The organism is Pararhodobacter sp., assembly GCF_034676545.1.
Lineage (GTDB): Bacteria > Pseudomonadota > Alphaproteobacteria > Rhodobacterales > Rhodobacteraceae > Pararhodobacter.
The window spans coordinates 2,659,131-2,716,801 of sequence record NZ_JAUCBZ010000015.1; the positions used below are offsets into that span (position 1 = coordinate 2,659,131).

The 57,671-nt window shown below is 61.8% G+C and carries 49 protein-coding genes, 1 tRNA gene and 1 pseudogene (2 of these 51 cut by a window edge); 28 read left to right on the forward strand and 23 right to left on the reverse strand.

Annotation, left to right across the window (positions count from 1 at the left end):
• A protein-coding gene (locus VDQ28_RS16580; protein WP_323036982.1) for a Re/Si-specific NAD(P)(+) transhydrogenase subunit alpha crosses the window boundary here: on the reverse strand, positions 1 to 1,033 show its 5' portion. The gene continues 536 nt to the left of window position 1, outside the view; 1,033 of the gene's 1,569 nt are visible here — the first part of the coding sequence; the start codon lies at positions 1,031 to 1,033; the stop codon falls past the left edge of the window.
• 253 nt (positions 1,034 to 1,286) lie between these two features.
• Here VDQ28_RS16580 and ppk2 point away from each other — a divergent pair, with 253 nt between their 5' ends.
• The gene (gene ppk2, locus VDQ28_RS16585; protein WP_323036983.1) at positions 1,287 to 2,228 is read left to right on the forward strand and encodes a polyphosphate kinase 2; all 942 of its coding nucleotides are present in this window, start codon (positions 1,287 to 1,289) and stop codon (positions 2,226 to 2,228) included.
• Here ppk2 and VDQ28_RS16590 read toward each other — a convergent pair whose 3' ends face one another.
• On the reverse strand, positions 2,229 to 2,453 hold the full coding sequence (locus tag VDQ28_RS16590; protein ID WP_323036984.1) for a hypothetical protein: 225 nt from the start codon (positions 2,451 to 2,453) through the stop codon (positions 2,229 to 2,231). It abuts the gene before it with no gap.
• A 174-nt stretch (positions 2,454 to 2,627) separates the two neighbouring features.
• Between VDQ28_RS16590 and VDQ28_RS16595 the strand changes: the two genes are divergently transcribed.
• Positions 2,628 to 2,882 (forward strand): DUF2312 domain-containing protein, encoded by a 255-nt coding sequence (locus VDQ28_RS16595; protein WP_323036985.1) that lies wholly within the window; start codon positions 2,628 to 2,630, stop codon positions 2,880 to 2,882.
• Between the two features lie 73 nt (positions 2,883 to 2,955).
• On the opposite strand, the gene VDQ28_RS16600 is transcribed toward VDQ28_RS16595, so the two are convergent.
• Positions 2,956 to 3,831 carry a hypothetical protein gene (locus tag VDQ28_RS16600; protein ID WP_323036986.1) on the reverse strand — a complete coding sequence of 292 codons (876 nt, stop codon included), beginning with the start codon at positions 3,829 to 3,831 and terminating at the stop codon, positions 2,956 to 2,958.
• Between the two features lie 105 nt (positions 3,832 to 3,936).
• Between VDQ28_RS16600 and VDQ28_RS16605 the strand changes: the two genes are divergently transcribed.
• A tRNA-Thr gene (locus VDQ28_RS16605) sits at positions 3,937 to 4,012 on the forward strand.
• Between the two features lie 170 nt (positions 4,013 to 4,182).
• Here VDQ28_RS16605 and VDQ28_RS16610 read toward each other — a convergent pair.
• Positions 4,183 to 4,665 (reverse strand): CreA family protein, encoded by a 483-nt coding sequence (locus VDQ28_RS16610; RefSeq protein WP_323036987.1) that lies wholly within the window; start codon positions 4,663 to 4,665, stop codon positions 4,183 to 4,185.
• Between the two features lie 171 nt (positions 4,666 to 4,836).
• Here VDQ28_RS16610 and VDQ28_RS16615 point away from each other — a divergent pair, with 171 nt between their 5' ends.
• Complete coding sequence (locus tag VDQ28_RS16615; protein WP_323036988.1) at positions 4,837 to 5,037, forward strand: CsbD family protein; 201 nt, start codon at positions 4,837 to 4,839, stop codon at positions 5,035 to 5,037.
• Positions 5,038 to 5,365: 328 nt separating this feature from the next.
• Positions 5,366 to 6,145, forward strand: a complete 780-nt coding sequence (locus VDQ28_RS16620; protein ID WP_323036989.1) for a PRC-barrel domain-containing protein — start codon at positions 5,366 to 5,368, stop codon at positions 6,143 to 6,145.
• Positions 6,146 to 6,210: 65 nt separating this feature from the next.
• Here the strand turns inward: VDQ28_RS16620 and VDQ28_RS16625 are convergent, their stop codons facing one another.
• Complete coding sequence (locus VDQ28_RS16625; protein WP_323036990.1) at positions 6,211 to 6,339, reverse strand: hypothetical protein; 129 nt, start codon at positions 6,337 to 6,339, stop codon at positions 6,211 to 6,213.
• A gap of 149 nt (positions 6,340 to 6,488) precedes the next feature.
• Here VDQ28_RS16625 and gcvA point away from each other — a divergent pair, with 149 nt between their 5' ends.
• Positions 6,489 to 7,421, forward strand: coding sequence for a transcriptional regulator GcvA (gene gcvA, locus VDQ28_RS16630; protein WP_323036991.1), 933 nt, complete (start codon positions 6,489 to 6,491; stop codon positions 7,419 to 7,421).
• A gap of 30 nt (positions 7,422 to 7,451) precedes the next feature.
• Here gcvA and bhcR read toward each other — a convergent pair whose 3' ends face one another.
• Positions 7,452 to 8,264, reverse strand: a complete 813-nt coding sequence (bhcR, locus tag VDQ28_RS16635) for an HTH-type transcriptional regulator BhcR (protein WP_323036992.1) — start codon at positions 8,262 to 8,264, stop codon at positions 7,452 to 7,454.
• 193 nt (positions 8,265 to 8,457) lie between these two features.
• On the opposite strand from bhcR, the pseudogene bhcA reads away from it, so the two are divergent.
• The 6 genes and pseudogenes from bhcA to VDQ28_RS16665 all read left to right on the forward strand — a co-directional run bounded on the left by bhcA (position 8,458) and on the right by VDQ28_RS16665 (position 15,877).
• Positions 8,458 to 9,647, forward strand: a pseudogene (bhcA, locus tag VDQ28_RS16640) (L-aspartate--glyoxylate aminotransferase BhcA).
• A 16-nt stretch (positions 9,648 to 9,663) separates the two neighbouring features.
• On the forward strand, positions 9,664 to 10,629 hold the full coding sequence (gene bhcB / locus VDQ28_RS16645) for a beta-hydroxyaspartate dehydratase BhcB (protein ID WP_323036993.1): 966 nt from the start codon (positions 9,664 to 9,666) through the stop codon (positions 10,627 to 10,629).
• A gap of 2 nt (positions 10,630 to 10,631) precedes the next feature.
• On the forward strand, positions 10,632 to 11,795 hold the full coding sequence (gene bhcC / locus VDQ28_RS16650; RefSeq protein WP_323036994.1) for a 3-hydroxy-D-aspartate aldolase BhcC: 1,164 nt from the start codon (positions 10,632 to 10,634) through the stop codon (positions 11,793 to 11,795).
• Positions 11,796 to 11,855: 60 nt separating this feature from the next.
• Complete coding sequence (bhcD, locus tag VDQ28_RS16655; RefSeq protein ID WP_323036995.1) at positions 11,856 to 12,821, forward strand: iminosuccinate reductase BhcD; 966 nt, start codon at positions 11,856 to 11,858, stop codon at positions 12,819 to 12,821.
• A gap of 149 nt (positions 12,822 to 12,970) precedes the next feature.
• On the forward strand, positions 12,971 to 15,250 hold the full coding sequence (locus VDQ28_RS16660) for an NADP-dependent malic enzyme (protein ID WP_323036996.1): 2,280 nt from the start codon (positions 12,971 to 12,973) through the stop codon (positions 15,248 to 15,250).
• 123 nt (positions 15,251 to 15,373) lie between these two features.
• Complete coding sequence (locus VDQ28_RS16665; protein WP_323036997.1) at positions 15,374 to 15,877, forward strand: AmiS/UreI family transporter; 504 nt, start codon at positions 15,374 to 15,376, stop codon at positions 15,875 to 15,877.
• 47 nt (positions 15,878 to 15,924) lie between these two features.
• Here the strand turns inward: VDQ28_RS16665 and lpdA are convergent, their stop codons facing one another.
• The 4 genes from lpdA to VDQ28_RS16685 all read right to left on the reverse strand — a co-directional run bounded on the left by lpdA (position 15,925) and on the right by VDQ28_RS16685 (position 22,904).
• A complete protein-coding gene (lpdA, locus tag VDQ28_RS16670; protein WP_323036998.1) occupies positions 15,925 to 17,667 on the reverse strand; it encodes a dihydrolipoyl dehydrogenase in 1,743 nt (580 codons plus the stop codon).
• Positions 17,668 to 17,680: 13 nt separating this feature from the next.
• Positions 17,681 to 18,940 carry a dihydrolipoyllysine-residue acetyltransferase gene (aceF, locus tag VDQ28_RS16675; protein ID WP_323036999.1) on the reverse strand — a complete coding sequence of 420 codons (1,260 nt, stop codon included), beginning with the start codon at positions 18,938 to 18,940 and terminating at the stop codon, positions 17,681 to 17,683.
• Positions 18,941 to 18,961: 21 nt separating this feature from the next.
• The gene (gene aceE / locus VDQ28_RS16680) at positions 18,962 to 21,616 is read right to left on the reverse strand and encodes a pyruvate dehydrogenase (acetyl-transferring), homodimeric type (protein ID WP_323037000.1); all 2,655 of its coding nucleotides are present in this window, start codon (positions 21,614 to 21,616) and stop codon (positions 18,962 to 18,964) included.
• 370 nt (positions 21,617 to 21,986) lie between these two features.
• Positions 21,987 to 22,904, reverse strand: coding sequence for a LysR family transcriptional regulator (locus VDQ28_RS16685; protein ID WP_323037001.1), 918 nt, complete (start codon positions 22,902 to 22,904; stop codon positions 21,987 to 21,989).
• Positions 22,905 to 23,009: 105 nt separating this feature from the next.
• Between VDQ28_RS16685 and VDQ28_RS16690 the strand changes: the two genes are divergently transcribed.
• From VDQ28_RS16690 to VDQ28_RS16705, 4 genes are all read left to right on the forward strand, one after another.
• The gene (locus VDQ28_RS16690; RefSeq protein WP_323037002.1) at positions 23,010 to 24,269 is read left to right on the forward strand and encodes a urate hydroxylase PuuD; all 1,260 of its coding nucleotides are present in this window, start codon (positions 23,010 to 23,012) and stop codon (positions 24,267 to 24,269) included.
• Between the two features lie 40 nt (positions 24,270 to 24,309).
• Entirely contained in the window at positions 24,310 to 24,660 is a 351-nt protein-coding gene (locus VDQ28_RS16695; protein WP_323037003.1) for a CidA/LrgA family protein, read from the forward strand.
• On the forward strand, positions 24,657 to 25,373 hold the full coding sequence (locus tag VDQ28_RS16700; RefSeq protein ID WP_323037004.1) for an LrgB family protein: 717 nt from the start codon (positions 24,657 to 24,659) through the stop codon (positions 25,371 to 25,373). The genes VDQ28_RS16695 and VDQ28_RS16700 overlap by 4 nt, the downstream gene beginning before the upstream one ends.
• 86 nt (positions 25,374 to 25,459) lie before the next feature.
• A complete protein-coding gene (locus tag VDQ28_RS16705) occupies positions 25,460 to 26,233 on the forward strand; it encodes a 3-keto-5-aminohexanoate cleavage protein (protein WP_323037005.1) in 774 nt (257 codons plus the stop codon).
• A gap of 6 nt (positions 26,234 to 26,239) precedes the next feature.
• Here the strand turns inward: VDQ28_RS16705 and VDQ28_RS16710 are convergent, their stop codons facing one another.
• The 9 genes from VDQ28_RS16710 to gabT form a co-directional block, all read right to left on the reverse strand.
• A complete protein-coding gene (locus VDQ28_RS16710; RefSeq protein ID WP_323037006.1) occupies positions 26,240 to 27,565 on the reverse strand; it encodes an aspartate aminotransferase family protein in 1,326 nt (441 codons plus the stop codon).
• A complete protein-coding gene (locus VDQ28_RS16715) occupies positions 27,562 to 28,551 on the reverse strand; it encodes a C45 family peptidase (RefSeq protein WP_323037007.1) in 990 nt (329 codons plus the stop codon). The genes VDQ28_RS16710 and VDQ28_RS16715 overlap by 4 nt, the downstream gene beginning before the upstream one ends.
• Complete coding sequence (locus VDQ28_RS16720; protein WP_323037008.1) at positions 28,552 to 30,009, reverse strand: biotin carboxylase; 1,458 nt, start codon at positions 30,007 to 30,009, stop codon at positions 28,552 to 28,554. It lies immediately after the preceding gene.
• A 2-nt stretch (positions 30,010 to 30,011) separates the two neighbouring features.
• Positions 30,012 to 32,756, reverse strand: coding sequence for an aminotransferase class I/II-fold pyridoxal phosphate-dependent enzyme (locus VDQ28_RS16725; protein WP_323037009.1), 2,745 nt, complete (start codon positions 32,754 to 32,756; stop codon positions 30,012 to 30,014).
• A 59-nt stretch (positions 32,757 to 32,815) separates the two neighbouring features.
• Positions 32,816 to 33,808: a carbon-nitrogen hydrolase family protein gene (locus VDQ28_RS16730; RefSeq protein WP_323037010.1), complete on the reverse strand. Its 993-nt coding sequence runs from the start codon at positions 33,806 to 33,808 to the stop codon at positions 32,816 to 32,818.
• Positions 33,809 to 33,841: 33 nt separating this feature from the next.
• Complete coding sequence (locus VDQ28_RS16735) at positions 33,842 to 34,273, reverse strand: universal stress protein (protein WP_323037011.1); 432 nt, start codon at positions 34,271 to 34,273, stop codon at positions 33,842 to 33,844.
• Positions 34,274 to 34,285: 12 nt separating this feature from the next.
• Complete coding sequence (locus VDQ28_RS16740; protein ID WP_323037012.1) at positions 34,286 to 37,042, reverse strand: TRAP transporter permease; 2,757 nt, start codon at positions 37,040 to 37,042, stop codon at positions 34,286 to 34,288.
• A gap of 148 nt (positions 37,043 to 37,190) precedes the next feature.
• Positions 37,191 to 38,147 (reverse strand): TAXI family TRAP transporter solute-binding subunit, encoded by a 957-nt coding sequence (locus VDQ28_RS16745; protein ID WP_323037013.1) that lies wholly within the window; start codon positions 38,145 to 38,147, stop codon positions 37,191 to 37,193.
• A 73-nt stretch (positions 38,148 to 38,220) separates the two neighbouring features.
• Positions 38,221 to 39,495, reverse strand: coding sequence for a 4-aminobutyrate--2-oxoglutarate transaminase (gene gabT, locus VDQ28_RS16750; RefSeq protein ID WP_323037014.1), 1,275 nt, complete (start codon positions 39,493 to 39,495; stop codon positions 38,221 to 38,223).
• Positions 39,496 to 39,685: 190 nt separating this feature from the next.
• Here gabT and VDQ28_RS16755 point away from each other — a divergent pair, with 190 nt between their 5' ends.
• From VDQ28_RS16755 to VDQ28_RS16795, 9 genes are all read left to right on the forward strand, one after another.
• Complete coding sequence (locus VDQ28_RS16755) at positions 39,686 to 40,282, forward strand: cupin domain-containing protein (protein ID WP_323037015.1); 597 nt, start codon at positions 39,686 to 39,688, stop codon at positions 40,280 to 40,282.
• A 127-nt stretch (positions 40,283 to 40,409) separates the two neighbouring features.
• A complete protein-coding gene (locus VDQ28_RS16760; protein WP_323037016.1) occupies positions 40,410 to 41,579 on the forward strand; it encodes a UbiA family prenyltransferase in 1,170 nt (389 codons plus the stop codon).
• Positions 41,580 to 41,584: 5 nt separating this feature from the next.
• Positions 41,585 to 41,845, forward strand: a complete 261-nt coding sequence (locus tag VDQ28_RS16765) for a hypothetical protein (protein WP_323037017.1) — start codon at positions 41,585 to 41,587, stop codon at positions 41,843 to 41,845.
• Positions 41,842 to 42,255 (forward strand): GtrA family protein, encoded by a 414-nt coding sequence (locus tag VDQ28_RS16770; RefSeq protein ID WP_323037018.1) that lies wholly within the window; start codon positions 41,842 to 41,844, stop codon positions 42,253 to 42,255. The genes VDQ28_RS16765 and VDQ28_RS16770 overlap by 4 nt, the downstream gene beginning before the upstream one ends.
• Positions 42,252 to 43,574 (forward strand): FAD-binding oxidoreductase, encoded by a 1,323-nt coding sequence (locus VDQ28_RS16775; protein WP_323037019.1) that lies wholly within the window; start codon positions 42,252 to 42,254, stop codon positions 43,572 to 43,574. Before VDQ28_RS16770 ends, VDQ28_RS16775 begins: the two co-directional genes overlap by 4 nt.
• On the forward strand, positions 43,571 to 44,305 hold the full coding sequence (locus VDQ28_RS16780; RefSeq protein WP_323037020.1) for an SDR family oxidoreductase: 735 nt from the start codon (positions 43,571 to 43,573) through the stop codon (positions 44,303 to 44,305). Before VDQ28_RS16775 ends, VDQ28_RS16780 begins: the two co-directional genes overlap by 4 nt.
• A 161-nt stretch (positions 44,306 to 44,466) precedes the next feature.
• Entirely contained in the window at positions 44,467 to 45,996 is a 1,530-nt protein-coding gene (locus tag VDQ28_RS16785; protein ID WP_323037021.1) for a hypothetical protein, read from the forward strand.
• A gap of 62 nt (positions 45,997 to 46,058) precedes the next feature.
• Positions 46,059 to 46,913 (forward strand): CapA family protein, encoded by an 855-nt coding sequence (locus tag VDQ28_RS16790; protein ID WP_323037022.1) that lies wholly within the window; start codon positions 46,059 to 46,061, stop codon positions 46,911 to 46,913.
• Positions 46,910 to 47,233, forward strand: coding sequence for a hypothetical protein (locus tag VDQ28_RS16795; RefSeq protein ID WP_323037023.1), 324 nt, complete (start codon positions 46,910 to 46,912; stop codon positions 47,231 to 47,233). Before VDQ28_RS16790 ends, VDQ28_RS16795 begins: the two co-directional genes overlap by 4 nt.
• 246 nt (positions 47,234 to 47,479) lie before the next feature.
• Here the strand turns inward: VDQ28_RS16795 and VDQ28_RS16800 are convergent, their stop codons facing one another.
• From VDQ28_RS16800 to fumC, 3 genes are all read right to left on the reverse strand, one after another.
• Positions 47,480 to 47,671, reverse strand: a complete 192-nt coding sequence (locus tag VDQ28_RS16800) for a DUF4169 family protein (RefSeq protein WP_323037024.1) — start codon at positions 47,669 to 47,671, stop codon at positions 47,480 to 47,482.
• Complete coding sequence (locus VDQ28_RS16805; protein WP_323037025.1) at positions 47,668 to 48,516, reverse strand: neutral zinc metallopeptidase; 849 nt, start codon at positions 48,514 to 48,516, stop codon at positions 47,668 to 47,670. Before VDQ28_RS16805 ends, VDQ28_RS16800 begins: the two co-directional genes overlap by 4 nt.
• Positions 48,517 to 48,618: 102 nt before the next feature.
• Complete coding sequence (fumC, locus tag VDQ28_RS16810; protein WP_323037026.1) at positions 48,619 to 50,019, reverse strand: class II fumarate hydratase; 1,401 nt, start codon at positions 50,017 to 50,019, stop codon at positions 48,619 to 48,621.
• Between the two features lie 243 nt (positions 50,020 to 50,262).
• Here fumC and VDQ28_RS16815 point away from each other — a divergent pair, with 243 nt between their 5' ends.
• Both VDQ28_RS16815 and VDQ28_RS16820 read left to right on the forward strand, forming a co-directional pair.
• Positions 50,263 to 52,011, forward strand: a complete 1,749-nt coding sequence (locus VDQ28_RS16815) for a hypothetical protein (RefSeq protein ID WP_323037027.1) — start codon at positions 50,263 to 50,265, stop codon at positions 52,009 to 52,011.
• A gap of 11 nt (positions 52,012 to 52,022) precedes the next feature.
• On the forward strand, positions 52,023 to 53,027 hold the full coding sequence (locus VDQ28_RS16820; protein WP_323037028.1) for an SUMF1/EgtB/PvdO family nonheme iron enzyme: 1,005 nt from the start codon (positions 52,023 to 52,025) through the stop codon (positions 53,025 to 53,027).
• Between the two features lie 57 nt (positions 53,028 to 53,084).
• Here the strand turns inward: VDQ28_RS16820 and VDQ28_RS16825 are convergent, their stop codons facing one another.
• Positions 53,085 to 53,942, reverse strand: a complete 858-nt coding sequence (locus VDQ28_RS16825) for an urea carboxylase-associated family protein (protein WP_323037029.1) — start codon at positions 53,940 to 53,942, stop codon at positions 53,085 to 53,087.
• 150 nt (positions 53,943 to 54,092) lie between these two features.
• On the opposite strand from VDQ28_RS16825, the gene VDQ28_RS16830 reads away from it, so the two are divergent.
• Positions 54,093 to 57,671: the 5' portion of a PAS domain S-box protein gene (locus VDQ28_RS16830; protein WP_323037030.1), read on the forward strand. Its footprint extends 474 nt past the window's final position; only the first 3,579 of its 4,053 coding nucleotides appear in the window; the start codon lies at positions 54,093 to 54,095; its stop codon lies beyond the right edge, outside the window.

The following is a 57,671-nucleotide window of genomic DNA, read 5'->3' on the forward strand; positions in this document are numbered from 1 at the left end:
CGGGCGTCAGATCAAAGATCATGTGGCGGATGTTGTTGGAATAGAGCGTCGAGGCTTGCGTGCCCATCCGGCTGGGGAAGTCGGTGTAGCCGACGATGGTGACGCCGTTGTCGGTGACGATTTTCTGATCCGCGACGGTCAGATCGCAGTTGCCACCGCGTTCGGCCGCCAGATCGACGATCACCGAGCCGCGCTTCATCATCTTGACCATGTCCTCGGTCCACAGCTTTGGCGCTGGGCGTCCGGGGATCAGGGCGGTGGTGATGACGATATCGACATCGGGGGCCAATTCGCGGAATTTCTCAAGCTGCTTTTCACGGAATTCGGGGCTGGAGGGGGCCGCATAGCCACCGGTTGCCGCGCCGTCCTGGGCTTCCTCGAAGTCGAGATAGACGAAGCTTGCGCCCATTGATTCGATTTGCTCGGCCACTTCGGGGCGCACGTCAAAGGCCATGGTGATGGCGCCCAGCGAGGTCGCCGTGCCGATCGCGGCAAGACCGGCGACACCGGCACCCACGACCAGAACCTTGGCCGGCGGAACCTTGCCCGCGGCGGTCACCTGGCCGGTAAAGAAGCGGCCAAAGTTGTTGCCCGCCTCGATCACCGCACGGTAGCCCGCGATATTGGCCATCGACGACAGCGCGTCCATTTTCTGCGCCCGGCTGATGCGGGGCACCATGTCCATGGCGATGACGGTGGCACCCTGCGCCTTGGCCAGTTCCAGCGCTGCTTCGTTCTGGGCGGGCCAGAAGAAGGAGATCAGCGTTTGACCCTCACGCAGGCGCTTGATCTCGGCCTCGGAGGGCTCGCGAACCTTGACCACGACATCCGCAGCCTTGAACAGCGCCTCGGCGTTGGCGGCAATTTCGACGCCGACCGCGGTATACGCCGCGTCTTCAAACCCTGACGCCGCTCCGGCGTCTTTCTCGATGACACAGCTGTGCCCCAGTTTTTGCAACTGAAGCGCCGATTCTGGCGTCATCGCGACCCGGTTCTCGCCCGGAAAAATCTCTTTCGGTGCCCCGATTTTCACACTGGGTCCTCCTTATTCAAGGGCCGGGCAAGGCGTCGCCCGCTGCTTTTGTGCCTTCGGTCAATACCGTGCGCAAGATTATTACACAAGCGGGTGTGCGCCCTTGAATTCGGACCCTTGGTCACAGGGCCTGTCAGCGGGTCGCCCAAGGCAGAAACGCGGTGGCGCGCGCGCATGCGCTTGAGACAAGTCAAGGCATCGTTTAGCATTTGCGGCTAGTATGCTTGCGAAGCATCAAAACGGAGCGCCCTGCATGTCTGAACAGACCCCGATTCCCGCCGCCGACGCCCCCACCAGCGCGCTGAACGGGTCCGGCACGGCACAGGTCGCCACCCCCAAGGCGCGGCGCCGTGGCGGGTTGAAATCCGCGCTGACGACAGAAAACCTGCACGCGAGTTTCGAAAGCACGCGGTATCCCTATGCCTACAAGATGGCGCGCAAACCCTATGAGGTGGAAAAGGCGCGGCTTCAGGCCGAGTTGCTGAAGGTGCAGATCTGGGCGCAAGAGACCGGGCAAAAATTTGTCCTGCTGTTCGAGGGTCGCGATGCCGCCGGCAAAGGCGGCACGATCAAGCGGTTCACCGAGCACCTGAACCCGCGGTTCGCGCGCGTCGTGGCCCTGAACAAACCCACCGAGTCCGAGCGCGGCCAGTGGTATTTCCAGCGCTACATCGAGCATCTGCCAACCGCGGGCGAGATGGTTTTTTATGACCGCTCCTGGTACAATCGCGCGGGAGTCGAGCGGGTGATGGGGTTTTGCACGCCCGAGGACTATCTGGAATTCATGCGCCAGGCCCCCGAGGTCGAGCGCATGTTGACGCGGTCCGGCATCCGGCTGTTCAAATTCTGGTTCTCGGTGACACCCGAAGAACAACGCCGCCGCTTTACCGCGCGCGAGACCGACCCGTTGAAACGCTGGAAACTGTCCCCGATCGACAAGGCCAGCCTGGATTTGTGGGATGAATACACCGCGGCGAAAGAGGCGATGTTCTTTTACACCGATACCGCCGACGCGCCGTGGACGATCATCAAATCCAAGGACAAGAAACGCGCGCGGCTCAATTGCATGAAGCATTTCCTGTCGAGTCTGGACTATCCCGGCAAGGATCACGAGGTGGTCGGCACGCCCGATCCGCTGATTGTCGGTCGCGCGCGTCAGGTCCTGCCCGCCATCGGGGGTACACCAGCGCCGTGATCAGCGCAGCGCGATACCGATGATCACCATCATCAGGCCGAAAACGGCCGTGAACAGCGCCGCCATATTGCGCGCCACCGCCGCTTGCAGGGCCTTGCGCATCTCTTCGTCGGATACTTTGGACTGGCGCAGCTTCCAGGCGCCATAGGCCGTCGCGATCAAGCCGCCGACGCCCGCCAGCGTCACCACCGCGCCGATCCAGATCAGCAATTGAAATCCTGACATGACAGCCTCTCACTTGTGCAGCGGTGTCCTAGCCGATGATCGTCCCCTCGGCAAGTTCACGCAGGCCTCGTTTCCGATGTCGTGCCGCCTTGCCTGACCGCGTTCGGCCCGCTAGGAACAAGGCTCACAAGGACAGCCCTGCCCGCTCTGCGCGCATAAACCAACGAGGCCCCAATGAGCAGCACTCAATCCACCTATGACGTCACCGCCGACGAACTGCGACAGTTCATTGAACGTTTCGAGCATCTGGACGCGGAAAAGAAAGACATCGCCGACCAGCAAAAAGAGGTCATGGCCGAGGCCAAGGGGCGCGGCTACGACGTGGCGGTCCTGCGCAAGATCATCGCCTTGCGCAAACGCGAACCCAATGACATCGCCGAGGAAGAAGCCGTGATGGAGCTGTATAAAGCCGCGTTGGGGATGGAATAAGCACCCCGACACTTGCGCGACTGGCATCTGTGCGTGCCAGTCGGCAAGCGCACCCGGTCGGCGCGCTATGCGTCTAGGGTTCCAGCAGCGTAACACCGGGAAAAGACGCGATCAGATCCAGATCCTGCTCATAAATCTCGGTCAGAACCTCGACATAGGCATCGTTCCAACCGGGCAACGTGGCGTCGACTTCCAGACTTTCGGGCCTGGCGAATTTTTCCAGCATCGCGCTGAGAACCTTGCGGCGATGAAGGTCATCGGTGATCGGGTTCCTGGCAAAATAGCGCCGCATGGCCTCGTGCGTCTTGGGGGTCATCATGTCCCAATACCACGCGAACCAACCGACAAGGGTCGTGGTCGGTTGATGGCCGGATACCGCGCGCAGAACCTCGGGCCACAGCAACGCCGTGTCCTCGTCGGTCCAGATCGTGATCGGCACCTCGGGCACCGAATCCTTGATCTGCGCGATCACTTCGGACCAGCGCATGGAGGCGGGGTCAATATCCGTCAACGCCGCATCGCGACCGCCGCCGCGCTGGCGCTTGATCAAGGCGGGCAAGAAGGTCGCCGGGCTTCGCACCGCCAGATAGACCTGCACCTTGGCGGCGGGGAAAAGCCGGCAAAACTCGGCGATGCGTTCGCCCGCCCGGGGATAAAAACGCCCGCCCTCGATCACCCAATTGGGCGGCGCCAGCAGGTTCTCGAGGGAAAACACGGTGCGGCGGACATTATCGGACTCCAGCAACCCGTCGAGCAGTGTTTCCTGGGTTTCCTCGCTGGTGGGCTGGTCGCGCATTTCGCGCGCCAGCACCAGCAATTGTTGCTGATAGAGACCAGGACCGGGCACGGCGATCCCCTCGGCAGCCAACAAATCCCGGTTGCGCACGAGATTGCGCATGAGCTTGTTCTCGTCGGTCAGATGCGCGCCAAGATGAAGTGCAATTTCCATGCAAGGGGCTTATCGCGACGGCACGCGGCAACGCAAGAGTGGACCAAAGATTTGATATTTCTTGGTGCTTGAGTCGCAAAACATTTGCCGCTAAAGAGGCGCTGCGCCGGTTTAGCTCAGTTGGTAGAGCAGTGGTTTTGTAAACCGAAGGTCGGGGGTTCGAGTCCCTCAACCGGCACCAGTTTACAATCCGATCCGAACCTTGGCCGCGCTGAATCAAGCCCGGCGCGGTTTCGGGCGTGATGTCTTGGTTGTGCTGACGGGTTTTTGCCCTTCGCGCAATCGGTTTGCCGGGCGCGCAATGGCCGATGACGGCACGCGGACGCGAGTCAGGCAGCGCGCGGACCGACCCTATTGCTGTTCGGCGGGCGCCGTGGCGGTTGGCACAAAGAGCGGAACCGTCGAGATCGACATCTTGGCCGACCCCTCTTGCAGCTCCGAAGCGTGCGCGAGATAGATCAGCGTCTGATTGGCCTCGTCAAAAATCCGTGTGACGCGCAGGGTTTTCCAGACAATTGAGCGTCTTTCAGAAAAAATGCTCTCGCCTTCGGGGCTGCGATCAATATCGCCGATCACAATCGGACCGGTCTGGCGGCACGAGACCGCCGCGTTCGACGGGTCCTCGAACCAGTTGCCGTTCTGCAACCGGTCAATGATGCCGCGCTCGAAATACGCGACATGACAGGTTACGCCTTGAACCTCGGGGTCCGCGAAGGCCTCGATGATGATGTCATTACCAAGCCAATCGACATCGACCTCGCCCACCTGTTCCGCCGCTGCGGGCGACAAACTCAAGGCAAGGCAGGCGGTGGCGATCGCATATGTGAGACGCATGATCTGACTCCAGGTCCAAACATGTCCAACCCGCGAGGCGGCAATTGGTTCCCGCCCAAAACACACATTTCTTTGCGCGAAAATCCGGAACGGTTTGCCGTCTGCCCGGTTCTCTCAGCACAGGCCAAACGTTGAAATGGCGTTGCGGCCGCAACCTTGAAGGAGATTGCTATGAACTGGGATCAAGTCAAAGGCGAATGGAAAGTCATGAAAGGCAAGGCCCGCGAAAAATGGGGTGAGCTGACCGATGACGAGCTGGACCAAGCTGCGGGCGAACGTGAGCAGCTCGAAGGTTTGGTGCAAAAGCGCTACGGCAAGACCAAGGAGGCCGCCAAGAAGGAGGTGGAATCCTGGATGAAAGACAACTCGTAAATCAAACCGGGCCTGGCAGCGATCCTGGCTCATGTCGCCGCGCGATCTGACATCGCCGGCGACAGGCCAAACCGGCTGCCGGCCCGCCGTGACCGACACGCGCACGGGGTTCCGGATTGCGCCTTGAAGGTGTCACGGCGAAAGACCCGGACGGACGCCGAACTCACCATGTTTTGCCACGCGACGGACCCCTTTCCCGGGGTCCGAAGGATGCGGTGTGCCCGTCTTGCACGGAATTATAATTGTTATTTTTCCGCGCCTTACAAGGAACCTTTCGTTCAACTGTCGGTTCTTTTCACATCAACAACGACCTCAAAGGAGATACATGATGAAACGCTTCATGACCACAACCGCGATTGCCCTTTTCCTTGGCACCTCGGCGATGGCAGAAGGCCATATGGCGATGTTCTCGACCGCGCCATTCAACGCCGCCATCAACCTGAATGCCTCGGACATCATCGGCGCGCGCGTCTATGCCACCGAAGCCAGCCTGGAGGGCACCACGTCGGTGACCGCCGACCAAGCCACGGCGTGGGATGATATCGGCGAGATCAACGAGATCATCCTGACGCGCGACGGCACGGTGCAATCGGTGATCGTCGGCGTCGGCGGCTTCCTGGGGATCGGTGAAAAAGACGTTGCCGTGAACATGGGTGACCTGCGCTTTGTGTCAGACGGCGATGATCCGGAGGATTACTTTCTGGTCATCAACGCCAATGCCGAGGGCATCATGGAAGCGGCGGCCTATGAGCGCGCTGATATGGACCATGACAACGATCAGACACGGGTCATGGCCCCTATGATCGAGCGTGACGGCTATCGCACCGTGGTGATCAACGACCTGACCACCGAGGACCTGACGGGCGCGCGCGTATACGGCCTTGGCGATGAAGATGTCGGCGAAATCAGTCAGCTTCTGATGACGACCGATGGCACGATTGATCGGGCGGTGATCGACGTCGGCGGGTTCCTGGGCATGGGCGAGCGCCCGGTTGCCGTATCGTTTGACGAGTTGACGATCATCCGGGCCGATGACGGCGGCGACCTGCGCGTCTATATCGACAGCTCGGAGGAAGCGCTTGAAGCCAAGCCCGAATATGAGGGCTAAGATACAAATGAAAGCGGCAGCCCCCTTGGGCTGCCGCGACTTTTTGGCGTTCAAACGCCGCTGGCTCAGGCTTTGATGCGCAGCAGGCGTCCGCCGAACAGAGCGACTTGCTCGACGCTGGTGATGACCCGAAAGGCAGCCTCCGATACCATCATCGAGAGTGAGAGCGACGTGTTTGGCAAATGCGTGTTCATGGGGGCATCTCCGGTTCGGGGTTAACTGGGGGTCGGGGTTAGCGGGTATCTCGCCCTTTGTGTCTACGGGGTATGGACACGCAGCACAAACGATGGTTTCTATTGTGACAGATTAGAAAAACTACGCCGTACACATCAAGGTCTGCCCAATGCGCCGCCTACCGCCCTTGAAATCCTTGCAAGCCTTCGAAGCCGCCGCGCGATGGTTGAGTTTTTCTAAGGCCGCGGACGAGTTGTTCGTGACCCCTGCGGCGATCAGCCAGCAGATCAAGCAGTTGGAGGTTTTCCTCGGCACACCGCTGTTTCGCCGCATGACGCGGGCCGTGCAACTGACCGACGAGGCGAAAACCGTGCTGCCCTTGGTGACCGACGGGTTCGACAAGCTGGCCGAGGCCGTGGAACGTCTGGCGCGCGAGGAGGAAACCGGATTGCTGACGGTCAGCAGCGCACCGACCTTTGCGATCAAGTGGCTGGTGCAGCACCTGACGGATTTTTCCTCCCGTTACCCGGATATCGACGTGCGCCTCGATGCGTCACTGGAGATGCGCGACTTTGATCGCGACGGCATTGATGTGAGCATTCGTCTTGGCCTGGGGGATTATCCGGGGCTGCATGTGGCGCGGATTTTTGGCGAAGAGGTCAGCCCGGTTTGCAGCCCGATGCTGCTGGAGGGTGACAGGCCCTTGAACACACTGGATAATTTGAAAGATCATCGCCTGTTGCATGTCGATTGGGGCAAACTGACCGCGTATTCGCCAACATGGGAAATCTGGGCCAAGGCCGCCGGGTTGGAGGATCTGGACGTCGCGCGCGGCCCGCAATTTTCCGTCGAAACCATGGCCATCGAGGCCGCGATCAACGGCAAGGGCGTGGCGCTGGTCAGTCATTCTGCGGTTGCCTCGGACCTCAGGACGGGTCGTCTGATCAAGCCGTTTGACCTCGCGGTGAAAACCGATATGGCCTATTGGCTGGTCTGCCCGCACACCCATTTGCGCCGGGCCAAGGTCCGCGCGTTCTGTGAATGGCTGCTGGAAACGGCGGCGGATGACGCGCCGATCTCGGACCGCATGGCACCGCGCTGACCGCCCGGTACGGCGCGGGCGCGCGATGCCTCAGGGCGCGGCGCCAAGGCTGCGCGACACCTCCTCGCCCGCCGCTTTGACCAGCGCGCCAAAGCGTTCAACGGTGTCGGGCGTGACGCGGTGCGAGGGGCCGGAAATGGAGATCCCCGCCACCGCCTGCCCCTGAAAACTGACAATCGGCGCGGCGATGCAACGCATACCGTAGCTTTTCTCTTCGTTGTCAAAGGCGTAGCCTTGGCGGCGGATCTGGTCCACCTCGGCCAGGAACCCGTCCCTGGAGACGATGGTCTGCGCGGTGAAGCGCGTAAAGGGGCAAGCGCGCAAGAACCGGCGCAAGCGTTCCTCGGAAAACGTGCTCAACAACGCCTTGCCGATCCCCGAGGCATGCATCGGCGCCTGTGTGCCCGGCGGGAAAAAGGCGCGGATCGATTCATGGGTTTCGACCTGGCTGAGAAAGATCACCATGTCGGATTTCTCGATCCCCAGATTCGAGGTCTCGCCGGTGGCCTCCATCAAGGCGCGCATGGCGGGCAAGGCGCGGGCAATCACATTGCTGCGCCTGAGAAACGTGGCGCCGATGCGAAACGTGCTGGCCCCGACCGACCATTCCTGGGTCAGCGAGTCACGCTCGACCATGCCGCGCGCCTCGAAGGTTGTCAGGACGCGGTACAGCGTGGCCGGAGATTGATCCATGACGGTGGCGATCTCGGTCAGGGTCATGGTCCCCCCTTCGGCCAGCACCTCGAGCACGTCGATCGCGCGATCAACGGCCTGAATGGTGTTTTGGCCCGTGGAATCCTGAAATTTCCGGGGGCGTCCAAGATTGCGGGCATCACGCGCCATTTTCGCATTTCCCTATGGTTTCGTCAGTACCTTCAAATATCACCTGAAAGTGCCATATTTCAATGAAAAACTGTATCTTGTTGTTTTAATTTGACTTTATACACATCGTTGCCAAATTATTTTCGCTATCAAAAAAATTGTGAAAAAATATCGGCGGTTCTATTGTTGGCACAGCCCAGCAGAGGAACACGTCATGAGCTTTCAGAATCCCGTTTTCATTCCCGGCCCGACCAACATGCCAGAGGCGATCCGGCAAGCGTGCACCATGCCGACCATCGACCACCGCTCGCCGGTGTTTGGCAAGATCCTGCACCCCTGCCTTGCCGGCGTGCGCACGGTTCTGAAAACCGAGAGCGCGCATATTTTCATCTTCCCCTCGACCGGAACCGGCGGCTGGGAAACGGCGCTCAGCAACACCTTGTCGCCCGGTGACGGCGTTCTGGCGGCGCGCAACGGCATGTTCAGCCACCGCTGGATCGACATGTGCCAGCGCCACGGGCTCGAGGTCACCATCGTGGAAACGCCGTGGGGTCAGGGTCTGCCCGCCGAGAAATACGAGGCAATCCTGAAGGCCGACACCGGCCACAAGATCAAGGTCGTGCTGGCGACGCATAACGAGACCGCAACCGGCGTGAAGTCGGATATCGGCGCGGTGCGCAAGGCGCTGGACGCGGCCAACCATCCGGCCATGTTGTTTGTGGACGGCGTCTCGTCCATCGGCTCGATGGATTTCCGGTTCGATGACTGGGGCGTCGATGTCGCCGTCACCGGGTCGCAAAAAGGCTTCATGCTGCCCGCCGGTCTGGCGATCGTGGGGTTCAGCGACAAGGCGATGGGCGCGCTGGAAACCGCCAGACTGCCGCGCACCTTCTTTGACGTGCGCGACATGGCCAAGGGCTATGCCAACAACGCCTTTCCTTACACGCCGCCGGTCGGCCTGATGAACGGGCTGAAACTTTCGCTGGAGATGATCCAGGCCGAAGGGCTCGAGGCCGTGTTCGCCCGCCACCACCGCATTGCCGAGGGCGTGCGTCTGGCGGTCAAGGCGTGGGGGCTGGAGCTTTGCGCGGCAAGCCCGGATCTCTATTCTGACACCGTGTCGGCGATCCGCACGCCCGAGGGTTTCAACGCCACCGACATTGTCACGGTCGCGGCACGCGATTACGGCATGGCGTTTGGCGTGGGTCTGGGCGAAGTTGCGGGCAAGGTGTTCCGCATCGGCCATCTTGGCAGCCTGACCGATGCCATGATGCTGTCGGGTCTGGCGACGGCGAAATGGTGATGGTCGATCTGGGGCTTGATGTTACGCTTGGCGCAGGCGTTGCGGCGGCACAGGAGTATTACCGCCACGGCTCCAGCAAAAGCCGCCGTGTTGCGGCATAAGGAAGGGTTTCGCACCATGTACATCCCGACCCTCGCGGACATGCTGGTCGCGCATGAGCGGATCAAGCCCTATATCCATCGGACCCCGGTTCTGACCTCGGAATATATCAACGCGCTGACCGGTGCCGAGCTGTTCTTCAAATGCGAGAACCTGCAAAAGGCGGGTGCGTTCAAGGCGCGCGGCGCATCAAATGCGGTGTTTGGTCTGAGCGACGAACAGGCCGAACGCGGCGTCGCCACCCATTCCAGTGGCAATCACGGCACCTGCCTGTCCTATGCCGCCGGGCGGCGCGGCATTCCCTGCACGGTGGTCATGCCGCACACCGCACCGCAGGCCAAGAAGGACGCGGTGCGCGGTTATGGTGGCGTTGTGGTGGAGTGCGAACCCTCGACCACCTCGCGCGAGGCGGTGTTTGCCGAGGTGGTGGCCAAGACCGGTGCGGAATTCGTGCATCCCTACAATGACCCGCGCGTGATCGCGGGTCAGGGCACTTGCTCTCACGAGTTGATCGAGCAGGTGGCGGGCCTGGACGCGGTGATTGCGCCGATTGGCGGCGGCGGGATGGTGTCGGGCACCTGTCTGACGCTGTCCAATCTGGCCCCGTCGGTGAAAATCTACGCCGCCGAGCCTCAGCAGGCCGACGACGCGTATCGCAGCTTCAAAGCCGGGCAGATCATTGCCGATGACGCGCCCGAGACCATCGCTGACGGGCTGAAAGTGCCGCTCAAGGACCTGACCTGGCATTTCGTCTCGAACCATGTGACCGACATCCTGACCGCCTCGGAGCAGGAGATCGTGGAGGCGATGAAGCTGATCTGGAAGCGCATGAAGATCGTCATGGAGCCGTCAAGCGCGGTGCCGCTGGCGACCATCCTGAAGAACAAAGACATTTTTGCCGGCACGCGCGTGGGCGTGGTGATCACCGGCGGCAATGTGGACCTTGATCTGCTGCCCTGGCAGCGCCCTGAATTTGGAGCCTGACGATGAACGCACCTGTAAACCTTGATAAATTTGACGTGGGTTATGACATTCCGGCAAAACCCGGCATGGACGAGGCCGATATTCAGACGCCGTGCCTGATCCTCGATCTGGACGCGCTGGAGCGCAACATCAAGAAGATGGGCGACTATGCCAAGGCGCATGGGATGCGCCATCGCGCGCATGGCAAGATGCACAAATCCGTGGACGTGCTGAAGTTGCAGCAGGATCTGGGCGCGGCCATCGGCGTGTGCTGCCAGAAGGTCTCTGAGGCCGAGGTGTTCGCGCGTGGCGGCATCAAGGATGTGATGGTCTCCAATCAGGTAACCGAGCCCGCCAAGATCAAGCGTCTGGCGGAAATGCCGAAATTCGGCTGCCGGGTGCTGGTGTGCGTGGACGATCCCGAGAATGTCAAAGCCCTGTCGGAGGCCGCCGTGGCGGCCGGCACGCAGATCGAGGCTCTGGTCGAGATCGACTGCGGCGCGGGGCGATGCGGCGTGAGCACCACGCAGGATGTGGTGCATATCGCCAAGCTGATCGACGCGGCTCCGGGGCTGAAATTCGCGGGGCTTCAGGCCTATCAGGGGGCCATGCAGCACATGGACCTGTACGCAGATCGCAAGGCCAAGCTGGACGCGGCAATCGCGCAGGTGGCCGACGCGGTTCAGGGCCTCAAAAGCAACGGGCTGGAGTGCGATATCGTCGGCGGTGGCGGTACGGGCTCGTATTATTTCGAGTCGAATTCGGGCGTGTACAACGAGTTGCAATGCGGCTCGTATGCTTTCATGGACGCCGATTATGGCCGCATTCTGGATGAGAACGGCCAGCGCATCGACCAGGGTGAATGGGAGAATGCTTTGTTCATCCTGACCACGGTGATGAGCCATGCGAAAGCCGACAAGGCGATTGTCGACGCCGGCCTCAAGGCGCAATCGGTCGATAGCGGCCTGCCGACGGTCTATGGCCGCGACGACGTGACCTATCTGAAATGCTCGGACGAGCATGGCGTGGTGGCCGACCCCAAGGGCGTGTTGAAGGTCAATGACAAACTGCGGCTGGTGCCGGGCCACTGCGACCCGACCTGCAACGTGCATGACTGGTATGTCGGCGTGCGCGGCGGCAAGGTCGAGGTGGTCTGGCCGGTCTCGGCGCGGGGCAAAGCCTATTGAGGGTCCTGCGGGGCGCATCGACCGGGTGCGCCCCGAATTTCGCTAAATCTGGAAATACCAATGTACATTGTCCCCGAACACGAGATCGCTGCGCTGATCACCCGCAAGGACAGCTTTGATGCCGTCGAAAAGGTGTTCGCCTCGATGGCGGCGAAAACGGCCTGTAATTTCCCGGTCATCCGTGAGGCGATCGGCCATGCCGACGCGCTCTACGGGTTCAAATCGGGGTTCGACCGGCAGTCGTTGAATTTGGGGCTGAAGTCGGGCGGGTATTGGCCGGGGAACATGGCCAAGGGGCTGACCAACCACCAATCGACCGTGTTTCTGTTTGATGCGGATACCGGCAAATGCCGCGCGGTGGTTGGCGGCAATCTGCTGACCGCGCTGCGCACTGCTGCCGCGGCCGCGGTGTCGGTCAAACATCTTGCGCGGGCGGATGCGAGGGTTCTGGGCATCGTCGGGTCAGGCCATCAGGCCGCGTTCCAACTGCGCGCCGTGGCCGAGCTGCGCCCGTTCGAGCGCATCGTGGCGTGGAACCGGACGCCGGAAAAGCTGGCCTCGCTCAAGGCCGTCGCCGCTGAGCTTGGTCTGCCGTTTGACAGCGTTTCGCTGGCGGATCTGGGCGCGCAAGCCGATGTGATCGTGACGATTGTCTCCAGTCAGGCGGCGGTGTTGAAGGACGCGCATGTGAAACCCGGCACGCACCTTGCCTGCATGGGCACCGACACCAAGGGCAAGCAGGAAGTGGAGACCGCTTTGGTGGCCCGCGCCCGCCTGTTCACCGATGAAATCGCGCAATCCGTGAGCATCGGCGAATGTCAGCACGCGATCAACGACGGCACGGTGCCGCAATCCGCAATTGTCGAGTTGGGCGCGGTGATCAATGGCACGCATCCGGGCCGGAACTCCGCCGACGAGGTGACGCTGTTCGATGGCACCGGCGTGGGGTTGCAGGATCTGGCCGTCGCCTCGGCGGTGGTTGATCTGGCGATTGCCAAAGGCGTGGCGGTCAAGGTCGATTTCTGACGCCTCCTGGGGACGGCGGTTGTGCCCGTGCCGCCCGCAATTCTTTGATGCCCTCGACATCTTTTTGGTTTGCGGCGCAAAAATCCCGGCTATGGTGAAATCAAGGCGAATTCGGCGCGCGGTATTGCCCGCCAGAACAAGGAGATACGATGTCTACTCAAGACGACAAGAAAGCCGCCGCGCGTCAAGAAGCCCTGGATTACCACGAGTTTCCGAAGCCCGGAAAACTGGAAATCCGCGCGACAAAGCCGATGGCAACCGGGCGCGATCTGTCCAACGCCTATTCCCCCGGCGTGGCCGAAGCCTGTCTTGAGATCGAAAAGAACCCCAGCGACGCCGCGCGCTATACCGCCAAGGGCAACCTTGTGGCGGTGATTTCCAACGGCACGGCGGTTCTGGGTCTTGGCGATATCGGGGCGCAGGCCTCGAAACCGGTGATGGAGGGCAAGGCGGTCCTGTTCAAGAAATTCGCCGGCATTGATTGCTTTGACATCGAAGTGAACGAGACCGACCCGGAAAAGCTGGCTGATCTGATTTGCCGGTTGGAGCCGACTTTTGGCGCGGTGAACCTTGAGGACATCAAGGCGCCTGAGTGTTTCCTGGTGGAAAGACTGTGCAAAGAGCGGATGAAAATTCCGGTCTTTCACGACGACCAGCATGGCACGGCGATTGTCGCCACCGCGGCGGCGATGAATGCGCTGCGCGTTGCGGGCAAGAAAGCCGATGAAATCAAGGTCGTGGCCTTGGGTGCCGGGGCGGCGGGGATCGCCTGCCTGAAGATGTTCATGGTCATGGGCGTGCCCAAGGACAACATCACCATGCTTGACAGCAAGGGCGTGGTGCATACGGCGCGCAACAATCTGAACGCGGAAAAGGCCGAGTTCGCGCGGAACACCGAACAGCGCTCGATTGATGACGCGATGACCGGGGCAGACCTGTTTCTGGGCGTGTCCGGGCCGGGCCTGCTGACCGCCGAGATGGTGGCCAAGATGGCCCCCAATCCGATCATTTTCGCGCTGGCCAACCCGACGCCGGAAATCATGCCAGAGATCGCGCGCGCGGCCTCGCCCGGCGCGTTGATCGCCACCGGGCGCAGCGATTATCCCAATCAGGTCAACAACGTGCTGTGCTTCCCGTTCATCTTCCGGGGTGCCCTGGATTCGGGCGCGACCGAGATCAACGAGGCGATGAAACTGGCCTGCGCCGAGGCCATTGCCGGCCTCGCGCGTGAGCCTGCCGATGCCTCGGTCGGGCAAGCCTATGCGGGTGAGGCGCTGACCTTTGGGCCCGACTATCTGATCCCGAAGCCGTTTGACCCACGTTTGCTGCCGACGATCGCCCATGCGGTCGCCAAAGCCGCGATGGAGAGCGGCGTGGCAACGCGCGCGCTGGACCTTGACGCCTATCGCGAAGGGTTGCGCGGGCAGGTTATCCGGTCCTCGCTGGTCATGCGCCCGATCTATGCCTCGGCGCGCACGGCAAAACGCCGGGTGGTCTTTGCCGAGGGCGAGGACGAGCGCGTCCTGCGCACGGCGCAGGCCCTGTTCGAGGAAACCGGCGAGTCGATAACCCTGATTGGCCGCCCCGAGGTCGTGACCAGCCGCCTGGAACGCGCCGGGTTGAAAATTCGCCCGGATGAGGATTTCCAGCTGATCAACCCCGAAAGCGACGTGCGCTATCGCGAATATTGGACCTCGTATCATCAGATCATGCGCCGTCGCGGGGCAACGCCGGATCTGGCGCGCGCCATCATGCGCACCAACAGCACGGCCATCGCCGCCGTGGCGGTCCATCGCGGCGATGCGGATTCGATGATTTGCGGCACCATCGGCGAATATCGCGGGCATTTGCAGCATATCACCGACATCCTGTCCTCGGACGAGCTGCACCCGGTTGGCGCGATGTCCCTGGTTTTGCTGGAAAAAGGCCCCCTGTTCGTGGCCGATACGCATGTCCATATCGAACCCACCGCCGAGCAACTGGCCGAGACGGTGATCGCCGCCGCGCGCCATGTGCGCCGGTTCGGCATTGTGCCGAAAATCGCCCTGTGTTCGGGGTCGCAGTTCGGCAACCTCGACAGCCGGTCTGGGCGGGTGATGCGCGGCGCGCTGGCCATTCTGGATGCCGCAGACCTGAATTTCCAATACGAAGGCGAGATGCATACCGACGCAGCCCTGGACCCGGTCCTGCGGGATCGTCTGTTCCCCGACGGGCGCATGACCGGCAAGGCCAATGTGTTGGTCTACGCCAACACCGACGCGGCTGGGGCGACGCGCAACATCTTGAAATCCGTGGCAGAAGGCATCGAAGTCGGACCGATCCTGATGGGTATGGGCAACCGCGCGCATATCGTGACGCCCTCGATCACCGTACGCGGCTTGCTGAACATGGCGGCGCTGGCGGGGATGAGCGTGGAGAGCTACGGCTGACCCTTCCCCGTACGGGGCTGGCGAAATCGGCAGCGGCGCTGTGATGCGCCGCTGTTTGGTCATGGGATCCGGGCCCCCTGCCCGGCGTGACCGCGTTTCAACTCAGTCAATGGAAAATTCGGAATGTTGACCGCACTTGCACTTTTGTTTGTCGGGGCTGTCTTGTGCCTGAACGGCCTGTGGATGCAAAACCGGATTTCGGACCGGGAAATCATCATCATCAATCTGGTGGTCGCCGCGATCACCGCCACGGTGGCCTTGCTGGGCGCCGCCGGCGCGACGGATATGGCTGGTGTGAAATCCGCCGCGCTGACCTTGCTGTTTTCAACAACCTATCTGTGGTTCGGGTATAATCGAATTACGGGCGTCGACGGGCGCGGGCTCGGCTGGTTCAGCCTGTTCGTGGCAATCACCGTGGTGCCGGTGTTCCTTCAGGATACCTGGCGCGCGCAGGGGTGGCTGGAGCTCTGGCTTGCCGTCTCCTGGGGCGTTTGGGCCGTTTTGTGGTTCCTGTTTTTCCTGCTGCTGACGCTGAAACTGCCGATCAGCCGATCCACGGCTTTTGTCACGCTGTTCAGCGGCGTGGCGACCGGCTGGATGCCGGCAATGGTGATGCTGCTAGGCTGAGAGTTGTGAAAAAAGGGCGCCCGTTTGGGCGCCCTCTTGTTGGTCGATCAGTGCTTTTTCTTGGGCGGGATCAGGTCGGTGATCGTGCCCTCGAACATCTCGGCGGCGAAGTTGACCGTTTCCGACAAGGTCGGGTGCGGGTGGATCGTGTGGCCCAGATCGACCGCATCCGCGCCCATCTCGATTGCCAGCGCCACCTCGGCAATCAGGTCGCCGGCGTTGGGGCCGACAATGCCCGCACCGATCACCCTGTCGTCGCTGGGATCAAAGATCAGCTTGGTGATGCCTTCGGACCGACCCAGCGACAGCGAGCGCCCCGAGGCCGCCCAAGGGAACACGCCCTTGCCGATCTTCAGACCCTTGGCCTTGGCCTCGGTCTCGGTCACGCCGACCCAGGCGATTTCCGGGTCGGTATAGGCGACCGAGGGAATGACCTTGGCATCGAGGAACCGCGGCAGACCGGCGCAGACCTCGGCGGCAACCTTGCCCTCGTGCACGGCCTTGTGTGCCAACATCGGCTGGCCCACCACATCGCCAATCGCAAAGATATGCGGCTGGCCGGTGCGCTGCTGCTTGTCCACGGCGATAAAGCCGCGCTCATCCACCGCAACTCCGGCGGCTTCGGCGTTGATCCGCTTGCCATTCGGACGACGCCCGACCGCCACCAGAACCTTGTCGAACGTATCGGTGGTGGTGGCGCCCTTCTCGTCCTCGAAGGTCACCTTGAGGCCCGATTTCTGCGCCTCGACCGCCGTCACCTTGGTCTTGAGCAAGATGTTCTCATACCGCTTGGAGATGCGCGTGTGCAGCGGCTTGACGATATCCTTGTCAGCGCCGGGGATCAGCTGATCCATCAGCTCGACAATGGTCACCTTGCTGCCCAAGGCGTCATAAACGCAGGCCATTTCCAGACCGATGATGCCACCGCCCAGCACCAGCATCCGCTTGGGAATATCGGCCAATTCCAGCGCGCCGGTGCTGTCGATGACGCGCGGGTCGTCCTTGGGCAGGAAGGGCAGCGACACGGGTTCGGAGCCCGCGGCGATGATGCAATTGTCAAAGCTGATGGATTTTTTGCCATCCGCGCCGTCAACCTCGATCATCTTGGGGCCGGTGAATGTGCCGTAGCCGGTCACCACGGTGACCTTGCGGGCCTTGGCAAGCCCGGTCAGGCCGCCGGTCAGCTTGCTGACCACCGAGGATTTCCAGCCGCGCAGCGTGTCCAGATCGACCTTGGCCTTGGAGAAGGACACGCCATGTTCGGCCATTTCCTCGGCCTCGGTGATCACTTTGGCGGCGTGCAGCAGGGCTTTGGACGGGATGCAGCCGACGTTGAGGCAGACGCCGCCCAGGGTTGCGTCCTTTTCGATCAGCACCACCGATTTGCCCAGATCCGCCGCGCGGAAGGCGGCCGTATAGCCGCCCGGGCCAGAGCCCAGAACGACGACCTCGGCGTGGATGTCGCCTTTGCCGGTTGCCGCGCCAGTGGGGGCAATGGCGGTGGGGGCAATGGCGGTGGGGGCCGCAGGGCTTGCAGCCGCCGCAGGGGCGTCTACCGATGCAGCCCCCTCCAGCACCAGCAGGATCGACCCTTCCGAGACCTTGTCGCCCTCTTTCACCTTGATTTCGGACACTTTTCCGGCTGCCGGTGAGGGCACTTCCAAGGTCGCCTTGTCGCTTTCCAGCTCGACCAGCGGGTCCTCCTTGGCGACGGTATCGCCGACCGCCACGAGGATGGTGATGACCGGAACATCCTTGAAATCGCCAATATCGGGAACTTTGATTTCCATGTTCAGGCCCCCCTTACAACATCAGCCGGCGCACATCGCCGAGCAGATGTTTCAACGTGGCGGCAAAACGTGCGGCCAGAGCGCCGTCGATGGCGCGGTGATCGTACGAGAGGCTCATCGGCAGAATGTTGCGCGGAACGAACTCGGACCCGTTCCAGACCGGCGCCATTTTCGAGCGCGTCAGACCCAGGATCGCCACCTCGGGCGCGTTGACAATCGGCGTGAAGCCGGTGCCACCGATGCCGCCCAGGGACGAGATGGTAAAGGTCGCGCCCTGCATATCCGCCGATTTCAGCTTGCCGTCGCGGGCCTGTGCCGACAGATCGCCCAATTCCTTGGAGATTTCGACAATGCCCTTGCGGTCCGCCTCCTTGATCACCGGCACCATCAACCCGTTCGGCGTGTCGGCGGCAAAGCCGATGTTATAGTAGGATTTGCGGATCAGCTTGTCGCCATCGGGGTGCAGCGAGGAATTGAACTCCCAATGCGTCTTGAGCGCCGAAACGCTGGCCTTGATCAGGAACGACAGCAGCGTGACGCGGTAGCCCTGCGGCTTGGCGTCGGTGTCCAGATCCTTGCGATACTGGTCCAGCTCGGTGATATCGGCCTCTTCCTGATGCGTGACATGCGGAATGTTGAGCCACGAACGATGCAGCGCCGGGCCGGACAGCTTCTTGATGCGCGCCATGTCCACGTTTTCGACCGGGCCGAATTTGGAAAAATCAACCGTCGGGATCGGAGGAATGCCCATGCCGCCCGACACCGCGCCGCCGCTGGCTGCCGGGGCGGCCGTGGTCTTGAAGCTGGCGGTGATGTCCTCGCGCAGGATGCGACCTTTGCGCCCGGTGCCGTTAACATTGGCCAGATCAATGCCCAACTGGCGCGCAAAGGCCCGGATCGAGGGCGAGGCATGGGCCTTGCCAAAGCCGCTATCGACCACGACAGGGGCGGCAGCAGCGGCGGCGGGGGCTGGGGTTGGGGCTGGTGCCGCGGCTTTGGCGGGTTCTGCCGGGGCAGCCGCAGGGGCGGCTGCTTGGCCTTCGCCCTCCAGGATGAGGATCAGCGAGCCTTGGGAAACCTTGTCGCCTTCCTTGACCTTGATCTCGGCGACCTTGCCAGCCGAGGGCGAGGGCACTTCGAGCGTGGCCTTGTCGGATTCCAGCTCGATCAGCGGGTCTTCGGCGGCGACGGTATCGCCGACGCTGACCAGAATGGTGATGACGGGGACGTCGGTGAAATCGCCGATGTCGGGGACTTGGACTTCGATAGCCATGATAATGCTCCTTTTACCCGATCAAACCAAACGGGGGTTCGGCTTGTTGCCGTCGATTTCGTATTTGGCTAACGCCGATTTCAGGGTCTTTTCGTCAAGGGTGCCCTCGCGGAACAGGTCCACCATTGCCGCCGCCGCGATGTGGTTTGCGTCCACTTCGAAGAACTCGCGCAGGTTCACGCGGCTGTCCGAGCGGCCAAACCCATCGGTTCCCAGGACGGTAAAGCGACCGGGAACAAAGGCGCGGATTTGCTCGGCGTAGTTCTTCATATAGTCGGTGGCGGCGATAATCGGGCCTTTGACGCCATCCAGCGCCTGCGTGACATAGGGCACGCGCTGCTCGCCCAGCGGGTTCAGACGGTTGTGGCGCAGCGCGTCCTGACCGTCGCGGGCCAGCTCGTTCAGGCTGGTCGCCGACCAGATATCGGCGGTCACGCCAAAATCCTCGGCCAGCATGTCGGCGGCCTTCATGGCCTGCACCAGAATGGTGCCCGAGCCCATGAAGTTGATGTGCTTCTTGCCGGGCTTGGTCTTTTTCAACCGGTAGAGGCCCTTGATGATCCCCTCCTCGGACCCGGCTGGCATGGCCGGATGGGCGTAGTTTTCGTTCATCAGGGTCAGGTAGAAATAGACGTCCTCTTGCTTGGCATACATCCGCTCCATGCCGTGCTGGATCAGCACCGCGACCTCGTGCTGGAAGGTCGGATCATAGCTGATGCAGTTCGGAATGGTCCCGGCCAGGATATGGCTGTGCCCGTCCTGATGCTGCAGGCCTTCGCCGTTCAAGGTTGTGCGCCCCGCCGTGCCGCCCAGCATGAAGCCGCGCGAACGGCTGTCGCCCGCGGCCCAGGCCAGATCGCCGATACGCTGAAAACCGAACATCGAATAGTAGATGTAGAACGGCACCATCGCGACGCCGTGGTTGGAATAGGCCGTGGCCGCCGCGATCCAATCCGCCATGGCACCGGCTTCGTTGATGCCTTCCTGCAAGACCTGACCGGTTTCGGTCTCGCGATAATACATCATCTGATCGGCGTCTTCGGGGGTATAGTGCTGGCCCAGCGGGTTGTAGATGCCGACCGAGCGGAACAGCCCCTCCATGCCGAAGGTGCGCGATTCGTCGGGCACGATCGGCACGATGTTCTTGCCGATGTTCTTGTCGCGCAACAACGTGGTGAGGATGCGCACAAAGGCCATTGTCGTCGAGATCTCGCGGTCCCCACTGGAGTCCAACTGGGCCTTGAAGGCGCTGAGTGGCGGGACTTGCAAGGCGGGCGTATCGCGCCAGACGCGCTTGGGGAAATCGCCGCCCAAAGCCTGACGCCGCTCGGCCAGATAGGCCTTTTGCGCGTTGTTCAGGCTGACGAAGGGCGCTTTGCCAAGGTCCTCGTCGCTGACCGGGATCTTGAAACGGTCGCGGAAGGCGCGGAGTTGATCCTCGGCCAGTTTCTTTTGCTGGTGCGAGGTGTTCTGTCCCTCGCCGCCGGTGCCCATGCCGTAGCCTTTGACGGTCTTGATCAACAGACAGGTCGGCTGGCCCTTCACCTCGGTTGCGTATTTGAACGCGCCATAAACCTTTTCGGGGTCATGCCCGCCCCGGCGCAGGGCCCAGATCTGGTCATCCGTCCAATCGGCAACCAAGGCTGCGGTTTCGGGATATTTGCCAAAGAAATGCTTGCGGATATAAGCGCCGTCCTTGGATTTGAAGGTCTGATAGTCGCCGTCGACCGTTTCATCCATCAACTGACGCAGCTTGCCCGAGACGTCCTTTTCCAACAGTTGGTCCCACCCCCTGCCCCAGAGCAGCTTGCTGACTTCCCAACCCGCGCCGCGAAATTCGCCTTCGAGTTCCTGCACGATCTTGCCGTTGCCGCGCACCGGGCCGTCAAGGCGTTGCAGGTTGCAGTTCACGACAAAGATCAGGTTGTCCAGATTTTCGCGCGCCGCGAGGCTGATTGCACCGCGGCTTTCGGGTTCGTCCATCTCGCCGTCGCCCAGGAAGCACCAGACCTTGCGGTCGCCCATGTCGATATGGCCGCGGTTGTGCATGTATTTCATGAACCGCGCCTGATAGATCGCCATCAGCGGGCCAAGCCCCATCGAAACCGTCGGGAATTGCCAATAATCCGGCATCAGCCACGGGTGCGGATACGACGACAGCCCCTTGCCACCAACCTCCGAGCGGAAGTTTTCCAGCTCTTCCTCGCTGATCCGCCCCTCCATGAACGAGCGCGCGTAGATGCCGGGCACGACATGGCCCTGAAAGAACACCAGATCGCCGCCGTGAATCGCGGATTTCGAGCGCCAGAAATGGTTGAGGCCAATGTCATACATCACAGCCGCCGAGGCGAAGCTGGCAATATGGCCGCCGTATTCACTGCTTTCCTTGTTGCGCCGCACCACCGTCGCCATGGCGTTCCAGCGATTGATCGTGCGAATCCGCCACTCCATGTCCAGATCGCCGGGGAACGCCGGCAGATCATCGGCGGCCAGCGTGTTCTGATACGGCGTCGTCGCGGAAAACGGCAGGTTTGCGCCCGCGGCGCGCGCCTGCTGAACCGCCTTGTCCAACAGGAAATGAGCCCGATTGGCCCCGTCGCGTTCGATCACATCGGCGATGGCGTCCTGCCATTCTTGGGTTTCAACCAGGTCGATATCGGTAGGCGTATCGGTCATTCGGGCAATCTCCGGAATGGGGGCTACGATGGGAGGAAAATATCTGAGCTCGGCGCGGGCAGGATCGTTCTTGATGGGTCTCGGATGTTCAAACCAATGGTCCTCAAGAGTTACGCCCTCGCGAATGCGATCGACAGGTTTCAGACTAGCCCGCGTTCTGCAACGGGTGCAAGCGCGCCAATCGAAACCACGACGCAGGATGCGGAAAAAATTGACGCCGCGTCATGACAGTGAGCCGCCGCAACCGGTTGCGGCCACCACCCCGACATGCTGCCGATTTTCATGCGTTTATCAAAGGACAATGCGGAAGACTTTCAAAAAATCCACGAAAGTGTCTTTTGCAGGTTCCATCCGGCCTTGAGGTTTCCCGTCACAACAACAGGTTGGAGTTGTTCAGCGTTGCGGTCATGCGCTCGATGAGAAAATCAATGAACAGCCGCGTCTTGGGGTCTTGCCGCCGCCGATGGGAGTAGAGACACGCCATCTGCACCGAGACCGGCGGCTGGTGCATCATCACCGGAACCAGGACGCCGCTTTCGATATAGCCCGCGACCTCGAACAGCGGTTTCATGATGATGCCCTGATCATCCAGCGCCCATTTCGTCAAGACATCGCCATCATCGCATTCCAGCGGGCCCGAAACATTGATCCGCTGCACCCCGTCATCGGTGTGGATTGGCCAGCGGAACTCGGGCGAGCCGGGATAGCGCAGATTGAGACAGGCGTGATTGGCCTTCAGGTCGTCGGTGTCCTTGGGCTCGCCATGTTCTGCAATATAGGCCGGCGACGCGCACAGGACGCGCTGGCAATCGGCAATCTTGCGGATTTTCAGGCTGGAATCCTCGGGAATACCCAGAAAAAACGCGACATCCACGCTTTCCATGGCCAGATCAATGCGCCGGTCCGACAGCCTGAGGCGGATTTCAATCAACGGATATTGCAGCCGGAATTCAGGCGAGATCGGCGCAATCAACCGTCGGCCAACCCCCAAGGGCGCAGAGACATGGATCGTCCCGCGTGGCACAAGCGTGATTTCGTTGATATCCGCCTCGGCCATGGCAACCGCGTCGAGGATCTTTTGCGCATTGGGATAGAAGTTGTTGCCCTGTTCGGTCGGATTCAGCACGCGCGTCGTGCGTTGAAACAGGCGAACACCCAGATGTTCCTCGAGCTGCGAGATCCGCGCCGAGGCGACAGCGGGCGAAATGCGCATGTCGCGCGCGGCGGCGGACATATTGCCAAGCTCATAGACCCGGATGAAGGTCTTGATGTTATCAAAGTAGGACATGGCACATTCTTCGTCTTTTTTTGAAACAATTAGGCGCTTAAGACGAATACAAGGCAATCGGAAATCGCGCTAGGGTCACAGAAAAGACGACTAAGGGAGAAAACTATGCACGATCTGGCAACAATCTGGGATTGGCTGGGCTTTTCGGTCCGCTGGCTGCACGTCATCACGGCAATGGCGTGGATTGGGGCGTCGTTCTATTTCATCGCGCTTGATCTGGGGCTGAGGAAGGCGCCGAATATGCCTGTGGGTGCCAGCGGCGAGGAATGGCAGGTTCACGGCGGTGGCTTCTATCACATCCAGAAATATCTGGTCGCGCCCGCCAACATGCCCGACCACCTGATCTGGCACAAATGGCAAAGCTATACCACCTGGCTGTCAGGGGCGGCGCTGTTGATGATGGTCTATTGGGGCGGCGCGCATCTGTATCTGATCGACGCACAAAAGGTCGATTTCGCGGTCTGGCAGGCGATCCTGATCTCGGCGGCATCGCTGACCATCGGCTGGATCCTCTATGACGCGCTGTGCAAATCCAAATTGGGCGAGCAACCGACGTTCCTGATGGTCTTGTTGTTCGTGCTGCTGGTCGCGATGGCCTGGGGGTATAACCAGATCTTCACCGGGCGCGCCGCATTGCTGCACCTGGGGGCCTTTACCGCGACGATCATGACCGCCAATGTGTTCTTCATCATCATGCCGAACCAGCGCATTGTGGTGAAAGACCTGCAAGAGGGCCGCACGCCCGATCCGAAATACGGCAAGATCGCCAAGCTGCGCTCGACGCATAACAACTACCTGACGCTGCCGGTCATCTTCCTGATGCTGTCGAACCATTACCCGCTGTCCTTTGCGACGGAATACAACTGGGTGATTGCCTCGCTGGTGTTCCTGATGGGTGTCACGATCCGGCATTTCTTCAACACCATGCATTCGACCGGCAAGGGTCCGCACTGGACATGGTTGGCGACGGCGGTGCTGTTCGTGATCATCATGTGGCTGTCGACCGCCAATTTGCAGCACGACACTTATGACGAATCCGCCTCGCGGCAGTTGAACGCGGTGGAGCAGGTGTTCGCCAGCGCCGAAGGGTTTGACGAGGTGACGGCGATCATCCCCGGGCGCTGCTCCATGTGCCACGCGCGCGAGCCGGGCTATGAGGGGATCCACCACGCCCCGCGCAACATCCTGCTGGAGACCCCGGCCGATATCGCCGCGAACGCACGTCTGATCTACTTGCATTCGGGGGCCAGTCAGGCGATGCCTCCGGCCAATGTTACATGGATGGAACCAGACGAGCGCGCGCAAATCCGTCGGTGGTACAATGATGCGGTGGCATCGGGGTCGTTCCTGATTGCCCTGAACTGACGCCAAGACGCGCGCCCGAGCTGAGCCGATCGGAGCGAATGTGATCTATCATCTAGCGGTTTTGCTGGCCTGTCAGTTGGCGGGTGAATTTTTGGCCCATAGCCTCGGGTTGATCGTGCCCGGCCCAGTCGTGGGCATGGTCATTCTGCTGGGGCTGTTTCTGGCCTTTCCAGCGGCCGCCAAGGCGATCCAGCCCACGGCGCTGGGCTTGCTGTCGCATCTGTCGCTGCTGTTCGTTCCGGCCGGCGTGGGAATTGTCGGGCATCTGGGGAGCCTCGGGTCTGATGGCCTGCCGATCCTGCTGGCGCTCTTTGTCAGCACCGCGCTGGCGATCATTGTCGGCGCTTTGGTGTTCGTGGGTGTCAGCCGCTTGGTGGGAGGCGCGCGATGACTCCGCTGCCCGAGATCTGGACCTATCTGTCCGAAGAACCGCTGCTGTGGTTGACCGCGACGCTGGTGGCCTACGGAATCGGCGACACGCTGTTCCGGCGCGCGGGAAAGCGGCCCTATGTGAACCCGGTGCTGATTGCCGTGGTCTTGCTGGCGGCGTTGCTCTGGGCCACGGGTTCGACCTATGCGACCTATTTCGAGGGTGCAAAATTCGTGCATTTCATGCTCGGGCCGGCGACCGTGGCCTTGGCGGCACCGCTTTATGCCAATCTGGGAAAACTCCGTCAGGCGGCCTTGCCGATGATGGCGGCGCTGCTTGCCGGATCGACGACGGCGATCCTGTCGGTGCTGGGGATTGCCTATGCAATGGGCGTGCGCGGCGAGGTGTTGCTGTCGCTGGCCCCGAAATCGGTGACGGCGCCGGTGGCGTTGGGCATCTCCGAGGTGATCGGCGGCTCGCCCACCTTGACGGCGGTTCTGGTGATCATGACCGGGATCATGGGCGCGGTGATGGCCACGCCTTTGTTGAACCTGTTGCGTATCACCGACTGGCGGGCACGCGGCTTTTCCGTGGGCGTCGCCTCGCACGGGATCGGCACGGCGCGCGCCTTTCAGGTGAACGAGACCGCCGGGGCCTTTGCCGGGATCGGCATGGCGCTGAATGCGCTTCTGACCGCGCTTCTCGCGCCGTTTCTGGTGGGGTTTTTCCTGTAACCCGGACGGGCGCGGTTTTGGGGGATGAACCGCGATGCGCGATCCTCTAGGGTGGCCGTTGCATCCAAGCCCGAGAGGTCCCGGCAATGGCATCCCTACCCCGTATCATGGTCGCCCCGAATGGCGCGCGGCTGACCAAGGCCGACCACCCGGCGCTGCCGGTGACGATTGCCGAGACGGTCACCTGCGCCGTGGCCTGCCAATCGGCGGGTGCGGATGGCATCCACGCCCATGTGCGCGACGCGGATCAGCGCCATGTGCTTGACGCGGGGTTGTATTTGGAGCTGCTGCGCGAACTCGACCAGCAGTTGCCCGGCTTTTACGCGCAAATCACCACCGAGGCCGTCGGGCGCTACTCCCCCGCCGAACAGCGCGCCGTGGTGGAAGCGGTGCGCCCGCGCGCGGTCTCTATCGGGCTGCGCGAGATCGACGACGAGGCCGACCAACGCATCACCGCGCGGTTCTTTGCCTTTTGCGCCGAGGCGCGGATCCATGTGCAGCACATCCTCTATGATACCGACGATATCGCGCGCTTTGTCAGGCGGTTAGAGGATGGAACGATTCCACGCGGCAACCTAGCGGCGCTGATCGTGCTGGGCCGCTACAGCGCAGGCCAGCGGTCAACTCCGGCCGATCTGGAGGCCCCGGCAACCGCGTTGCTGTCGGCCCTGCCCGGCATCGACTGGTCGGTCTGTGCCTTTGGTCCGCAGGAGACCGCGTGCCTTGGCGCAGCGGCAAAGCGTGGTGGCAAAGCGCGGATCGGGTTCGAGAACAACCGGTTGAACGCGGACGGCAGGGTTGCAAAGGACAATGCCGCGCGCGTGGCCGAGTTGGTGGCGACCCTGCGCGCGGAACCTTAGTTTTCGTCAAGCCGCCAAGGCGCGCTCAACGGCCAGCACCAGTTTGTCGGTCAGTTCCGCGACCTGCGCATCGTTCAGGATGAATGGCGGGGCCAGCAGCACATGGTCCCCGCTGCGCCCGTCGATGGTGCCGGACATCGGGTAGCAGATCAGCCCGGCCTTGAACGCTTCGGATTTGATGCGTGCCGCCAGCTTGCGCGCCGGATCGAACGGGGCCTTGGTGGCGCGATCCTCGACCAGTTCGAGCCCCAGGAATAGCCCGCGCCCGCGGATATCACCGATATGCGGGTGTTGACCGAATTTTGCGTCCAGCGCCGTGCGCAGTTTGCCGCCCATCTCATTGACCCGCGCCAACAACCCCCGATCCAGAATCGCCCGGACCACCGCCAGCCCCGCCGCCGTCGCGACGGGGTGGCCAATATAGGTGTGACCGTGCTGGAAAAAACCGGTGCCGTTTTCAATGGCCGCATAGATCTGACCCGAGCACAGCATCGCGCCAATCGGCTGATACCCTGCCCCCAACCCCTTGGCGATACACAGGATATCCGGGCGCACCTGATCGTGTTCGCAGGCGAACAAGGTGCCGGTGCGGCCCATGCCACACATGACCTCATCAAGGATCAACAAGACCCCGTATTGGTCGCAAATCTCGCGGATGCGCTTGAAATAGCCGGGCGCCGGGGTCACGGCCCCGGCCGTCGCGCCAACCACCGGCTCGGCCATGAAGGCCATCACGGTGTCGGGGCCAAGCCGCAGAATCTCATCTTCAAGGGCTTGGGCGGCGCGCAGGCCGTAAGCTTCAAGGCTCTCGCCGTCGTGGCGCAGACGGTATTCATAGCACGGGTCGATATGCGAGATATCCAGCAACAACGGGCCGAATTGCGCGCGTCGCCATTCGTTGCCCCCCGCCGACAGCGCGCCGATGGTGTTGCCGTGATAACTTTGCTTGCGGGCGATGATCTTGCTGCGCTGGGGCTGGCCGATTTCGACGAAATACTGCCGCGCCAGCTTGATCGCGGCTTCCGTGGCCTCGGACCCGCCCGAGACGAAATAGACCCGCTCGATTCCCTCGGGCGCATGTTCGATCAACAGATCGGCCAAAGCCTCGGCCGGTTCCGACGTGAAAAAGCCGGTATGCGCAAAGGCCACCTGATCGAGTTGGGCCTTGATCGCGGCGATGACCTCAGGGTCGCCATGCCCCAGGCATGACACCGCCGCCCCGCCCGACCCGTCAAGATAGCGCTTGCCGTCGGTGTCGATCAGATAGCATCCCTCCCCCCCGGCAACGACGGGTGGCAAGGATTTGGTGTGACGTGGAAAAACATGGCTCATCCGATGACTCCTAGGGGAACTGGCGTAAAGACCAAGCGCGATTCATCCTCAAACCCTGCCAAAGGCAAGGGCCATCGGGAGTTCGGCCAGCGCAGCTCCATTTCACCGCGCCGTGGTCGGTAGATTGCGGTGTAGAGTGTACCAAACCCGAACTGAAAGGCCATCGAATAGAGCGGCGGCTTGAGAAAGGCCGAGATGAACTTTTCCTCGGGCTCGACATGCAGGGTCAGGCGTTGCAGCAGGAAGCGTTCGCGCTCGATGGTGGCGGTGGCGCGGGCGTGGGCCTCCCATTCGGGTTTGTCCTGATGATTGGTGGCAACGGCGGCATGGGTGATCTGCGCCGGGCGATCCGGGGCCATGAGCACGGTGCGCACGGTGCGTTTCTTGTCCAGAACCGTGACGTTATAGCTCATATGCGTGGGAATGCGGGCCAGAGTGTCGGCGGCGTCCTCGGCGGTTTTGCAGGTTTGCAGCACATAGCGCAGGATCAGCGGCACGCCAAACCCCCTGCCGACCACACGACGGCCGCCAAAGGTCAGCGAAATCACCAGACCTGCGTCATTCATGCCATCGACCAGACCGAACAACCCGTCGCTGGTGCCGATGACCTTTCGGCCTTGCCATTCGGTGCGCAGGATCACCCGGTCAAAGGCGCTGGGGCTGTAATCATAGTTGCGCACCAGCACCGGCTGCGCGCCGGGCCAGACGGCCTGCGAACAGCCCGACAGATAGGGCGGCGGGCACCAGAACGACAAGAAGCGCGCCGCCATGTCGCTGCCACCGGCTTGCACGCAAAGCTCCTCCCATAGTGGGACGATCTCGGGCATGTGTTCCTGCAAGGCGCGCTGGCAGTGGCGATATGTCGGACGCCGTTCCAGCCCCTCGCGCGCCCACCAGCGGCGATAGGCGGGCCAGTATTCGGCAAAGAGCCCGGCCCACTTGGGGCCGGGCCGGGACTCGGAAATGGCGCGCCAGAGCAGATCCATTTACATGATCTTGAACGCGGGATCCGAGAACTCGGGGCTTGCATCCGCGGTTGCCAGCGGCTTGGCCGAAAAGCTGTTCTTGATGCCGTGAATCCACTTTTTCGCCCGCTCGTTCAGCTGGAAATTGTTGGTCATCGAGCGCCCGCGCGTGACCAGAATGCCCAAATCCGCGCCCTCGTAGCGATAATCACCCGCTTTGAGAATGCGCAGGAAGAACGCCTCGTTCTCGGATTCCACCGCACGACGGTGATAGTCGAAACGGTCAAACACCACGCGGCCATCCTCGAGCATCTTGTAGATGCCGGTTTGCGGCGCGTCGGTCAGGATATCGACGCTGTCATCGGTGTGCTTGATCACCATCTGCGACCAACTGTCGATCATGCTGGGGTCGGCCCAGCGGTCGTTCAACTCATCGACATCCAGCTTGAATTTCTTCTTGGAGAATTCGAGCAAATGGAACAGGAACAAGGGCGCATCGGCATGGGCAAAGGCCGCGTGGTTGGTCATCGAACTGGCGCCGGTGATGCGCGGGTTCAATTCGCCCAACCAAAGGTCGCCGGTTTTCTTGTCGATCAGGAAATCGAGCTCGAAATAGCCGCGATAGCCCTCTTTGCGTAGCTGTTCACCAAACTTGAAGGTCAGATCGCGGGCCTTCTGGCGCACCTTGGGCGGGAAAGCGGTGGCGAGGATCTCGTTGCCGCACCAGCCGCCGCGATAGGGCGTCAATTCCTTGAAGCCGACCAATTCGGTCATCAGCGGGCCGACAATCGTGCCCTGACTGGTGGCGCAGCCCTCGATCGCCGAACCCCGGCAGTCGATGCGCTTCATGATCTTGATCTCGCCCTCGCCAATGATCTCATGCTGGTGGCGGCGGAAATCGGCCTCGGATTTGATGAAGAAAGTGGTATGGCCGGAATCGCCAAAGGCCGATTGCAGCACCAGATCATGCCCCAGCCCGGCTTTCTCGCAAAGCGCCTGCAAGTGCTTGTAATCCTTGACCTCGCTCAGGGTGTTGGGCACCGAGGGCACGCCGGCCTTGTTGCCGATGCGCACGGTTTCGATCTTGTTGTCCATGCTGGTGCGCAGCTTGGCCTTGGGGAACCAGACGTCGCCGCCCAATTCCTTGGCCAGACGTTCGGTCTCTTCGTCGAACATCAGGAACACGAATTTCGGCTTGCCGCCGCGGCGCTTGATCAGGTCGATGACCTCTTTGTGCTGCAACAGATAGTTGTTGATGTCCTCGATCGACTGGAACTCGGCGTGCGGCTGTTCGGAGGGGCAGAACACGTTGGGATGGCGCCCATCGTAGCAGTCAAGATAGCAGATATATTTGAAATTCTTGCACCATTCGTCGATCCCCAGCAGGTTGAAATTCGTCGCCGAGACGAAATAGATCGGCTCCTCGTTGCGATGAAAGAACCGGCGAATCTCGGAAATGTTCTTGAGTTCCTTGGCCATGTTTACGCTCCCTTTACGACGGCTGCTGTATGCTTTGCGGCGTGCCGTTCCAACGCCTCCTTGGTGAACACCCGAAGCCCGAGTTCGGCGCGGTAGCCGTGGATCTCGTTGACATCAAGGGCCCGCATGAAGTCGAGGATTTCCTGACTGATAACCTGTCCCGGCACCAGAATCGGGAACCCCGGCGGATAGGGGATGATGAAGGACGCAGAAACCACTTCGCGCCCGGTTTTCATCTCGTCGATCAGCGATCCGTTCAGCTCGAGATAGTCGCAGTTATCTTCCTCGTAGCTGAGGAAAAACGCCGAGCGGATATCGCCCTCGCCATCGGTCGATCCGGCGCAGAACGCATCGTGGAACCGCGAGAAATCGGGCAGCGGCGGCAGGTCCTGCACGAGGTTCTTCACCCGGCGCTCAAAGGACAGACGCTCCATTTTCGAGGCGTCATCCAGCCGTTCATCCAGCGATTTCGCGATCTCGACCAGCACCTCGATCAGATAGGCAACCGAGGATCGCGTGGTGCCGATATTGGTCATGAACAACACGGTATTGCGCGAGGTCTTGTTGATCTGGATGCCGTATTTATCCATCAGGATCTTGGTCTTGAACGTGTCGCCATCCCAGCCCGTGCCGCCAACCGCCAGCGTCACGCGGGTCGCATCGAGAACGAATTCGTCGTTCTCCCAACAGTCCCAGGTGTCGGTCCAGCCCTGGTCGGGATCATAATAGCTGGTCACGCCGCTTTCGCGGTGCTTCTCGGGGATCATGTCACCCGCGGTCAGCACCTTGAAATATTTTTGCAGCAAGGGATGCGTGGAAATCGCGCGCCGCATCGACATTGCCGCTTCGACCTGACGTTGTACGAATTCAAAGCCTTCCAACTCGACCTGACGCCGCCCGACATCCAGCGAGGCGATGATCTGATAGTTCGGACTGGTCGAGGTGTGGGTCATGTAGGCTTCGTGGAACGAGGCCTCGACTTCGCCTTTGAAGTCTTGGTCGTTGACGTGAATCATCGAGCCTTGGCGCAGTGACGTCAGCGTTTTATGCGTCGATTGCGTGGTGTAAACGCGAACCCGCGCGTTGGGTGGCGGGATCAGACGGGTTTTCAACAGCGTCTCGTCGTCGGCCCCGTCCAACTTGATCTGCTGCGCGTCATAGGCCTTTTGATGCGCTGGCGAGCGAAATTTTTCGCGCAGGTTGTTGGCAACCGCCATGCCGGTGCGCTGGCGATAGGTCGGACCAAACCGCGCGAAGGCAAACCACGCCTCGTCCCACAGGAAGATCAGGTCGGGCTTGATGGCAAGGCATTCCTCCATCACCCGCTCGACGTTATAGACGATGCCGTCAAAGGTGCAGTTGGTCAGCAACAACATTCGCACCTTGTCCAGCGTGCCAGCAGCCTTGTATTTCAGCAGTTGATGCTTGATTTCACTGAGCGGCACCGCGCCGTACATGGAATATTCGTTCAGCGGATAGCTGTCGAGATAGCGCACCTGCGCCCCGGACAGGACCATGCCGTAATGGTGCGATTTGTGGCAATCGCGGTCGATCAGCACAATATCGCCGGGTTTTACAAGGGCTTGCACGACAACCTTGTTACAGGTCGAGGTGCCATTGGTGGCAAAGAAGGTCTGCTTGGAACCAAAGGCCCGCGCGGCGAGTTCTTGCGCCTCTTTGATCGGGCCGACCGGTTCCAGCAAGCTGTCGAGGCCGCCCGAGGTGGCCGAGGTTTCCGCCAGAAAGATATTCGGGCCGTAGAACGCGCCCATATCCTGAATCCAGTGTGACCGGGAAATCGACTTGCCCCGGCTGATCGGCATGGCGTGAAACACGCCGGTCGGCTGCTTGGAATATTCCTTGAGCGCGGTGAAGAACGGCGTCTTGAACCGGGCCTGCACGCCGCGCAGGATATTCAGGTGCAGCTCCAGAAAGTCCTCCTGGTTATAGAACACGCGGCGACAAACGCCGAGGTCCATGCCGGCGATATCCTCGACCGACCGATCCGTCACCAGATAGGCGTCCAATTCGGGGCGCACCTTGGCGAGCAGGCGGCACAGTTCGACGCCGTAATCCTCGGGCCGGATTTCATCCATCTCATCGACGCCGCCCGCCGGGTTCAGATAGCGCTTGAGGATCGGCAACGAGACGGTGGACTCGTATTTCAGGCCGGGGCGCACGACGATGGCTTGCACGTTGTGATTGAACAGCACGCCGATCAGCGCGTCTTGCAGACTGGGGACCACGACCGCTTCATAGGTGAAGGCGTCCTCGCTCCGCCGCATCGCCGTCATATTGGCCTTGAGCCAGCGTTCCTGATGCTCGTTGACGTCGTCGACGATCATCACCTCGAAATAAGGTTTCGAGAGGGCGCGGGCGTCCGGCGAAAGCAGTGCCTCGTCCTCGTGATCGTCGGAATCATTGCTGTCGCGATCCAGCGGAATGTGGCGGCGTCGATACGCGCCCGACACCAGCGCCCGCGTGACGCGGCGCACGGTGAAAGCCACATCACTGACATTTCCGTTTTCGAATTGCCGCCGCATATGCACGAAGGCAGCGATGCCGGGAAACGCCCAATAGCGCTCGATGGTTTCGAGGGCTTCGAACAGTTTGGAGACTTCGGTCCGCAGGCCGGTTGCGCGGCGACTGGTGGGCGAGCGTTCCAGCTCGCCCAGTTTTTCGCGAATCGTGCTCCACCGGTCGGTTCTCAACTGCACCGCAGAGTAATAGTCGCTCATGGACTGCATCGGTTTCTCCCTTAAAGGCCGATCCAGTGGTCGCGAGCGACGTTCGCGCGCGACCCCGATCAGTCTGTTGTTTTAATGCCCGGGACTCCCGGGATTCCCAGATCGCCGTTAAACGGTGGACCCATTCTTTTATGCGTGCCACCAGTGATGCTGTTGTCACGCAGATTGGCGTCGCTCGACCGCAACCCGGCTTGCGTGCGCTGCTGCGGCATTTCGAGTTTGCCGAGGCTGTGCAGATAGGCGTCGGTTCCCGAAGCGCGGTCATACACCGAGAAATCGACGCTGCGATCGCGGAACGACTTGAGCACTTGACCCAAGCCCTTCATGCCGGTTTCGCGCTGACGACGAACCTGCGTCAGGTCCACCTCGATCGGGAACATGTCCTCCTGGCCCGCCGATTGGTGCAGCACCAGAGCGCCCGGATCGACGACCAGCGAGCGCCCATTGCCCCCGGCCCCCAAGCCATTGACATCGAACACATAACACTGGAATTGCGCCGCCGTTGCGCGGGCAATGGCCAGTTCGGCGTCGCGGTCGGCAGTGCCGGTCAGGACCGGGTGCAGCAGAACCTCGACGCCCTGCGAGGTCAGTTGACGCGTGGTTTCGGGGAACCAGATATCGTAGCAGATCGACAGGCCGAAACGGCCAACGTCTGGCACGTCAAACACACAGAATTCCGTGCCCGCCTCGACCTCGGTTTCATAGGGGCGGAACGGGAACATCTTGCGATAGGAGCGCACCAGATTGCCGTCGGGGTCGATCACCGAAGCGGTGTTGAAGATCCGCCCCATTTCGTCTTTTTCGAACATCGAGCCGGGGATCAGCCAGATATTGTGCTTGCGCGCGCCTTCCTGCAACCGCGCCAGATCCGGGTTCAGATAGGGCTGCGCAAACCGTGGCAACGGGCCATAGGGCGCAAGTTCCGAGAACAGCACCATCTGCGTCCACGGAAACCGTGCCATCAGAATATCGAGGCGCTGAAGCATACCGTCGACATTCGATTGAAGCGCGTTGACATACATCTGGATGCCGGCAATGGCAAAAGGGGTCATGGGATTTATATCTCCTGAATTTCAGAACCCCTCTTACGCCCTTAGCACGAGGACCGAAACAGGTGACCTGCGCACAACCCGGTCAGCGCGCGAGCCCACGAGGAATTCCCGCATTGCGTCTGGCGCATGGCTGGCCATGACCACCAGGTCCGCGCCGGTCTTGGTCAGCGTCTCCAGAATGACTTTGTGCACCCTGCCATGGCCCACATGGGCGACGATGTCATCGCCATCAGCGGCTTCTTTGGTGAGGATCTCATCAAGTTGCTTCTTGGCCCGCCTGAGGGCTTTCGCCTCATAATCGGGCGGAAAGTTGGCCTCGACAAGCGAGGTGCCAAAGCCCGGCACAACGGTCAACACATGCAGCGTCGAGTCCCAGTCTTTCGCCAGTTTGATCGCCGCGGGCAGTGCCTTTTCCCACGACTGTCGGTGTTCGAGGTCGATTGTCAGAAGTATTGTCTTGAACATTCTCGCCTCCGTTTACGCCTGCGCTGGTTGAATGCGACGGCGCTGCAACAGGATCACACCCGCCAAGAGCAACAGTGCCGGAATGAACATCCAGTATTTCGCGGGCACATCAACCGGTTGCAGAACTTCCAGAACCTGTTGATCCCAATCCAGACCGGCGCTTTGCGCGGGTGATCCATAGGTGACATTGTCGATCATCACGCGATCCGGGCTGAAGATCAGGTCAAGCCCCGCGTTGGTCAGCCGCTCTTCGCCCGTGGCCCCCTCGCCAATCGGCAAGACGGCGACGAATTCCAGCGGATCGCCAAGATCGTTGACCCCCGACACCCGCAGCCGCAATTCCGACCCCGGAGCGGTGGCCTGTGCCGCCGCCACCAGTTCCGACGGTGATTGGGCCGCATAGGGCGGGTACATCATATCCATCCAGAACCCCGGGCGGAACAGCGTGAAGGCAATCAGGATCAGCGCAATGGATTCGTAGAACCGATTGCGGGTCAGGAACCAGCCCTGCGTCGCGGCGGCGAACAGCAGCATGGCGACCGTTGCGACAAAGAACACAAAGATACCCTGCGCCCAGGTCACGTTGATCAGCAACAACTCGGTGTTGAAGATGAACAGGAACGGCAGCGCCGCGGTGCGCAGCGAATAGAAGAACGCGATCACGCCGGTTCTGATCGGGTCCCCCCCCGAGACGGCGGCTGCCGCGAAACTCGCCAGGCCTACCGGGGGTGTGACGTCGGCCATGATGCCGAAGTAGAACACAAACAGGTGGACGGCGATCAGCGGCACGATCAGGCCGTTCTGCTGGCCAAGCGTCACGATGACCGGGGCCAGCAGCGCCGAAACCACGATGTAGTTCGCCGTGGTCGGCAGGCCCATCCCGAGGATCAGCGACAGGATCGCCGTCAGCACCAGGATCGCCAGAATGTTGCCGCCCGAGAGAACCTCGACCACATCGGCCAGCGCCGAGCCGACGCCGGTCTGGCTGACCGCGCCGACGATGATGCCGGCGGTTGCCGTGGCAATACCGATGCCGATCATGTTGCGTGCGCCGGTGACCAGACCGTCGATCAGGTCTTTGACGCCGTTCACAACCTCGGCCATCAGATCGCCGCCCTGCCCGCGCAGAATCGCCATGATCGGACGCTGGGTCAGCAGGATGAAGATCATGTAGGACGTAGCCCAGAAGGCCGAGAGGCCCGGCGACAGGCGATCAACCATCAGCGCCCAGACCAGCACCACGACCGGCAGGATATAATGGAGACCCGAGCGCACGGTTGGCCCCGGCACCGGCAGATGCGTGGCCGGGGAATTCGGATCGTCCAGCTCCAGCGGCTCCTCGCGCGAGGCGACCCACATCAGGCCGACATAGGCGGCGGTGAGCAGCGCAAAGATGATATAGCTCGCGGTTTCCGGGAAGGCCGGACGCAGCCAGCCCATGCCGTAATAGACGGCGAACGACAGCGCGCAGATGCCGGCGATGATAAAGGCCGTACCCATCAGGCGACGCAGCAGCGGTGGCGGCGTATAGGCGCGCGGCAGACCCTGCATATCAAGCTTCATCGCTTCAAGATGCACGATGTAGACCAGCGCGATATAGCTGATCACGGCCGGCAGGAACGCATGGCGCACCACGTCGAAATATGGGATGCCGACATATTCGACCATCAGGAAGGCCGCCGCACCCATGACCGGCGGCATGATCTGACCGTTGACCGAGCTTGCCACCTCGACCGCGCCGGCTTTCTCAGCGGAAAAGCCGACCTTTTTCATCAACGGAATCGTAAACGTGCCGGTGGTCACCACATTGGCAATCGACGAGCCCGAGATCAGACCGGTCATCGCCGAGGCCACAACCGCCGCTTTGGCCGGGCCGCCGCGCATATGGCCCATCAGCGAAAATGCCACCTGAATGAAGTAGTTACCGGCACCGGCCTTGTCCAGCAGCGAGCCGAACAGCACGAACAGGAACACGAAGGATGTGGAGACGCCAAGCGCGATACCAAAGACACCTTGCGAGGTGATCCACTGGTGGTTGACGATTTCCGACAGGTTGTTGCCCTTGTGGGCGATCAGGCCGGGCATCCATTGGCCCAGCACCGTGTAGACCAGAAACACCGACGCCACGATCATCAGGGCTGGCCCCAAGGCGCGGCGCGTGGCTTCGAGCAAGACAATCAGGCCGATCACGCCAACGACGTAATCCTGCAGGATCGGCGCGCCGACGCGGCTTGAAATCTGCGTGTAAAAGGCCAGCAAATACAGCGACGCCAAGGCTCCGACCACGGCCAGCGCCCATTCCCACGCCGGGATCTTGTCTTTGGGCGAACCGGCATAGACCGCGCCCGACACGGCGACGGCGACCAACGGGATCCACCAGATCGGCGTGTCCTCTTTGGCGGAATACATGAACAGGAAGCCCAGCAGAAACGGCACCCCGATCCCGAGGACCAGTTGCACCTTGGTGCGCGATGACGGGAAGGCCGCGAAGGCCAGGAAAATGGCAAAGGCAAGGTGGATCGAGCGGGCTTGCGTGTCGTTGAACACGCCAAATCCGAAGATGAACGGCAAGGGCGAGGCGAACCACAGCTGGAACAGCGACCAGGCCAGCGCGACCAGCATGACGAACATGCCCACCGGGCCGGTCGTACCGCGTGCACCGGTATCCGACGAGGCGACCAGTTCGTCGAGTTCCGCCTGACTGAGCCCCCCGCGTCCGGCAGCTTCCATTTCCACGGCCGCAGCCTGATGTTGGTCTTTGTTGTCCATGTTCCCCCCTATTCGCGATCCGTGCTTGTTTTTTATGGCACGGTTGATGCGGGTACGGCGTTGCCTGCGTCTGGAAACGCCGATCCGATAGGCACGTCATAGTCTAAAAGGCCCGGCGTTTAGAGCGCCGGGCCTGAGAGTGTTTAACTTACATCCAACCACGCTCGGTGTAGTAGCGTACCGCACCGGGGTGCAGCGGTGCTGACAGACCGGCCGAGATCATTTCTGCCTCGTTCAGGTTGGCAAAGGCAGGGTGCAGACCGCGGAAACGGTCGAAGTTGTCAAACACCGCTTTGACGATCTCATAGATCACGTCGTCAGGCACGTTTGCCGAAGTCACGAACGTCGCGCGCACACCAAAGGTGGCCGTGTCGTTCGGGTTGTTGGCATACATGCCGCCGGGGATCGTGGCATGGGCGTAGTACGGCGCACTGGCGACCAGCGCGTCGATTTCCGGGCCATCGACCGGCACCAGAACCGCATCAACGGTCGACGTTGCCTCCTGGATGGAGCCGTTCGGGTGGCCAACGGTGTAGACAATCGCGTCGACGTTGTTGTCACCCAGCGCTGCGGATTGCTCGGCTGGGGCCAATTCCGACGCCAGAGAGAAATCCGCGGTGGTCATGCCCAGGGCTTCAAGGACCACATCCATCGTCGCGCGCTGGCCCGAACCCGGGTTGCCGACGTTGACGCGGTGACCGCGCAGGTCGCCAAAGGTGGTGATGCCCGCGTCGGCGCGCGCCAGAACGGTGAAGGGCTCACCATGAACCGAGAACACCGCGCGCAGCTCAGGCACGGCCGCGCCTTCGAATTGCGAGGAGCCGTTGAAGGCGTGGTACTGCCAATCGGACTGGGCCACGCCCATGTCCATGTCGCCCGCGTGGATCGCGTTGATGTTGGCAATCGAGCCACCGGTCGAGGGTGCGGTACACTGGATGCCATGCTCGGCGGTGCCGCGGTTCACGAGGCGACAGATCGACTGGCCGACGACATAATACACGCCGGTCTGGCCACCAGTGCCGATGGTGACAAACTGCTGCTGCGCTGTCGCAGACGTGGCCATTGCCATCGCACCTGCAAAAGCTGCCGTTACGAATAGTTTCATAGTTACCTCCTGGGTATTCCCTATTTATTGTCGCCTCAGAGCGCCCGGCCACAGTTTCGGCCCGGCGCCGTCGTCAAGCCCGCAATGCTGTTTCCAGCATATCAAGGCCTTCGTTCAGTTGCGAATCGTCGATGGTCAGCGGCGCCAACAGACGGATGGTATTCGCATAATAACCGCAGCTTAGCAAAATCAACCCGGCATTCAATGCCGCTGAAATCACCGGCTTGATTGCGTCCGGATCCGGCTCGTGGGTGCCGCGTTCCTTGACCAGTTCAAACGCCACCATCGCGCCCAGACCGCGCACATCGCCAATCGGACGCAGCGAGTTGCTCTGGCGCATGGTTGTCAGGCGGTCGACCATGATCTTGCCGATATGATCCGCCCGTGCGCAGAGATTCTCCTCGTCGATCACATCGAGGACCGCCAAGGCCGCCGCGACGGAAATCGGGTTACCGGCATAGGTGCCGCCCAATCCGCCGGGATCGACCGACTCCATGATCTCGGCCTTGCCGATCACGCCGGAAATCGGGAATCCGCCGCCCAGAGCTTTGGCGACCGGGATCAGGTCGGGCTCGATGCCGTAGTGTTCGATGGCGAAAACCTTGCCGGTGCGGGCAAAACCGGTCTGCACCTCATCGGCGACAAGGCAGATGCCGTGCTGGTCGCACAGGCGGCGCAGTTCTTGCATGAAGGCCACCGGGGTCTGATAGAACCCGCCCTCGCCCTGCACCGGCTCGATGACAATCGCCGCAACGTTCGATGGCTCGATATCGGCCTTGAACGTGTGGTAGAGCGCGCGCAGTGATTGTTCCTCGGTCACGCCATGATGCGGGATCGGGAACGGTACATGATAGACGCCGATTGCAGGCGGTGTGCCGCGAGTGCGGTACGGAACCGCCTTGCCGGTCATTGCCATCGTCAGTTGCGTGCGGCCGTGAAACGCGCCAGTGAAGGTGATGACTCCCTGCCGCCCGGTATGCGCCCGCGCAATTTTCACGGCGTTTTCCGTGGCTTCGGCCCCGGTCGTGAAGAAAATCGACTTGGCGTGCTTGATCGGGGCCAGCGCGTTCAGGCGCTCGGCCAATTCGACATAGCCTTCATAGCCGACGACCTGAAACGCGACATGCGCGAAATTCTCAAGCTGAGCTGCCGCCGCCGCCATGACCTTGGGATGGCAATGGCCGGTGTTGGTCACCGCGATCCCGCTGCCGAAATCGAGGTAGCGATTGCCCTCAACGTCCCAGATCTCGGCGTTTTTCGCCTTGGCCACGAAAACCGGCGCGCCGGTGACGACGCCGCGTGGAATGGCCGCCGTGCGACGCGCTAAAAGTGAAGAATTGGTCGTCATAGAGCCCCTCGGCGCATGTAGAAACCTGATTAGTCCATTGCTTTTACAACACAATATTGAAATCAGGCACAGTTTACGGGTTTGATCCACGCTAGCAGCGTCAAAAATATTAATCAATGCCGTTTAAGCGAGCGATACATTTCTTGTAATTCTTGTGCGTTATCGTAAGCTTGGCACCGGAGGGACCGGCATGCAAGACCCGAACCACAAGACAGACCTCGATATCGGCGGGCGGCTGAAAGTGGCGCGCACGAATCGCAGGATGTCACAACGTGAGCTTGCGCGCAAATCGGGTGTCACCAATGGCATGATCAGCCAGATCGAGCAAAATCAGTCGTCGCCGTCGGTCGGGTCGCTCAAACGGATCCTCGATGCGATCCCGATGTCGCTGTCTGAATTCTTCTCGGATGATTTCGACCCGACGCCCCGCTTTGTCTTTCGCGCGCATGAATTGCGCGAATTGAACCCCTACAAGGCATTTCCGGACTCCGGCGCATCGGGCGGCATCTCGCTGCGTCAGGTCGGCAACAGTTCACTTCACACGCTGCAAATGCTGCATGAACGATACGCGCCGGGGGCCGATACCGGTGAGACGCTTTATTCGCATAACGCCGAAGAGGCCGGACTTCTGATTTCCGGGTCAATCGAGATTACCATCGGCGACGACACCTTCGCGCTCGGCCCGGGCGACGCCTATCTGTTTGACAGCCGCATCCCCCATCGGTTTCGCAACATCGGCACCGAAGAATGCGTGATTGTCTCGGCCTGCACGCCGCCGTCTTTCTGATTTTCCCGCAAATCGCGACACACCTGCATCACAGGCAGACAGAGATCGGCGCTGCTCTTGCGTCCGCTTGTATGGGCGTGCGACACAGTGCCATAAACTTGTGTCGCGGAAAAAACAGGGTCACTACATGCAAGATCTCAAGGACGCCCGTCCTGTTTTGGTCGTCGATCTGGACGGTACGTTGATCCGCTCCGATATGCTGTATGAGAGCTTCTGGTCGTCGTTTTCGCAGGATTGGCGCACGCCGCTTTGGGCGGTTGCCGGGTTGATGCGCGGCCGCGCGGCGCTCAAGGCGCGCATGGCGCAATGCGGTGCACCGGATCCGGCCACCCTGCCCTTTACCCCCGAAGTTCTGGAATACGTCAAGACCTGGCGCGATGGCGGAGGGCGCACGGCGCTGGTCACGGCGGCGGATCAGGCATTGGCCGAGTCGATTGCCGATTATCTGGGCGTGTTCGATGAGGTGCATGGCTCGGACGGGCGCACCAATCTGAAGGGCCGCGAAAAGGCCAATTTCCTCGTCGCGCGGTTCGGGGAGCGCGGCTATATCTATATCGGCGACAGCTCGGCTGACATTCCGGTCTGGAAATCGGCCGCGACGGCGGTGACGGTCGGCTTGGCGAATGGCTTGCGCGATACGGTACAGGCGATGCACGCGGATGCCACGCATCTTGCGCCGCCCGCGTCAATCGTGCCGGCGGCGCTGCGCGCCATGCGCCCGCATCAATGGTTGAAAAACCTGCTGATATTCTTCCCGCTTCTGGCCGCCCACCTGTTTTCAACACTCGCCTTGGGGCAGGCGTTTGTCGCGTTCCTGGCCTATAGCCTGGTTGCCTCCAGTGTGTATTTGCTGAACGACCTGCTGGATCTGGCCTCGGATCGCGCGCATCCGCGCAAACGCAAACGTCCCCTGGCCTCGGGCGCCTTGCCGCTGGCGACGGGTATGGCGTTGGTGCCGATCCTGTTGTTGGCCGGACTGGCGCTGTCACTGACGCTGGCACCGCTGTTCTTGCTGGTGATCTGCGGGTATTACCTGCTGACCATCGCCTATTCGCTCTGGCTCAAACGCCGCCCGATCATTGATATCTGCACGCTGGCCAGCCTGTATACGTTGCGCGTCGCCGCGGGCGCTGCGGCCACGGGGCTGGCGCTGTCGGTGTGGCTGCTGGCGTTTTCGGCCTTCCTGTTTTTCGCGCTGGCTGCTGTCAAACGGCAGGCCGAGTTGGTGGACATGGCGCAGCGCGGGCTGCAATCGGTGGCCGCGGCGGGTATCGGGTCAGCGACCTGCCGGTTGTGACGCAGATGGCCACGGCCTCGGGGTTTGTGGCGGTGCTGGTCTTGATGCTTTATGTCAACGAGCCCACCGTCCTGACGCTCTACACCGCGCCGGTTCTGATCTGGGGCGCGTGTCTGGTGCTTTTGTACTGGATCGCCCGCATGGTCCTGATCGCGCAACGCGGCGAAATGGAGGATGACCCCGTCGTCTTTGCCGCCCGCGACCGGGTCAGCCAGATCGCCTTTGTGGTGATCGTCGGGCTCTTTGTCGGTGCAGGTCTGTTGTGACGCGCCTGTCTTTGGTCGGGCGCTATGTCGGGTTCGCAATCCTGGCCACGGTGGCAAACCTTGGCGTGCAACGCGTGGTGCTGTGGGCGGGAGATACGTCGGTGATCTTTGCGCTGGCGGTCGTCCTGGGCACGGCGGTGGGGCTGGTGGTCAAATACATCCTCGACAAACGCTGGATCTTTGCCGATGCCGCAACCGGATTGCGCGCACATGGGCGCAAGTTTTCGCTGTATACGGCAATGGGATTGATCACCACGGCGATCTTCTGGGCGACGGAAACCGCGTTCTGGATGATCTGGCAAACCCATGGCGCGCGCGAATTGGGGGCTGTGTTGGGCCTTGCTGTGGGGTATGGCGTCAAGTACCAACTCGACCGACGTTTTGTCTTTACCGCACGGGAAATCCAATGACGCAACTCTCTGGATGGGGCCGTTTCCCGACCCTCAAAGGCCAGTTGATCGCGCCGCGCACGCAGGCGGATCTGGCCGGTCTTGTGGGCAAGGGTCCGGTGATCGCGCGCGGGATGGGCCGGGCCTATGGCGACAGTGCGATTGCCAAGACCACGCTGGACATGCGCCATTTCAACAAGATGATCGCCTTTGACGACGAGACCGGTCAACTGGTCGCCGAGGCGGGCGTGACGCTGGGCGAGATCATCAAGGCCTTTCTGACGCGCGGTTGGTTCCTGTCGGTGACGCCGGGCACGCAATTCGTGTCGATCGGCGGCGCGATTGCGTCGGATGTTCACGGCAAGAACCACCATTCCGAGGGTTCCTTTGGCAATTTCGTCGATTGGTTCGACCTGTTGGGCGCGGATGGCAGCGTGACGCGGTGTTCGCGCACGGAAAACCCGGATCTGTTTGCCTGGACGATTGGCGGCATGGGGTTGACGGGTATCGTGATCCGCGCGGCGATCCGGTTGAAGCGGGTGGAATCCGGCTGGATCCGGCAAGCCACGATCCCGGCCGCCAACCTCGACGAGGCGCTGGAGGCCTTCGAGGACACCTATTCCGCCACCTATTCCATGGCCTGGATCGATTGCGCGGCGACGGGCGACAAGATGGGGCGCTCCATCGTGATGAATGGCGAGCACGCGGGCCGCAGCGAATTGCCCGCCGCGCGCCGCACCAAGCCGTTTGAGACCCCGCGCCACGGCAAGCGAAGTGTGCCCTTCAACGCACCCGGCTTTGCGCTGAACCCCGTGTCCGTGCGCCTGTTCAACGAGGCCTATTATCAACGCGGCGCGCGTCAACCTGCCAATGGGTTGGTTGGCTGGGGGCCGTTCTTCTATCCGCTGGATGTGATCGGCAACTGGAACCGGATTTATGGCCGCAAGGGCTTCATGCAGTTTCAATGCGTGGTGCCTCTTGAAAGCCATGCCGACGGGTTGCGCGCGATCCTCAACGCCATCTCCCGCAGCGGCGCAGGGTCGTTTCTGGCGGTGCTCAAACGGTTCGGCCCGCAAGACAGCCGCCTGTCCTTTCCGATGGAGGGCTATACGCTGGCGCTCGATTTCCCGATGAACAGCCGCAGTCTGGCCCTGATGCCCGAACTCGACCGCATCACCGCCGATCACGGCGGGCGGTTCTATCTGGCCAAGGACAGCCGGATGTCGGCGGAAATTCTGCGCGAAACCGATCCGCGCTGGCTTGGTTTTGCCACAATGCGCCGCGATCAAGGGCTGACCGGGCATTTTGCCTCGGCACAAAGTGAAAGGCTGGGACTGTGAGCAAATCAATCCTGATCCTGGGGGCCGGGTCGGATATCGCCCGCGCCTGTGCGCATCGCTACGCAGCCGAGGGTTATGCCGTCCGCCTGGCCGCACGCAACGTCACTGCCCTCGAGGCGGACGCCACCGACATGCATCTGCGCCACCGGGTCGCCGCAACCACACATGCGTTTGATGCGCTCGACACCGGCGGATTTGCCGGCTTCATTGACGGCTTGCCCGAACTGCCCGACGTGGTTCTGAGCGCGGTGGGCTTCATGGGCGACCAGCTTGACAGCCAGAGCGACCTGGAGGCCGCGACCATCGTCCTGCGCTCGAATTTCGAGGGGCCAGCGTTGTTTCTGGGTCTGATGGCGGAACGGTTCGAGGCGCGCGGCTCTGGCGTGCTGATTGGCATTTCATCCGTGGCGGGCGACCGGGGGCGCGCCTCGAACTATGTATACGGCGCGGCCAAGGCCGGGTTCACGGCGTTCCTGTCGGGTCTGCGCAATCGGTTCTCGCGCACCGAGGTCAAGGTGATCACCGTAAAACCCGGCTTTGTGGCCACCAAAATGACCGAAGGCATGGACCTGAACCCCCGTCTGACCGCCACGCCCGAGGCCGTCGCCGAGGCCATCCGGCGCGCGCAATCCAAGGGCCGCGACGTCATTTATGTCAAATCTATCTGGTGGTTGGTCATGGCGATCATCCGCATGCTGCCCGAGATGATCTTCAAGAAAACCCAACTGTGATTGACCACGTCGGCGGAGCGTTGCCGATGTCTGATTGAGCGTTGGCGACGTTTATTGCTCGTTAGCTGATTCGCGGTTATGCAGTGCTCATGATAAATGGGACAGTGGGACCGCGTTCGCAAAGAACGTCTGAGAGTTCCGTATTCACACCGCATCGCGCGGTGCTGGTTGGCGCCAGCACAGCCGCACTGACTCTGGGCGCATGGGCGCTGTCGTTTCTGGTCCCGATGGGACCGGAAACGACCCCACCCAGCGCAAGCATCGCGTCGCTGACGCCGATGCACCAAAGCGCCGTGACGGATGCGCCGCCGCCACAAATCTGGCTGAGCTCACTCGTGGGCATCACCGACGGGCCTTTTGCCCACCCGGATTATTCGGTGGAACCCGTGTTGCCGCGGGTCGTGGGGCCGTTGCCGCCACTGCCGGTGCGCCCGGTATCGCCGAGCACAGCGGCCACCAACGTGGCTGTGGCTCCAGTTGCTGACGCGCCGGTTGACACGTCTTTGGCGCAAAGCCCGGCACGTGCCGAGGGTACGCTTGAGGAGCGCGTTTACACGCCCGCAGCCGCCACGCCACCCGCGGATACCGCGGTTGCCTTGGCGTCTCTGCGCGCGCCGCGACGCTCGCTCATTCCGGTGGCGCGTCCGCGTGTCGAAACGGCCGCCGTCGAAGCCGTCGCCGAAGCTGCCGTCGCAGCCGCCGTCACCGCTGAAGCTGCCGCAGCGACGCCGGAAACCTCCGATTTCGCGCTCGCGCGGTCGCTCTCGCCCCTGCGCCGCCCCGAAACCGTCACGCGGCTGGCAAGCCTGAGCCTCGATGCGGCGCGTGCCCCGCTGGTGGCCGAACCCCGCCGCGAACCGTTGAGCGTGCCGCCCCTGGCGCAAGCGATTGCCCGGTCCGACCGCTGCGAAAGCGCGATGACCCGGTCAATCCCACGTCGCGCGGGTCGCGCGGGCGATGGGTCAGCCGTCATTGGACAGTTGACATCGGCCTCGGGCAGCGCCCGCGACAACGCCGTCATTCAAGAGGTCCTCTCGGGCAATATTCCCGACTTCTTGCGCAATCTTGTGCCCGTGACCTTCACCGGACAAGCGTCGAACGGGCAACAAACCCAGGTGACGATCTGTGTCATGCCCGACTATCTCGCGGTTGGCTCGAACGCGGATTATGTGCGCGTTCCCCTTGGGTTGCCCGCTGCAACGCGCGTGGCCGAGCGGTTCGACATGGTCCTGCCGACAACGCGCATGGTCGATGCGATCTATGCGCAGGCCAGCGTACGCCTGTCGCCCTCGCCGATGACGCCAGGGTCGCAAATGGCCTCGACCAATTATTTCCTGCAGCACAACGCCACCGTCGAGGGGCAGCGCGCCAGCAGTGGTGGACGTCTGGGGCAACTGGTCTCGGGCCACAAGAAAGACCTCGTGCTCACCAATCGGCTGGAGCGGAATCCCGGGCGCGTGGCGATCTATGGCTGGCATCGCCGCAGCGGGTCGCCGATCCAACCGTTGAGCACCGTTCATGGCGCGCAATACGCCGACTACAGCCACGGTGTACGGCTGATCAGCCGCACGGCTTATGTCAACGGACGCGCGGTCGATCTGCGGGACGTGCTGGCCGACAGCCGCTTTGCCGGACTGGTCAGTGCCGAGGGGACGATCTCGAACCGTCAATTGCTTGCGGCGCTGCGCTAACCTGCGCAAAACCGGCAGCGCGGCGGGATTGACCGCCGCGTCGCCGCGTGTTTGCTAAAGTCATGCGTTTATTCATCGCCGCTCTCCTGCTGACTTGGGGCACGTCGGCCTCGGCCCAGCAAGTCTGCGCGCCAAACGCCCTGCCGCAAGTCAACACCTGTACCGATACGCGCCGCGTCAGCCTGGCCCTTGTTGGCGATGTGTTGCTGCACCGCGCCTTGCAATGGCGCGGCTATGCGCGCGGCTTTGCCTCGATCTGGCAAGAGGCAATTCCTCTGCTCTCTGCCGCGGATCTCTCCATCGCCAATCTCGAAGGTCCGGCTGCCGCTGGCTATACCGCCGATGGCCGCCGCGGTCCCGATCCCGGCCGACGGCTGGATGATCTGGTTTACACCGGGTATCCGCGCTTCAACTATCATCCCGTGGTCATTGATGACCTGCGCGCGGCGGGGGTGGATATTGTCACGACCGCCAACAATCACGCGCTGGACCGTGGCGCGGGCGGGCTGTCGGCAACGCTTGACGCGCTCGACAGGGCCCGGATGCAGCATGTGGGCGCGGTTTCCTCGGGCACACCGCGCGTCACGCCGCTGCGCCTTGCGACGCAGGTTGGCGACCTGTCCTTGATTGCGTGCACCTTTGGCACGAACGGTATTGCCGACCCACGCGGCCAAGTGCCGCTTTGTCATGAACATCGTGCGCAAGTGCTGCGCGCCATCGCACAAGAGGCGGCGCGCGGTGCGGGTGTTCTGGTGCTGCCGCATTGGGGGCAGGAATATGTGCTGACCCCCAATGCCCGGCAACGCCGCCTTGCGCGCGAGATGGTGGCGGCGGGGGCGATGGCCGTGGTCGGCACGCATCCGCATGTGCCGCAGCCTTGGGACATGATGCAAGGCGCGGCGGAATTGCCCCGGTGATCTATTCCACCGGGAATTTCGTGGCCGCGCAGCCCCCCCTTGAGCGCGCGACTTCGGTTCTGGTTTGGATGGAGCTGTGCGCGGGTCCACGCGGACCACGGGTTTCCGGCGCAGGCTATGTGCCGTTGCAGATGGAGTTCGAGGGGGCCGACCCGTCGCTGACGCTGCCGCGACCCGGCATGGGCGGCCGTGCCGAGGCTGGCCGCGCGCTGCTGGCCCGTCTGATCCCCGGCCATGACCTGACACAAGCAACCGACTGCCGCAGGCCTGGGCGCGTGCCATCGTCACCGCGCACGCCGGGGGCGATCATTGACCGTTGACCTCTGGAGCGACGGCGTTTTGTTGTCCTGCGCGCTGGTCCGATCCGGGTGGCGGGCGGTGTGACCTCGCGGTGACCGATGATGCAGATAGCAAGCCGGGTGACGACCTTCGATTAACCGTTCACGTCGCGGATGCGCCGCATATCCATGCGGATTGGCGCAACTTGGCACGCGGTCCATGGGGGCGGATCGCGCGACAGCTGTCGATCGAGGCTTGCCGCGCCTCTTACGTTTCCGCGACAGGCGCTAATCCGCTAAGTCCGGGTCGCGTTGATGCCCGTCCAGATCGCGGCGCGCTTTGTCGGCGCGGGCTTTGGTCAGCGCCACGTCCTGTTTGCTGCGCCCATGTTTGGCCGCGTTGAGATCGCCAGACTGACGGTCGGCTTTTCGCGCATCCTGCTTGCGCCGGGTGCGCAGGTTGATGATCTTTGCCGTCATAGGCTTCGCGCGCCGAAGGTGTCGCAGGTGCGAGGATCGCCCTCAGAATACCCGGCAAAAAACCAGCGCTGGCGTTGTTCCGAGGTGCCGTGGGTAAAGCTGTCGGGAACCACGCGCCCGCCAGCGGCGCGTTGCAGCGCATCATCCCCGATCCGCGCCGCTGTGCGCAAGGCCTCGCGGATATCGGTGTCCGAGACCTGCAACCGATCCGCCGCGGCGCGCGCCCAGATCCCGGCGTAGCAATCCGCCTGCAATTCAAGCCGCACCGACAAGGCGTTGCTGTCCGCCGCCGAGGCCCGGCTGCGTTGTGCGTTCACCTGCGAGAGCGTACCCAGCAGATTCTGGACGTGATGCGCGACTTCATGGGCAATCACATAGGCATTGGCAAAGTCGCCGCCCGCCTGAAGTTGCTGCTCCATGACCCGAAAGAAATCGGTGTCGAGGTAAACCCGCTGATCGCCGGGGCAATAAAACGGCCCCATCGCCGATTGCGCCTGTCCGCAGCCCGACGCCGTGCCACCGGAATAGAGCACCAGCACCGTGTCGTCATAGTCCAGATTGGACTGCCGGAAAATCTGGCCCCAGACCTGCTCGGTTTCCGCGAGAACCGTGGCCACAAAGGCTTCTTGATCGTCGTCGATCTGGTTTGGGCCACGGGGCGCAGACGAGGATTGCGTCGTCGGAACCCCGCCGCCACCAAGAAGCCCTGACACATCAACGCCGAAATACGCGCCGACCAGCAGGACGATCAGTGTCGCGCCGATCCCCAGGCGCCCGCCGCCAGAGCCGCCACCGCGCCGTCTGTCATCGATGTTGCGGCTTGTCCGCCGTCCGCGCCATTGCATGGTGACCACCCCTGAGAAATCGAGCCTAGGTTGACCTCAACCCGCGCAAAGTCAAATGGTTCCGCAAACTCAGGCCGCGTCCGGCGGGCATTTGCCGTCCGATCAGCCCTTGGGGCCGATCATATCCTCGGGCCGCACGATCCGGTCGAAGGTCTCGCCATCGACAAAGCCCAGCGCAATCGCCTCTTCGCGCAGCGTGGTGCCGTTTTTATGCGCGGTTTTGGCGACTTTGGTGGCGTTGTCATAGCCGATGGTCGGGGCCAAAGCGGTGACCAGCATCAGCGATTCCTTCATCAGCTTGTCGATACGCGCGATATTGGCCTTGGTGCCGACGACCATGTTGTCGGTGAAGGCGCTGGCGCTGTCGCCCAGAAGCTGCATGGATTGCAACACGTTATACGACATCATCGGGTTGTAGACGTTCAACTCGAAATGCCCTTGCGAGCCGGCAAAGCCCACCGCCGCATCGTTGCCCATGACATGCGCGCAAACCATGGTCAGCGCCTCGGCCTGGGTCGGGTTGACCTTGCCCGGCATGATCGACGAGCCCGGCTCGTTTTCCGGCAGGATCAATTCGCCAAGGCCGGAACGCGGGCCGGACCCCAAGAGCCGCATGTCGTTGGCGATCTTGAACAGCGACGCGGCCACGGTCTTGAGCGCGCCCGAGAACATGACCATCGCGTCATGCGCGGCCAAAGCCTCGAATTTGTTCGGCGCGGTGACGAATGGCAGGCCGGTGATCTCGGCCATATTGGCGGCGACCATCTCGGCCCAGCCTTTTTGCGTGTTCAACCCGGTGCCGACCGCCGTGCCGCCCTGCGCCAATTCGTAAATGTCAGGCAGACAGGACTCGACCCGCTCGATGCCCTTTTTCACCTGATGCGCATAGCCGCCGAATTCCTGGCCCAGCGTCAAAGGCGTCGCATCCTGCGTATGGGTGCGCCCGATCTTGATGATATCCTTGAATTCTTCGGATTTCGCGGCCAAGGCGGCGTGCAGTTTGCGCAGACCCGGCAGCAGCACGTCGCGCGCCTGCATGGCAATACCGACGTGCATCGCGGTCGGGAACGTGTCGTTCGAGGACTGCCCCATGTTGCAGTGATCATTCGGGTGCACGGGTTTCTTCGACCCCATCACGCCGCCCAGCATCTCGATCGCGCGGTTCGAGATCACCTCGTTGGCGTTCATGTTCGACTGCGTGCCCGAGCCGGTTTGCCACACGACCAGCGGGAAATTGTCATCGAACTTGCCCGCGATCACCTCGCCGGCTGCCGCAACAATCGCGTCCGCGATTTTGGCGTCGAGTGTGCCCAAAGTCTTGTTGGCCTGCGCACACGCCTGTTTCACGACACCCAAGGCGCGGATGATCGGCACGGGTTGACGCTCCCAGCCGATGGGGAAATTGATGATCGAGCGTTGGGTTTGCGCGCCCCAGTATTTATCGGCGGGCACTTCCAGAGGGCCAAAGCTGTCGGTTTCGGTGCGGGTGGTGGTCGCGGTCATGACGCTCTCCTGATGGTTTGCGGTGTCTTAGCCATCGGCTCGGGAAAAATCAATCGGTATGCGCTGGTATGCCGTTGACGCCAGCCTCAGCGCCCCCATCACACATGGTTGAGGCAATCCAGCTCTTTGCCCTGCCCTGTTGCTTGAATCGCCTGATTATCGCAAGCTGCGCTGGAATATGCCCGAAGGCCGAATTAAGGTCGCATGGACTGACAAGATATTTCGCGAATTAGGAGAACGACATTGACGATCGCCGGACTTTCGCCCCGCAGGCGTGTCGCCGCATTTCTGGCCACACTCGCCGCAGGGACCGCGACCGCCCCTGCCTTTGCAGATACACTGGCCCCGTGGTACATGCCCGCCGCCCAACGTGCCGCGCAATTCGCCGATTTCCGCGAGGATACGCGCCGCTCGGTGATTGAATTCCAACCGTTTCGGGTCGAGCTGAACGGAGTCGGCGCCGATGGCACGACCCTGCGCCTTACCTCTCTGAATCCTTTTGTAAATGCTTGGTTCCTGCTGGAAACGGGACAGGGTCGCGAGGCGCGCAGCTGGCACCTTGAGAATATCGCGCCGGAGTTGTTCACCGTGTCTCTGGGCGAAAACAACGCCGAACTGGTGATCGAAAGCGATGCCGGCACCGTGACCTGCACCCCATGGGAGGGTGAACTTGAGGACGCCCGGCGGCAGGGCCTGCCGTATGCACCGATCTGCGAGGGGCGTTTGTTTTTGCGCAGTCGTGGCTCGGGCAGCCGTACGATGCGCGAATCCGTCACCGAATTTCTGCGCGATTATGTGCCCTTTGGCGAAAACCTGATCAACCTGATCAAGGACACGCTCTATGAGGATGCCTACCTGACCAGCGCCCAGACCATGAACGAGGCCGAGGCTGGCGCGGTGGTGGCGGCTCTGGGGCAGGCCAATCTGCGCTCTCACCCGGTGATGCGCTCGCAGTTGCGGGTGGATCTGGTCGGCGCGGACAGCACGCAGATGGAGGCCGGAAGCTGGTATGCCGTGCAAAACGCGCCCGGCATTTACGCCAGTGTCGTGCAGCCGGGCATGGTCAGCCAGGAGGTCTTGGATGTTTCGGGGGCCAATTGGCTGGACGGGGTCGAAAACCGCGCGGATGTGCATCTCTTTGCCTTCGACATGAGCCGCTTTGACCTGCGCTATGAAATCGGCACCTCGCACCCCGAGGTGGACTGGTCGCCGCGCCCCTCGGGCCGGGGTCGCGACTATAATCTGCCGGGGCCCGACGGGTTCGGCACGGTCGATCCCTTGCAAATGACCGGCATGTTGAATCCGATCTTCATGGATCGCCTGGCGGGCATCTTTGCCGGCGGGTTCAAGCGCGACCATGGCGCGTGGCGGCTGACGGATTTCGCCTATACCAACCACGGCCACCATTACGGGTTCCTGGTCAACGGCGTGATCCTCAGTCGGCTTCAACCGGGGCTGGCCACGATCTTCGTGCTGCAGGATGGCTCGGTGCATATGGCAATCTGGGGCGACGATCTGAACGTTCTGCTGCCACATATCCGCTTTGCCCGCCAGAACGGCACGGCTGTCATCCAACCTGACCCTGAAACCGGCGTCGGCGTTCCGGGTGAACAGGTGCGCAGCTGGATGGGAGGCAACTGGTCCGGCTCGGCCGAGGCGCAATTGCGCACCCTGCGCTCGGGTCTGTGTATGCGTGAGGTGGATGGCCGTCAGATGTTGATCTACGCCGTGTTCAGTTCCGCAACGCCGTCGGGCATGGCGCGGACCTTCCAGGCCTATGGCTGCGACTTTGCGATGCTGCTGGACATGAACTCGCTCGACCTGACCTATTCGGCGATCTACACCCGAGAGCCGGGGTCCGAAGAGTTCGATATCGTGCATCTGGACCGCCGCATGGGCGAAAGCGACTCGCGTCACCGCGATGGCACCCCGATGGGCCGCTTTATCGAGTTTTCGGACAATCGCGATTTCTTCTATCTTCTACGGCGCTGAAGGAGATCAGCATGAAACCATTCCTTCCCTATCTGATGGCGCTGGGTCTTGCCCTGACGCCTCTGGCGCTGCCTTCCGGGGCGCAGGCACAAACGCTGGCCCAGAACAACGAGGCAATGTTTGCCGAAATGCAGGCGGTGCGGGGTGTTTCATCCAGTGCGATGTCGCGCATTCGCCAGATTTTCGCGGGGTCGTCATGGATCGGTCAGGGCAACCCGGCGATCACGCGCCATCCGATGACCCCTGAGCAAGCCGCAGAACGGCAGGGCGGCACGGTGGACAGTGTGCGTCGCCACTATCGCAACGCCCGGTTCGAGAGGATCTGCGGCCACCCCTACGAGGTGCCGCTTTATGACCCTGCAACCCAAAGCCCCGAGGACGCCACGGTGTGCGCCTTCATGTTCGAGTATCCGAACGTGCCGCTGGCCTATCCGGTCACCTGGGTGACGGCACGCGAAGCTGCCCTGTTGTGTGCCGCCGAGGGCGCGCGCATGGGCGACGCGCATGAATGGGAAGGTGCCGCGGCAGGTGCGCTGTTGCCGCCGGACTATCCGTTCCAGTTAGGCTCTCCGCAAGCGATGCGCGCCTGGCACAACAATCGCTACGCCAACCAGTCCAACGTCTATTCGATCGGCACCTGGCGCAGCGGCGTTTGCGCCACGGGCAGCTCCAAAAGCGGCAGTTGCAATGGCGGCAGCTTTACTGGCTGCGGCTCGAACACCTATCCGGCCGGGTCGTTCCCGCAATGTCACAGCCCGCTGGGGGTCTATGACATCGACGGCAACGCCGCCGAACACATGAACCTGCCGTTGAACGAGAGCCAAATGGCCAGCCGTGGATCGACCGAGTTGGGCGTTACGGAAATGAAGGGCTCGTGGTTCATCTGGGACACAGTGCGCGCGCATCCCCACTGGGCACGCTGGCGCGCGCCGTTCTGGCATGGCTCGCGGGTGATGGCGCAAAACAGCCATCGCAACTATCACCTTGGGTTCCGCTGTTTCCGCGACGTCCGGTAAAGGGCGGGCCTGCGCATCGAAATCCCTGGGGGCGTGCGGTGGCGCGCCCCTTTTGCGTTACAGCCCGTGGCTGCGGTCATACCCATTCGCGGCCGGGGATTGCCACGCTGCCAAGACCGCCGGATCGGGTTGAAACACCTCGACCCGCAGCGGATGGCATCGCGCGGCATCGGAAGAGTGCTCGGCGCCGCAATCCCCTCCCGGGCAGGCCGACAACACCCCCATCAGATCAAGTTCCGCAAAGAAATCAATGTAATCCCCTTGGCGCACCGGGCTGGCCTTCATGAAATACTGGCCCGTGTCGGCGGTAAATCCGGTGCACATGAACACATTGAGCACGTCATGCACCAAGCCTTCGGCCACGTCTGCCTTCACCCCCTGCCCGACCAAGGCGCGCGTCAGATTGGAATGGCAGCAGTGGTGGTAATGGTCCCCGCCCGACAGCAGATGATGCGTATAAGGGTCGCAGCGCGTGCCGATCACGTCATGCACACGCCCGCCGAACGCATCCACCCCATACCACGCCAGCGTATCGGCGATCACCGTCGCCATTGGCCGCAGATACGGAAACCCCGACCACATGCGGTCCCCCACGGACAGATGCGTTCCATGCAGGGCGCGGGTTTTGCCCGAATAAAACCGCTCCTGAAGGTCGCCGGCGCGGAACAGGTTCAGATCACCGACCTGCGCCCCCTCGGGGCAAGAAATGCGAAATACTTGCCCCGCCTTGGCGAAAAAGGCGCGCCCTTCGCGAGGGGGGACATGCGATTCTCCGATCTTTTTCATGCCGGACCGGGCCCGCAGATACAGCGCCATATCGGGCTGCGGCAAGGTTTCGGTCGGATAGCAGATAACCGGGCGGACGGCGCGCCGCGTGTCGGCATCAGGTGGCGCGGCATTGGGGCGTGACGGCATGGCGTGCTCCGGAATGTGGATGGGCGCAGAGTGCCGTGGACGGCATCCTTCTGCAAGCGGCGCAAGCAATTCTGCGCTCATTTCCGACGTTAACGATTTTTCAAGCTGAAAGCGTGTTAACTCCCTGCTACTCTCGTCTAGGAGGAATGTATGCGGACGAGTATTTTGAAAGACGCTGAACACCACGCCGAGCAATTGGACCTGACGTTCGAACAAGCTTCCGCACTTGTGATTGATTCGCTGGGGATTTTGTTGCGCGCGGCGCCGGGCGATCTCGACCGGGCCATTCATACCGTTCTGGCGCGTCTGGCCAAGACCGTGGGCGCCGAGCGCGCGCATGTCTTGCTGCGGGTGGAAGACACCTGGATGAGCGCCCATGAATGGTGCGCCGACAGCGTTGCACCCCGGCTCGCGCCGCATCACACATTGTCGGCTATCGAAGCGAGCACCTTGAACGCACAGGACGCTGGCACCGGCGCGATTTACACCTGCACCGTTGCGTCGCTTCCCTCGGGGCCACACCGGCAGTTATTGATGGCGCATGGCGTGCAATCCCAGATCGTCGTGCACTTCCCGCCCGAGGCCGCCGTCACGGGATTGATCGGGCTGGAACGGGTCATAAGCCCGCAAGGGTTTCCAGAGATTGTCGGCTGGCTCTTGCAATCGCTGGGCGACGGTGTCTCCGCGACCCTGGCGCGACGCGACGCGGAAACCCATTTGCGCAAGACCAGAACGCAACAATCCGAAACGCTGGAACGATTGCGCGCCACGCTGGCCGCCATGCCAGAGTTGCTGCTGGAAATGGATGACGACGGCCGATGCGTGGACTTCCACTGCTCGGCCCCCGATCTCCTGGTCGCGCCACCCGCGGAAGTCCTGGGCAAATCCCTGGAGGAGACCCTGCCACCGGCGATTGCGCTGTTGCAACGTCGCGGCATGAACGAAGCTCGCCAGAACGGGACCGCTCAGGTCGGCCCCTATGCGCTGGGCAAAGGCGACAATCAGCGTTGGTATACGCTGACAATCGCAAAGCGCGGCGGTGCAGAGGATCGGCAAGGGTTCGTCTTTCGGATAACCGATGTGACGCCGCAACGTGATCGGGAATCTGAAAACACGATGTTGGTCGAAATGGCGCGTCGGATGACCAACATGGCTATGGTGCTGGACCCCGATCTGCGAATTCGCTGGATGAACGCAGCGCTGGAAACCCGTTCGGGATATAGTTTGGCCGAGGTGCGCGGGCGCTTTCCGACCGATTTTACCGACCCGACGGCAAGCCCGAATGAAATTGCCAAGATCAACAGCGCACTGCAAACGCGAACTCCGGTTCGGGCGGAGATCAACAAGCGTGATCGCAACGGCACCTCGTTCAGCGTGGCAATTGATATCCAACCCATGCGCCGCGCCGACGGCGTTTTCGAAGGGTTCATTGTCATTGAAACGGACATCACCGAGCGCAAACACCACGAGGCCGCCCTCGAGCGCCTCGCATCCGAGGCTGACGCCGCACGCCTGAAGCTGCAATCGGCCATCGACTCGATCCCGGATTCCTTTGCAATGTATGACGCCGATGATCGTTTGATGATCTTCAACACCGAATACATGAAATCGATGCCCGCAGCGGCGGACAAGGTCAAAGTGGGCATGACGTTTTCGGATATTATTGACAAAGCCCTTGCCGCAGGTGCGTTCCCCGATGCCCTCGGTCGCGAGGAGGCGTGGAAATCTCAACGTATGCTCCAGCACGAGCAGGCCAAGGGGGATTTTGAGCTGCGGCTCAGCAATGGTCACTGGATGCGGGCCTATGAACGTCCCACGCCCGATGGTGGCCGGGTGATCTTGCGCTCCGATATCACCGCCCTCAAACACGCGGAAAAGCGCTTGAACGAGATCATCGACGGCGCGAGGATCGGCACCTGGGAATACAGCGTCGCCACCAACACCGCGGTCCTGAACGAGCACTGGGCGGCAATGCTCGGCGCCGAGCCGAATGCACTGCCATTCATTGACGCGGAGCAATTTCCACGCCTCATCGATCCGATCGACTACACCCGCATTCGGGCGGCGATGCGGGCAGTCCTTTCGGGCGATAAGGAGCGATTGGAACAGGAAATCAAACTGCGGCATCGTGATGGTCATTGGGTTCATGTTCTGCTGCGGGGTCAGATTATTGACGGCGACAAACCCCATGATCAGCGCCGCATCAGCGGTGTCGGGCTCGATCTGACCGAGCGACGACACGCGGAAAACCGTCTGCAAAACATCCTTGAGGCGTCTTCGGTCGGCACCTGGCAGCTGAACAATGACTCGGGCAATATCATCATTGACGAACAATACGCCGCGATGCTCGGCTATACGCGCGATGAGCTTTTGCCCTGGACCAAGTCGCGGTTTGAGAGCTTGCTTCACCCGATGGATATTCCACGGCTGCAAGCGGGGCTGGCGGCCCTGTATCGCGCGCAAAAATCCACCATCAGCCATGAGTTCCGAATGCGCCATCGCGACGGGCACTGGATCTGGATCCTGTCGCGGGTTCGTGTGTCGCGTTGGACGGAAACGGGTGAAGCGGCCGAGGAATCCGGCGTTCATGTCAACATCACCGAGAGCAAGGTTCGCGAGGCCGCCCTGGCGGACGCCAAAAAGGCGCTTGAGCACGCTTTGGACGCGCAAAAAGCCTCCGATCAACGGTTCTCCGATATCGCGGCGGTCTCGGACGAGTGGTTTTGGGAGATGGACGACCAAGACCGCATAGTCTTCATGTCGTCAGGTTTCGAGCGCAATTCAGCCATTCCGGTGGCCAACATGTACGGCAAGACATTGGCGGAAATCGGCTTTCGGCACGATTCAGACAGCGTCAGCGCAGACTGGACATCTTTGGGCAAACTTCTGGGTAAGCGCGAAAAATTCTCGGACTTCTTGTTCGGGATAAACCCGCAACGGGATCGCTCCACCTTGTGGCTTCGCATCAGCGGGACCCCGATCATCCGCCCCGACGGGACCTATGCCGGCTATCGCGGCGTCGGGTCGAACGTGACAGAGTTCATCGCCGCCACCGAGCGCGCCGAAGCGGCAAACCTTGCCAAATCCCGGTTCATTGCGACCATGAGTCACGAGTTGCGCACCCCGCTGACCGGCGTTCTGGGCATGGCAGATCTGCTGGGTGACACCGCCGTATCCGAGCAGCAACGCGAGATGATCGACACCATTCGTGAGTCTGGCGAGGGGTTGTTGGCCATCGTCAATGACATTCTCGACCTGGCAAAAATCGAAGCCGGCAAGATGACGGTCGATCGTCTGGTGTTTACACCAGCCCATCTTTTTCGGCAGGTCCATGCCCTCTTTGCGCCCCGCGCCCATGCACAGGGTCTGGTGCTGGGGTTGGATATCACGCCGGCTTGCTCGAAGCGCCGCCTCGGCGACGCCCATCGCATTCAGCAAATCCTCAACAATCTGGTCAACAATGCGATAAAATTCACCGAAAGCGGCAGCATCAAGATGATCGGGGCTATCGGCCAGAACGAAAACGGCGATTTCCTCGAGATCCGGGTTGTCGATACGGGCATCGGCATGACGGCGGAGCAATCGGCCAAAGTCTGGGATGAGTTCGAACAGGCCGAAGGGTCAACCGCGCGCCGGTTCGGCGGGACCGGACTGGGACTGTCGATCACGCGTCATCTGGTGACCATCATGGGCGGCTCGATCACGCTGGAGACCGCGATAGGTCGCGGA

What these genes read in the sequence shown, in the direction of transcription:
- ppk2 (WP_323036983.1), top strand. Translation starts at nt 1,287, where the DNA reads ATGTCTGAACAGACCCCGATTCCCGCCGCCGACGCCCCCACCAGCGCG.
- VDQ28_RS16590 (WP_323036984.1), bottom strand. Translation starts at nt 2,453, where the DNA reads ATGTCAGGATTTCAATTGCTGATCTGGATCGGCGCGGTGGTGACGCTG.
- VDQ28_RS16595 (WP_323036985.1), top strand. Translation starts at nt 2,628, where the DNA reads ATGAGCAGCACTCAATCCACCTATGACGTCACCGCCGACGAACTGCGA.
- VDQ28_RS16600 (WP_323036986.1), bottom strand. Translation starts at nt 3,831, where the DNA reads ATGGAAATTGCACTTCATCTTGGCGCGCATCTGACCGACGAGAACAAG.
- VDQ28_RS16610 (WP_323036987.1), bottom strand. Translation starts at nt 4,665, where the DNA reads ATGCGTCTCACATATGCGATCGCCACCGCCTGCCTTGCCTTGAGTTTG.
- VDQ28_RS16615 (WP_323036988.1), top strand. Translation starts at nt 4,837, where the DNA reads ATGAACTGGGATCAAGTCAAAGGCGAATGGAAAGTCATGAAAGGCAAG.
- VDQ28_RS16620 (WP_323036989.1), top strand. Translation starts at nt 5,366, where the DNA reads ATGAAACGCTTCATGACCACAACCGCGATTGCCCTTTTCCTTGGCACC.
- VDQ28_RS16625 (WP_323036990.1), bottom strand. Translation starts at nt 6,339, where the DNA reads ATGAACACGCATTTGCCAAACACGTCGCTCTCACTCTCGATGATGGTA.
- gcvA (WP_323036991.1), top strand. Translation starts at nt 6,489, where the DNA reads ATGCGCCGCCTACCGCCCTTGAAATCCTTGCAAGCCTTCGAAGCCGCC.
- bhcR (WP_323036992.1), bottom strand. Translation starts at nt 8,264, where the DNA reads ATGGCGCGTGATGCCCGCAATCTTGGACGCCCCCGGAAATTTCAGGAT.
- bhcB (WP_323036993.1), top strand. Translation starts at nt 9,664, where the DNA reads ATGTACATCCCGACCCTCGCGGACATGCTGGTCGCGCATGAGCGGATC.
- bhcC (WP_323036994.1), top strand. Translation starts at nt 10,632, where the DNA reads ATGAACGCACCTGTAAACCTTGATAAATTTGACGTGGGTTATGACATT.
- bhcD (WP_323036995.1), top strand. Translation starts at nt 11,856, where the DNA reads ATGTACATTGTCCCCGAACACGAGATCGCTGCGCTGATCACCCGCAAG.
- VDQ28_RS16660 (WP_323036996.1), top strand. Translation starts at nt 12,971, where the DNA reads ATGTCTACTCAAGACGACAAGAAAGCCGCCGCGCGTCAAGAAGCCCTG.
- VDQ28_RS16665 (WP_323036997.1), top strand. Translation starts at nt 15,374, where the DNA reads ATGTTGACCGCACTTGCACTTTTGTTTGTCGGGGCTGTCTTGTGCCTG.
- lpdA (WP_323036998.1), bottom strand. Translation starts at nt 17,667, where the DNA reads ATGGAAATCAAAGTTCCCGATATTGGCGATTTCAAGGATGTTCCGGTC.
- aceF (WP_323036999.1), bottom strand. Translation starts at nt 18,940, where the DNA reads ATGGCTATCGAAGTCCAAGTCCCCGACATCGGCGATTTCACCGACGTC.
- aceE (WP_323037000.1), bottom strand. Translation starts at nt 21,616, where the DNA reads ATGACCGATACGCCTACCGATATCGACCTGGTTGAAACCCAAGAATGG.
- VDQ28_RS16685 (WP_323037001.1), bottom strand. Translation starts at nt 22,904, where the DNA reads ATGTCCTACTTTGATAACATCAAGACCTTCATCCGGGTCTATGAGCTT.
- VDQ28_RS16690 (WP_323037002.1), top strand. Translation starts at nt 23,010, where the DNA reads ATGCACGATCTGGCAACAATCTGGGATTGGCTGGGCTTTTCGGTCCGC.
- VDQ28_RS16700 (WP_323037004.1), top strand. Translation starts at nt 24,657, where the DNA reads ATGACTCCGCTGCCCGAGATCTGGACCTATCTGTCCGAAGAACCGCTG.
- VDQ28_RS16705 (WP_323037005.1), top strand. Translation starts at nt 25,460, where the DNA reads ATGGCATCCCTACCCCGTATCATGGTCGCCCCGAATGGCGCGCGGCTG.
- VDQ28_RS16710 (WP_323037006.1), bottom strand. Translation starts at nt 27,565, where the DNA reads ATGAGCCATGTTTTTCCACGTCACACCAAATCCTTGCCACCCGTCGTT.
- VDQ28_RS16715 (WP_323037007.1), bottom strand. Translation starts at nt 28,551, where the DNA reads ATGGATCTGCTCTGGCGCGCCATTTCCGAGTCCCGGCCCGGCCCCAAG.
- VDQ28_RS16720 (WP_323037008.1), bottom strand. Translation starts at nt 30,009, where the DNA reads ATGGCCAAGGAACTCAAGAACATTTCCGAGATTCGCCGGTTCTTTCAT.
- VDQ28_RS16725 (WP_323037009.1), bottom strand. Translation starts at nt 32,756, where the DNA reads ATGCAGTCCATGAGCGACTATTACTCTGCGGTGCAGTTGAGAACCGAC.
- VDQ28_RS16730 (WP_323037010.1), bottom strand. Translation starts at nt 33,808, where the DNA reads ATGACCCCTTTTGCCATTGCCGGCATCCAGATGTATGTCAACGCGCTT.
- VDQ28_RS16735 (WP_323037011.1), bottom strand. Translation starts at nt 34,273, where the DNA reads ATGTTCAAGACAATACTTCTGACAATCGACCTCGAACACCGACAGTCG.
- VDQ28_RS16740 (WP_323037012.1), bottom strand. Translation starts at nt 37,042, where the DNA reads ATGGACAACAAAGACCAACATCAGGCTGCGGCCGTGGAAATGGAAGCT.
- VDQ28_RS16745 (WP_323037013.1), bottom strand. Translation starts at nt 38,147, where the DNA reads ATGAAACTATTCGTAACGGCAGCTTTTGCAGGTGCGATGGCAATGGCC.
- gabT (WP_323037014.1), bottom strand. Translation starts at nt 39,495, where the DNA reads ATGACGACCAATTCTTCACTTTTAGCGCGTCGCACGGCGGCCATTCCA.
- VDQ28_RS16755 (WP_323037015.1), top strand. Translation starts at nt 39,686, where the DNA reads ATGCAAGACCCGAACCACAAGACAGACCTCGATATCGGCGGGCGGCTG.
- VDQ28_RS16760 (WP_323037016.1), top strand. Translation starts at nt 40,410, where the DNA reads ATGCAAGATCTCAAGGACGCCCGTCCTGTTTTGGTCGTCGATCTGGAC.
- VDQ28_RS16765 (WP_323037017.1), top strand. Translation starts at nt 41,585, where the DNA reads ATGGCCACGGCCTCGGGGTTTGTGGCGGTGCTGGTCTTGATGCTTTAT.
- VDQ28_RS16775 (WP_323037019.1), top strand. Translation starts at nt 42,252, where the DNA reads ATGACGCAACTCTCTGGATGGGGCCGTTTCCCGACCCTCAAAGGCCAG.
- VDQ28_RS16790 (WP_323037022.1), top strand. Translation starts at nt 46,059, where the DNA reads ATGCGTTTATTCATCGCCGCTCTCCTGCTGACTTGGGGCACGTCGGCC.
- VDQ28_RS16800 (WP_323037024.1), bottom strand. Translation starts at nt 47,671, where the DNA reads ATGACGGCAAAGATCATCAACCTGCGCACCCGGCGCAAGCAGGATGCG.
- VDQ28_RS16805 (WP_323037025.1), bottom strand. Translation starts at nt 48,516, where the DNA reads ATGCAATGGCGCGGACGGCGGACAAGCCGCAACATCGATGACAGACGG.
- fumC (WP_323037026.1), bottom strand. Translation starts at nt 50,019, where the DNA reads ATGACCGCGACCACCACCCGCACCGAAACCGACAGCTTTGGCCCTCTG.
- VDQ28_RS16820 (WP_323037028.1), top strand. Translation starts at nt 52,023, where the DNA reads ATGAAACCATTCCTTCCCTATCTGATGGCGCTGGGTCTTGCCCTGACG.
- VDQ28_RS16825 (WP_323037029.1), bottom strand. Translation starts at nt 53,942, where the DNA reads ATGCCGTCACGCCCCAATGCCGCGCCACCTGATGCCGACACGCGGCGC.